The organism is Nocardioides guangzhouensis, assembly GCF_004519545.1.
Classification (GTDB): Bacteria; Actinomycetota; Actinomycetes; order Propionibacteriales; family Nocardioidaceae; genus Nocardioides; species Nocardioides guangzhouensis.
The window spans coordinates 54686-99452 of record NZ_SDKM01000019.1 but is presented as its reverse complement, the minus strand read 5'-3'; the positions used below and the strand labels follow the sequence as shown (position 1 = coordinate 99452).

The 44767-nt window shown below is 70.0% G+C and carries 44 protein-coding genes and 1 tRNA gene (1 of these 45 only partly in view); 16 read left to right on the top strand and 29 right to left on the bottom strand.

Annotated elements, in window-relative coordinates; all coding sequences use genetic code 11:
- The first annotated feature begins 177 nt into the window (after positions 1 to 177).
- From EKO23_RS14065 to EKO23_RS14050, 3 genes are all read left to right on the top strand, one after another.
- Complete coding sequence (locus EKO23_RS14065) at positions 178 to 390, top strand: hypothetical protein (RefSeq protein ID WP_134718337.1); 213 nt, start codon at positions 178 to 180, stop codon at positions 388 to 390.
- 554 nt (positions 391 to 944) lie between these two features.
- Positions 945 to 1469 (top strand): sigma-70 family RNA polymerase sigma factor, encoded by a 525-nt coding sequence (locus tag EKO23_RS14055; protein WP_217702626.1) that lies wholly within the window; start codon positions 945 to 947, stop codon positions 1467 to 1469.
- 329 nt (positions 1470 to 1798) lie between these two features.
- The gene (locus tag EKO23_RS14050) at positions 1799 to 2455 is read left to right on the top strand and encodes a hypothetical protein (RefSeq protein ID WP_134718335.1); all 657 of its coding nucleotides are present in this window, start codon (positions 1799 to 1801) and stop codon (positions 2453 to 2455) included.
- Between the two features lie 226 nt (positions 2456 to 2681).
- On the opposite strand, the gene EKO23_RS14045 is transcribed toward EKO23_RS14050, so the two are convergent.
- The 3 genes from EKO23_RS14045 to EKO23_RS14035 form a co-directional block, all read right to left on the bottom strand.
- Entirely contained in the window at positions 2682 to 2894 is a 213-nt protein-coding gene (locus tag EKO23_RS14045) for a hypothetical protein (protein WP_134718333.1), read from the bottom strand.
- 221 nt (positions 2895 to 3115) lie between these two features.
- Positions 3116 to 3766 (bottom strand): response regulator transcription factor, encoded by a 651-nt coding sequence (locus EKO23_RS14040; protein ID WP_134718331.1) that lies wholly within the window; start codon positions 3764 to 3766, stop codon positions 3116 to 3118.
- Entirely contained in the window at positions 3754 to 5475 is a 1722-nt protein-coding gene (locus EKO23_RS14035; RefSeq protein WP_134718329.1) for a sensor histidine kinase, read from the bottom strand. The genes EKO23_RS14040 and EKO23_RS14035 overlap by 13 nt, the downstream gene beginning before the upstream one ends.
- 90 nt (positions 5476 to 5565) lie before the next feature.
- Between EKO23_RS14035 and EKO23_RS14030 the strand changes: the two genes are divergently transcribed.
- A complete protein-coding gene (locus EKO23_RS14030; protein WP_167880474.1) occupies positions 5566 to 6984 on the top strand; it encodes a TRAP transporter substrate-binding protein in 1419 nt (472 codons plus the stop codon).
- 19 nt (positions 6985 to 7003) lie between these two features.
- Here the strand turns inward: EKO23_RS14030 and EKO23_RS14025 are convergent, their stop codons facing one another.
- Positions 7004 to 8482: a sensor histidine kinase gene (locus EKO23_RS14025; protein WP_134718325.1), complete on the bottom strand. Its 1479-nt coding sequence runs from the start codon at positions 8480 to 8482 to the stop codon at positions 7004 to 7006.
- Positions 8482 to 8841 carry a LytR/AlgR family response regulator transcription factor gene (locus tag EKO23_RS14020; protein ID WP_134718323.1) on the bottom strand — a complete coding sequence of 120 codons (360 nt, stop codon included), beginning with the start codon at positions 8839 to 8841 and terminating at the stop codon, positions 8482 to 8484. The genes EKO23_RS14025 and EKO23_RS14020 overlap by 1 nt, the downstream gene beginning before the upstream one ends.
- Before the next feature lie 730 nt (positions 8842 to 9571).
- Here EKO23_RS14020 and EKO23_RS14015 point away from each other — a divergent pair.
- Both EKO23_RS14015 and EKO23_RS14010 read left to right on the top strand, forming a co-directional pair.
- Positions 9572 to 10393, top strand: coding sequence for a DUF4397 domain-containing protein (locus tag EKO23_RS14015; RefSeq protein WP_217702625.1), 822 nt, complete (start codon positions 9572 to 9574; stop codon positions 10391 to 10393).
- A 6-nt stretch (positions 10394 to 10399) separates the two neighbouring features.
- Positions 10400 to 11134 carry a class F sortase gene (locus tag EKO23_RS14010; RefSeq protein WP_134718321.1) on the top strand — a complete coding sequence of 245 codons (735 nt, stop codon included), beginning with the start codon at positions 10400 to 10402 and terminating at the stop codon, positions 11132 to 11134.
- Between the two features lie 74 nt (positions 11135 to 11208).
- Here the strand turns inward: EKO23_RS14010 and EKO23_RS26190 are convergent, their stop codons facing one another.
- Positions 11209 to 11514, bottom strand: a complete 306-nt coding sequence (locus EKO23_RS26190; protein WP_246051083.1) for a MerR family transcriptional regulator — start codon at positions 11512 to 11514, stop codon at positions 11209 to 11211.
- A 34-nt stretch (positions 11515 to 11548) separates the two neighbouring features.
- Positions 11549 to 11947, bottom strand: coding sequence for a J domain-containing protein (locus tag EKO23_RS26695; protein WP_425464396.1), 399 nt, complete (start codon positions 11945 to 11947; stop codon positions 11549 to 11551).
- A 168-nt stretch (positions 11948 to 12115) separates the two neighbouring features.
- Here EKO23_RS26695 and EKO23_RS13995 point away from each other — a divergent pair, with 168 nt between their 5' ends.
- The 3 genes from EKO23_RS13995 (at position 12116) to EKO23_RS13985 (ending at position 14490) form a co-directional block, all read left to right on the top strand.
- On the top strand, positions 12116 to 12538 hold the full coding sequence (locus tag EKO23_RS13995) for an Hsp20/alpha crystallin family protein (RefSeq protein ID WP_134718315.1): 423 nt from the start codon (positions 12116 to 12118) through the stop codon (positions 12536 to 12538).
- 305 nt (positions 12539 to 12843) lie between these two features.
- Positions 12844 to 13260 carry a hypothetical protein gene (locus tag EKO23_RS13990; RefSeq protein WP_134718313.1) on the top strand — a complete coding sequence of 139 codons (417 nt, stop codon included), beginning with the start codon at positions 12844 to 12846 and terminating at the stop codon, positions 13258 to 13260.
- A 267-nt stretch (positions 13261 to 13527) separates the two neighbouring features.
- Positions 13528 to 14490 carry a serine/threonine-protein kinase gene (locus tag EKO23_RS13985; protein WP_134718311.1) on the top strand — a complete coding sequence of 321 codons (963 nt, stop codon included), beginning with the start codon at positions 13528 to 13530 and terminating at the stop codon, positions 14488 to 14490.
- Between the two features lie 193 nt (positions 14491 to 14683).
- Here the strand turns inward: EKO23_RS13985 and EKO23_RS13980 are convergent, their stop codons facing one another.
- The 6 genes from EKO23_RS13980 to EKO23_RS13955 are packed head-to-tail and all read right to left on the bottom strand — an operon-like array spanning position 14684 to position 21668.
- On the bottom strand, positions 14684 to 15832 hold the full coding sequence (locus tag EKO23_RS13980) for an acyl-CoA dehydrogenase family protein (protein ID WP_134718309.1): 1149 nt from the start codon (positions 15830 to 15832) through the stop codon (positions 14684 to 14686).
- On the bottom strand, positions 15829 to 17367 hold the full coding sequence (mhpA, locus tag EKO23_RS13975; RefSeq protein WP_134718307.1) for a bifunctional 3-(3-hydroxy-phenyl)propionate/3-hydroxycinnamic acid hydroxylase MhpA: 1539 nt from the start codon (positions 17365 to 17367) through the stop codon (positions 15829 to 15831). The genes EKO23_RS13980 and mhpA (EKO23_RS13975) overlap by 4 nt, the downstream gene beginning before the upstream one ends.
- The gene (locus EKO23_RS13970) at positions 17364 to 17717 is read right to left on the bottom strand and encodes a DoxX family protein (RefSeq protein ID WP_134718305.1); all 354 of its coding nucleotides are present in this window, start codon (positions 17715 to 17717) and stop codon (positions 17364 to 17366) included. Before EKO23_RS13970 ends, mhpA (EKO23_RS13975) begins: the two co-directional genes overlap by 4 nt.
- A complete protein-coding gene (locus EKO23_RS13965) occupies positions 17714 to 19597 on the bottom strand; it encodes an acyl-CoA synthetase (RefSeq protein WP_134718303.1) in 1884 nt (627 codons plus the stop codon). Before EKO23_RS13965 ends, EKO23_RS13970 begins: the two co-directional genes overlap by 4 nt.
- Positions 19597 to 20538: a fumarylacetoacetate hydrolase family protein gene (locus tag EKO23_RS13960; protein WP_134718301.1), complete on the bottom strand. Its 942-nt coding sequence runs from the start codon at positions 20536 to 20538 to the stop codon at positions 19597 to 19599. Before EKO23_RS13960 ends, EKO23_RS13965 begins: the two co-directional genes overlap by 1 nt.
- On the bottom strand, positions 20535 to 21668 hold the full coding sequence (locus EKO23_RS13955) for a VOC family protein (RefSeq protein WP_134718299.1): 1134 nt from the start codon (positions 21666 to 21668) through the stop codon (positions 20535 to 20537). Before EKO23_RS13955 ends, EKO23_RS13960 begins: the two co-directional genes overlap by 4 nt.
- Positions 21669 to 21813: 145 nt before the next feature.
- Here EKO23_RS13955 and EKO23_RS13950 point away from each other — a divergent pair, with 145 nt between their 5' ends.
- The 3 genes from EKO23_RS13950 (at position 21814) to phaZ (ending at position 25083) form a co-directional block, all read left to right on the top strand.
- Positions 21814 to 22485 carry a TetR/AcrR family transcriptional regulator gene (locus tag EKO23_RS13950; RefSeq protein ID WP_134718297.1) on the top strand — a complete coding sequence of 224 codons (672 nt, stop codon included), beginning with the start codon at positions 21814 to 21816 and terminating at the stop codon, positions 22483 to 22485.
- 106 nt (positions 22486 to 22591) lie between these two features.
- Positions 22592 to 24283, top strand: coding sequence for a PHA/PHB synthase family protein (locus EKO23_RS13945; protein WP_134718295.1), 1692 nt, complete (start codon positions 22592 to 22594; stop codon positions 24281 to 24283).
- Positions 24280 to 25083, top strand: a complete 804-nt coding sequence (gene phaZ / locus EKO23_RS13940) for a poly(3-hydroxyalkanoate) depolymerase (protein ID WP_134718293.1) — start codon at positions 24280 to 24282, stop codon at positions 25081 to 25083. Before EKO23_RS13945 ends, phaZ begins: the two co-directional genes overlap by 4 nt.
- Positions 25084 to 25223: 140 nt before the next feature.
- On the opposite strand, the gene EKO23_RS13935 is transcribed toward phaZ, so the two are convergent.
- From EKO23_RS13935 to EKO23_RS13905, 7 genes are read right to left on the bottom strand one after another with little or no spacing between them, the layout of a single operon-like run.
- Entirely contained in the window at positions 25224 to 26726 is a 1503-nt protein-coding gene (locus EKO23_RS13935; RefSeq protein WP_134718291.1) for a long-chain-fatty-acid--CoA ligase, read from the bottom strand.
- Positions 26723 to 27763 (bottom strand): 4-hydroxy-2-oxovalerate aldolase, encoded by a 1041-nt coding sequence (dmpG, locus tag EKO23_RS13930; RefSeq protein ID WP_134718289.1) that lies wholly within the window; start codon positions 27761 to 27763, stop codon positions 26723 to 26725. The genes EKO23_RS13935 and dmpG overlap by 4 nt, the downstream gene beginning before the upstream one ends.
- A complete protein-coding gene (locus EKO23_RS13925) occupies positions 27760 to 28713 on the bottom strand; it encodes an acetaldehyde dehydrogenase (acetylating) (RefSeq protein WP_134718287.1) in 954 nt (317 codons plus the stop codon). The genes dmpG and EKO23_RS13925 overlap by 4 nt, the downstream gene beginning before the upstream one ends.
- A complete protein-coding gene (locus EKO23_RS13920; RefSeq protein ID WP_246051082.1) occupies positions 28710 to 29525 on the bottom strand; it encodes a 2-keto-4-pentenoate hydratase in 816 nt (271 codons plus the stop codon). Before EKO23_RS13920 ends, EKO23_RS13925 begins: the two co-directional genes overlap by 4 nt.
- Positions 29522 to 31240 carry a bifunctional 3-(3-hydroxy-phenyl)propionate/3-hydroxycinnamic acid hydroxylase MhpA gene (gene mhpA / locus EKO23_RS13915; RefSeq protein ID WP_134718283.1) on the bottom strand — a complete coding sequence of 573 codons (1719 nt, stop codon included), beginning with the start codon at positions 31238 to 31240 and terminating at the stop codon, positions 29522 to 29524. The genes EKO23_RS13920 and mhpA (EKO23_RS13915) overlap by 4 nt, the downstream gene beginning before the upstream one ends.
- Positions 31237 to 32265, bottom strand: coding sequence for a VOC family protein (locus EKO23_RS13910; RefSeq protein WP_134718281.1), 1029 nt, complete (start codon positions 32263 to 32265; stop codon positions 31237 to 31239). Before EKO23_RS13910 ends, mhpA (EKO23_RS13915) begins: the two co-directional genes overlap by 4 nt.
- Positions 32262 to 33131, bottom strand: a complete 870-nt coding sequence (locus EKO23_RS13905) for an alpha/beta fold hydrolase (protein ID WP_134718279.1) — start codon at positions 33129 to 33131, stop codon at positions 32262 to 32264. Before EKO23_RS13905 ends, EKO23_RS13910 begins: the two co-directional genes overlap by 4 nt.
- A 177-nt stretch (positions 33132 to 33308) precedes the next feature.
- Between EKO23_RS13905 and EKO23_RS13900 the strand changes: the two genes are divergently transcribed.
- The 3 genes from EKO23_RS13900 (at position 33309) to EKO23_RS13890 (ending at position 36138) form a co-directional block, all read left to right on the top strand.
- Entirely contained in the window at positions 33309 to 33950 is a 642-nt protein-coding gene (locus EKO23_RS13900; RefSeq protein WP_134718278.1) for a TetR/AcrR family transcriptional regulator, read from the top strand.
- Between the two features lie 129 nt (positions 33951 to 34079).
- Positions 34080 to 35054 (top strand): magnesium transporter CorA family protein, encoded by a 975-nt coding sequence (locus EKO23_RS13895; RefSeq protein WP_134718277.1) that lies wholly within the window; start codon positions 34080 to 34082, stop codon positions 35052 to 35054.
- Positions 35055 to 35157: 103 nt separating this feature from the next.
- Positions 35158 to 36138 carry a diacylglycerol/lipid kinase family protein gene (locus EKO23_RS13890; protein ID WP_217702624.1) on the top strand — a complete coding sequence of 327 codons (981 nt, stop codon included), beginning with the start codon at positions 35158 to 35160 and terminating at the stop codon, positions 36136 to 36138.
- A 23-nt stretch (positions 36139 to 36161) separates the two neighbouring features.
- Here the strand turns inward: EKO23_RS13890 and EKO23_RS13885 are convergent, their stop codons facing one another.
- Positions 36162 to 36800, bottom strand: a complete 639-nt coding sequence (locus tag EKO23_RS13885) for a phosphatase PAP2 family protein (protein ID WP_134718275.1) — start codon at positions 36798 to 36800, stop codon at positions 36162 to 36164.
- A 300-nt stretch (positions 36801 to 37100) separates the two neighbouring features.
- Here EKO23_RS13885 and EKO23_RS13880 point away from each other — a divergent pair, with 300 nt between their 5' ends.
- On the top strand, positions 37101 to 37547 hold the full coding sequence (locus tag EKO23_RS13880) for a hypothetical protein (protein WP_134718274.1): 447 nt from the start codon (positions 37101 to 37103) through the stop codon (positions 37545 to 37547).
- 330 nt (positions 37548 to 37877) lie between these two features.
- Here EKO23_RS13880 and EKO23_RS13875 read toward each other — a convergent pair whose 3' ends face one another.
- The 8 genes from EKO23_RS13875 to EKO23_RS13840 form a co-directional block, all read right to left on the bottom strand.
- A complete protein-coding gene (locus EKO23_RS13875; RefSeq protein WP_167880473.1) occupies positions 37878 to 40256 on the bottom strand; it encodes a lysylphosphatidylglycerol synthase domain-containing protein in 2379 nt (792 codons plus the stop codon).
- A gap of 290 nt (positions 40257 to 40546) precedes the next feature.
- A tRNA-Ala gene (locus EKO23_RS13870) sits at positions 40547 to 40622 on the bottom strand.
- Positions 40623 to 40694: 72 nt separating this feature from the next.
- Positions 40695 to 41525 (bottom strand): divisome protein SepX/GlpR, encoded by an 831-nt coding sequence (gene sepX, locus EKO23_RS13865; RefSeq protein WP_134718270.1) that lies wholly within the window; start codon positions 41523 to 41525, stop codon positions 40695 to 40697.
- A 61-nt stretch (positions 41526 to 41586) separates the two neighbouring features.
- Positions 41587 to 42189 (bottom strand): GNAT family N-acetyltransferase, encoded by a 603-nt coding sequence (locus EKO23_RS13860; RefSeq protein WP_134718268.1) that lies wholly within the window; start codon positions 42187 to 42189, stop codon positions 41587 to 41589.
- Positions 42186 to 42656, bottom strand: coding sequence for a MogA/MoaB family molybdenum cofactor biosynthesis protein (locus EKO23_RS13855; protein ID WP_134718266.1), 471 nt, complete (start codon positions 42654 to 42656; stop codon positions 42186 to 42188). The genes EKO23_RS13860 and EKO23_RS13855 overlap by 4 nt, the downstream gene beginning before the upstream one ends.
- On the bottom strand, positions 42653 to 43096 hold the full coding sequence (moaC, locus tag EKO23_RS13850) for a cyclic pyranopterin monophosphate synthase MoaC (protein WP_167880476.1): 444 nt from the start codon (positions 43094 to 43096) through the stop codon (positions 42653 to 42655). Before moaC ends, EKO23_RS13855 begins: the two co-directional genes overlap by 4 nt.
- Before the next feature lie 58 nt (positions 43097 to 43154).
- Complete coding sequence (glp, locus tag EKO23_RS13845) at positions 43155 to 44384, bottom strand: molybdotransferase-like divisome protein Glp (protein ID WP_134718262.1); 1230 nt, start codon at positions 44382 to 44384, stop codon at positions 43155 to 43157.
- On the bottom strand, positions 44377 to 44767 hold the end of the coding sequence (locus EKO23_RS13840) for a UTP--glucose-1-phosphate uridylyltransferase (RefSeq protein WP_134718260.1). It continues 995 nt past the right edge of the window; only the last 391 of its 1386 coding nucleotides appear in the window; the start codon falls outside the window, past its right edge; it ends in the stop codon at positions 44377 to 44379. The genes glp and EKO23_RS13840 overlap by 8 nt, the downstream gene beginning before the upstream one ends.

Below are 44767 nucleotides of genomic sequence, written 5' to 3'. Positions count from 1 at the left end.
GCTTCCGCGGCATCTCAGGCGCGCCCGCTCATGGCTTTGTGCGCGCTCGTCCCGAGTTGCAGGTAGTCCGGGTCAGTGGCTGTGAACTTGCTTCCGGACGGGAGAAATCCGATCACCTGCGCGCGTCGAACCACGGTTGATGGGTGAACCAGCACCCACCAAGAGGAGGGAAGTCACATGAAGCGCATTCTCGCCGTCGGATCCATCGCCGCTCTTGCAGCCCTCGGCCTCGCAAGTCCGGCCAGTGCTGCACCAGCGGAGGCCGCGTGCTTCGGCCAGGTTCACAAGACCGTGAACAGCGGCGGCCTCGCCGGGTTCGACAACGTCGGCGAACTCGTCCAGGCCCTCGGCGGCCAGGGGAAGAACGCGGCCGCGAGGGGTCTCTGCTAGACCGCGGCTCCTTCACCAGGGATGGCGGCTCGGGTCGTGATACCCGAGCCGCCCGGTCATGGCGTTCCAGTCCTCGTCATTGCTGCGTGGTCGGGGCTGCGCTGGTCGGAGCTACGTGAGGTGCGGGTGCGCGACTTCGTCCGCGTCCCGCTGCCAGTGCTCCTGATCAGCCGTTCCGCACCTGAGGGCGGTGAGGGGTGTCGACCCAGTGACCGTCCAGGCCTGGCTCGGACACGCCTCGATCGCTACGACGAGCATCTACCTGCACCACCTCGGATCGTCGCGGACCGGGCCGGACTGGAGCGTCTGAACGCTCCAGGGGCGGCGGGGGTGCGCCAGAGCGGAGGGGTCGAGGATGACGAAGACGAAACCCCGCCTCGCCTGCGGTGTTTCCGCTGGTGGCGCGGATCCGCATGGCATGGCCACGGACTCCCTCGCGTTTCCAGCAGGGACGACGGGACGACGTCGATGGAACACTTTGGGGTCGCGGCGCGTGTATGAAGGTGAGATCGGAGCGATGCCGAGTGGAGTGTCGCCCGGTTGCGGGAGCTGCGGTGGAGATCGAGTCGTTCGACGAGTTCTACCTCGGCACGCGTGCGACGCTTCTGGGTCAGTTGACCGCGATGACCGCGGATCCCGAGGTGGCGAAGGAAGTCCTGCAGGAAGCCTATGCACAGGCGTGGCAACGATGGTCGCGTGTCTCCCGGCTCGACGATCCGACTGCGTGGGTACGCACGGTTGCGTGGCGCCGCTCGGTCTCGGTATTCCGTCGCCGGATGGTGGCCGACCGGTTCCTGCGCACTGTTGGGCGTACGCGGGCCGAGATTTCCCCAGGGTCCCCGTTGGAAGAGATGCTCGACGTCCGGGCCGCTCTGCGGCTCCTTCCGGACGCGCATCGTCGCACCCTGGTGCTTCACGATCTGTGCGGTCTGACGATGGAGCAGGTGGCGGACGAGACCGGTGTTTCGGTGGGGACGGTGAAGAGCCGGCTGTCTCGGGGGCGTGACGCGCTGCGTGCACATCTGGGAAGCGGCTACCGGAGCGAGGACGTGATCAGGTTCGGGGAGGAGACGACATGAGCGATCTCACGCCGATGCTCCAGGAGGTGGCCGAGAGCACGGACGCCACGGAGATGCTCGCGCCACCCGAGATCCGCCGAGCCGGCGAGCGACGCCGCAGGCGACTCGTCGCGGCGACGGCGACGTGTGCGGTTGTGGGCACGGTTGCCGCCGGACTGCTCGTCAGAGGGGTCACCCGGGACCCGGAGTCGGTCGGCCCCGTCGGCCACCCTGACCCGAGCACGAGCGCGGAGGCGGATGACCGGATCGGCTTCGTCGGCCTACCACCGCCGGGAACCGCGCCGACCGGGCCCGCCACCGGCCAGCTCGTCGCGGCGGCGGAGTTCTGGATGGGCACCTGGGTCTACGCCGACGGCCGCATCATCAACGTGGACAACAACGGCACCGACGACCGATTCCAGGGCTATGTGGTCCGTCGGCTGACACCCTCGGGAGTGGAGGCCATGCGTTCGCACCTTCTCGAGGCCTCGCCGCGCCTGACCCCCCTCTCGGACAACGGTGGTCGCCTGATCGTGCGGGTCGATGGTCGCCTGATGGAGGACCGGAACTACACCGGCTGCTGGAGCGCCGGCCAGTCCAGGTACTGTCCCGAATTCTCCCACCCGGAGGACTGGCTGCCCGCCAGCGCCTGGGAAGACCCGACCTTCCGCCCCTTCGTCCCGCATTCGTACGGGATCGGCCTGATGGACCTCCGTCGCTCAGGTCCGGCCGAGCTCCTGCCCACCGAAGCGGCCGACATCCTGCTGGCCACCCCCGCAATCGAATCGGACCGAGAAGGAACCAGCTGGGTGGTCCCCACCTCCGTCGCCAGGGAGCTGGCAGACGTCATGGACCGTGCCGGCTCCGACTACGTGCGTGAGGAGTCGCAGGGCCTCGTCTACACACTCAGGTCCGACCCCGGCACCCTGGACTTCCAGCTGTCGGTCGGGCCCGTGCTCCCGCACACCTACGATCCCGACTACTGCTGGACGTCGAATCCGTGCTGATCCGGGGTGACCCACCGTGTCGAGGCCGGTGGTGGACCGAGGGTGGTGGCGGCAGGGACGCGGACGAGTTCTTTCGTCGACTTCGTGCGGGCCGCCCCTTCGCCCTGCGCACGGCTCTCCCGGCCCGGGACTGAGATCATGCACGCCACGAGCCCGTCCCGGTCGGGTCCGAGCGGTCTGCTTTCGCGCGGCCGTCGGAGGGTGAGTGGTCCAGCCGCAGTACCACTCACAGGTAGTTGCCCAGCGAGGCCCACGCCTGAGCCGCCTGCTCGCGCCGGCAGCCGTCGATCCACCCTTGCAGCACATCAGGGCTGCGCTGGGCATCCCCCAGCGGGGCCAGGCACGTGCGGACGTCCACGTCCTCGTCCGGAGCGGCGACGGACTGCCCGGCCGGCAGCGCCAGCATCGTCAGGACTGCTGCGCTGGAACCGACCGCCATCCGCGTCCTCGACATCGTGCGCGACAGGGGTCCCGGACCGGTTGCACCAACAGGGAGCGTGGTCCGGCGGCAGGTCTTCTCAGAGGTCTTCGCGCCCCAGGGTCGCCTCGATGGGCGCCGGCGCTGTGTGTATGTGTTCATGCCCCTCACGGTGACCCTCGAGGGGTGGTGCGGGCATCGGGGCTGACCTCAGTGTCCGGCGCCGGTGACTGTGGCTGGCCTCAGGTCGCTGAGCGCAGGTAGGCAAGCACGGCCTGGACCCTGCGGTTCGACAACGGGTCGGCGTCGAGCCCGAGCTTCTGGAAGATCAGCTTCGTGTGCGCTTCTACGGTGCGTTCCGTGACGGTGATCCGCTCGGCCACCGCGCGGTTGGACAGGCCCTCGGCCAGCAGGGCGAGCACCTCCCGCTCCCTTTCCGTCAGGACGTCGAGCGGGTCGGTGCGTCGACGTCGGCCGACGAGGCGAGCGACGATCGTCGGGTCGACCACGCACTCGCCGTCGACGATCCTGCTCAGCGCGTCGACGAGCACGGCGGTGTCCGAGACTCGTTCCTTGAGCAGGTACCCCACGCCTTCCGGATGATCGTCGATCAGCCGCATGGCATAGGCCGGTTCGACGTAGCTCGACAGCACCAGCACGCCGGTGCCCGGGAGGTCCGCCCCGATCCGGGCAGCAGCCACGAGTCCCTCGTCACTGTGCGTCGGAGGCATCCGGATGTCGAGCACGACCACGTCGGGTCGGTTCACCAAGGTCTCGCGCAGCGTGGAGTCCAGGTCGTGGGCCTCGCCAACGACCTCGCATCCGGCCTCGGCAAGCAACCGGACCAGGCCCGCCCGGGTGAACAGCACGTCGTCCGCCACTACGACGCGCACGGGATCACCGCCCGTAGTCGGTCCGGCGCCACCACGACGTGACCACCAGCGCCAGCGACCCGGTCCTCGACGGATCTGAACGGGCCGGGCCCGGCTCCCCGCACCTCGACCACGAGATCGCCCGCGACCTCGGTCAGCGTGACGGTGACGCCCTGCGAGCCATCGGCTGCCGCGGCGGCGACGGCATCCCGGACGACGACGTACGCCGTGCGCTCGACGCTCGGTGGCAGTCGCCCGTCCAGATCCTCCTGGACGTCGACCGGCACGGGAGCACGGTCGGCGAGCGTCGCCAGCGCGGGTGCGAGTCCCGCCTCCTCGAGGACGGCAGGGTGAATGCCGTGGGCCAGATCGCGCAGCTCGGCGAGGGCGGTCCGCGACTCCGCCTCTGCCGAGGCCAGCACCGTCCTCGCCTCGGGGTCTCGAGCGCCAGCGACCGCTCGGCGCAGGTCGAAGGAGAGGGCCAACATGCGCTGCTGCGCCCCGTCGTGCAGGTTCCGCTCGAGCTGGCGACGTTCGGCGTCGCCGGTCTCCACCACCCGTGCCCGGGACGCCCGCAGGTCGGCGAGCTGCGCCAGACCCTCGGAGCGCAGCCGCTCGTTGTCCAGCGCGAGCATCAACGCCGTCCCCATGACCGACCGGACGGCATCGCCGCCGGTGGCGTCCGGGTCGTGCAGCACCACGGCCAGCTCATGCCCGTCGCGGAGTACTGGCAACGCGCCCGGTCCGTAGTGGGGCGGATCGACATGCCGACCCTCTGCGTCGGCATAGCCGCCCGACGACGGCAACCGGTACACCACCCGCACGCTGGGATCACCGGTTGCGGCGGCGATGACCCGAGCAACGGTACCCGCCGCCACGGCGTCGCCGAGCCCCCTGACCAGGTGGGCGACCCCGCGCCTGGTCCAGCGGTCGAGCAACGGACCATAGGCCCAGGCCGCTGCGACGAGCACCACCGCCACGACGAGCGCGAGGTAGAGACCCGCGTCGAGCGACGTTCGCGGGTCCACGCGAGGTCGACGCCATCTGGCCACCGACTGTGTCAGCAACACGCCGCCGAGCACCATGGCGGCCACGATGGCCGGGCCGCGCAACCGAACGGCCGCACGCGTGGCCACGGTTGTCCAACTGATCACGAGCCCGACAAGAGCAGCCCCCGTGATTGCCGTCACCAGCAGCCAGGCAGCCGCGACCCTGTGGCCGAGGTCGGGTTGTGCCGCGACCAGCAGGACGTTCTTGATCGTGCACGTGTTCCAGCAGTCCTCGTCGAGGAACGGGTCATAGAACAGCGCGTGGAGGACGGCGACCACCCCGGCGCCGGCGTACAACGCCGTCAGAGGAGCCCGCATCCGCCGGAGTTGCCTCGCGGCGGCCAAGACCGCATGGGCGAGGAGGGGAACCAGCAGTGGTGCGAGCACGACCCCCACAGTGGCGACGAACTGCGGGCCGTCGTACCAACCCGCCCAGTCCTGGGTGGTCCACACCGCCGCGGCCAGCGCGAGCGCGACGAGACCCGGCCGCGCCGGCTCGAGCAGCAACCCGACCACGCACGCCCCCAGCAGGGCCAGGGCAGCAACCACGTCGGCCGCCGCCAGCCGGGGCGAGACACTGGCGTACGTCGTCAGCCGTTCATGGCTGCGTGGCACCAGTGCCAGCGCGACCGCCGTGCCGACGACCGCCGACCAGACCACGAGCCGCCCCACGGTGGACATGCCACATGTTCGCACCGCTCCGTGGCGGTGGCCATGGTCACTGTGGCTGGCACGCATGCGGCGGGCGGGTGCCCAGGTGCATCATCAAGTGTGCGCACTATCGTGGCCCTGCTCTCGGCACTGCTGCTTGCCGCATGCACCCAGTCGGTGGTCGACAAGGCCGGCGGGCCAGGACCGGTGATCACGTTGAAGCTCGCCACCTCGGACTACCGGGGTGGTCCGCAGGACTCCCAGATCAAGCACTTCGCCGAGGCAGTCGCAGACCGGTCGGCCGGCCGGCTGCACGTCCGGACGACCTACGTCGCCACGGGCGATCGAGAGGCCGACTTCGACCAGCAGGTGGCGCGCCGGGTCCAGGACGGGACCTTCGACCTCGGCGTCGTGCCCGCGCGAAGCTGGGACGACCTCGGCGTCGAGGGGTTGCGGGCGCTGCAGACCCCCTTCCTGCTGGACAGTGACGACCTCGTCGACCGCGTCGTCGACGGTGACCTGGCAGAGCCGCTGCTCGCCAGCCTCGAGGGCACCGGCGTCCGTGGCCTCGCCCTCTGGCCGGAGACGCTGCGTCATCCCGTCGGGTTCGGCACTCCCCTGCTCACCCTCGCCGACTTCCGGGGTGCGCGGATCCAGGCGCCGTACTCACGCGACGTCTACGCCATGCTCCGCGCACCCGGCAGCCACCCCGTGTGGCTGGACGGTCAGGACGTCAACGACGCGTACGAGGAGGGCTCCCTGGCCGGAGCGGAGTCCGGGGCAGACAGGAGCTTCGGGCCGCCAGCGACGCTCACGGCCGACGTGACCCTCTACGGCAAGATCGACACCCTCGTCGTCAACGACAGCACCTGGAACCGCCTCCCCGACGACGCCCGGACGGCGCTCACCGAGGCTGCACGCAGCACCCGCGACTCGCTGGTCCAGACCCGCCCCCGGGAGGGGGAGCTGCTCTACGCCGCCTGCGCGGAGGGCAAGGGGGTCGCCATGGCCGGGCCGGCGGCGGTCGCCGAGATCAAACGGTCGACCGCGCCCCTCCGCGCGCAGATGCTGGCCGACCCGCAGGTCGGCCCGACCATCCGGCGGATCGAGGCACTCAAGGCCGACGGGTCAGTCGCGCCCGTGGTGATCACCCAGTGCCGGAGCAGCGGCGCGGCTACCGACATCGGTACACCCATCGACCCGGCTGTCCTGGACGGCACCTACCGGACCACGTTCACCGAGAAGGAGCTCCTCGACATCGGCGTCGCCGAGCAGGACGTCAAGCAGATCACCGGCGCCCCGTGGACGATCACGCTCGACGGTGGACACTACTCGGACCTGGAGTCCGACTGCACGGCGACCTACCGGGTGTCACGGGCCATGATCTCCTTCAACTGGGACCCCGGCGTCCGGTGTTCCGGCAACTGGAGTGCGCACTGGGATGTCAACGACGGTGGGCTCCGGTTCCTGCGGGTGCAGTCGGCGTACGCCGGAGACCGCGCCGTCTGGGGCCTGCATGAGTGGGTGCGGCTCCGATGACGTGGAACACGGCCCCCACTCAGGAGCCGGTCGGCACCCACGCCTCCAGACATGTGCCCGAGTGGTCGGACGCCACGCTCAGCTCACCTCCGAGGGCCTGGACACGATCCGCCAAGCCGCGTAGCCCGGAGCCGCGCGAGTCGGCACCACCGGCGCCGTCGTCGATCACGCTCACCCGGACGTGTTTGCCCTCGCCGGTCAACCGGATCGACGCCGCCCGCGCCTGCGCATGCCGTGCGACGTTGGTGAGCCCCTCCGCGCATACGTAGTACAGCGTCTCGGACACCTCCTCCGGCACCTCCGGGACGTCCACCTCGACCGATACGGGGATCGGGGCCGACGCAGCCAGCTCGGTGACCGCCCCCGCGAGACCGGACGCACGCAGCGCCATCGGATGCAGCCCGCGGGCCAGGTCGCGCAAGTCCGAGGCGACCTGCCTGGCCTGGTTGCGTGCCACGTCGACAAGGCCGTCCTGTGTGCCCGCGGCGGGTACGGCGTCCAGCAACGCCTCCACCCGCTCCAGCCGGGCGCTCGGACCGAGGCTCAGCTCTGCCTCCAGCCGGCGGCGCTCCTCGATGCCAGCCGACACGATCCGGCGGCGGGAAGCGCGTACCTGGGCTGCCTGCCGCTCCACGTCGGCCTGCAGCCGGGCGTTGGCCGAGGTCAGGGCCGCCGCCGTCGCCACGGCTTCCACCAGCACAGGATCGGCGAGGACTGCCGGGTCGTGCGTGATGAACCCGAAGACCTGCCCGTCCCTTGACAGCGGAGTGACCGTGCGCCCCTCCCCCCGGTCGAGGCTGGTCGGCGCTCCGCGAGCGTCGACGAAGCCGGTACCGGCGACGTAGACAACCTGGAGGGCGGGATCGCCCACCGCCCTCGCCAGCGCGTCTCGCAAGCTCTGCGAGGGCGCCACGCTCAGCCCGACCACCAGGTCGGCCACGTCGACGCGCCGTGATCGGATGAGCCGGGCCACGAGGGCGGCCGCCAGGATCAGCAGGCACCCGTCGTACCAGAGCAGGGCGCCTCCCGCAGCCGACGCCGGGAGCAGCATTCGGGCCAGCGTCGGGCCGGCGAGCGCGGCAGTCAGGGCCGCGACGGGCAGCACGTCGACCGTCATGCGCCGCTGCTGCAGCGTGACCGCAACCAGACCGGCGGCCACGCCCAGGGTCACCAGCGGGCTGCGCGCCAGAGGCGCCACGGCGGAGACGGCGTACCCGAGCACCACTGCGGCCAGCACGATCCGCGAGCGCGGTCGACCGCTTGGCAGCGTGAGGTCGGCGTGGAGGAGTGGGCCACGGTGGAGGTACGTCGCACTCGCTGCCGCGACCCCTGCGACCCCAGGCAACCCGCCGAGGTTGCCGATGAACCACGAGCCGCCCGCCAGCGCCAGCAGTGCCGCAGGCAGGCGTGCCCTCCCGTATCGCCACACCAGCAGTCCCCCGAGCAGGAATGCGGTGCCGACGGCCAGGTCCGCGACGACGTAGACGAAGGGGCCCATCACGACTCACCGAGAAGTTCCACGAGCCGGTCGACCGAGATGTCGACCTTCGGCACGAACCCCCGCACCGGCGCCGATGCCAGGCGGTCCTGGAAGACGGTCGCGTCGTGGCTCGACGTCAACACCACTGCGGGGCGGGCTTCCAGTCCGGCCAGTGACTCAGCAACGGCGAACCCATCACCGTCGGGCAGCCTGATGTCGAGAAGGACCAGCTCCGGCTCGAGGGCCGTCGCCAGGCGGATGGCGTCCATCGCGCCCGTGGCTTCGCCCACCACCACGAAGTCAGGCGAGGACAGCAGCTCGCGAGCTGCCCGCCGGAAGTCGGGATGATCGTCCACGATCAGCAGCGACCACGCCATGTGCCGATCATCGCCGCAACCGGCGCTGAGGACACTGATGCTGCCACGAATATGTCGAAGGGAATCTCGTGCATCGGTGACGGCACGCCAGCGACCTCACGGCGGCATCACGGGGAGTCAGACATCGACTCCAGGTTTCATGCTCTGACGCCGCTCCGTGTCTGGTCCCCGCGGGGCACCCGCTACCACGCAGCCGTCGAGCCGAATCCCGTGCAACACCACGACGTCGCCGTCGGGCGTCGAAGGCCCCAACGTTGCACCACGGCCCAACCCAACCGGCCCGGCTGTTGTACACGGCGCGAAGGCGCCGCCGCCCCTTCCCCCACGAGGAGCGGCGCCCTTGCTGGCGCACAAGGCGCCGCCCGGAGGTATCCACTGGGAGACCGGGCGGCGCACGCGGACCCGAGATCTGCGTAAGTCCCGAGAACGCAACTTCTACGTACCCCGGCAAACCGACGACCTACCTCACCCCTAGGGATGCTTCTGGCTGCGGCAGATTGCGCGCCACTGTGCTGGCGGTGGCGGGAACGCGCTCTCAACGCTGGCGCGTCCATCTGGGGGACCCAGGCTCGGCGTGACGGGTCGCGCGGACCGACGACGCCGGCCCGCCACGCTCAAGCCCCGACAGACCTCAACACGATGTCTAGATACTTGTTGAAGAATCCGATCCACATCGCCGGTGGCTGCGAACGACTGACAAGGATTCTTCGACCTCGAGAGGACCACACCGATGATGCGCATCCTTGCCGTAGCCGGCTTCACCGGCCTGGCCGCACTTGCCCCCTTGTCCCCTCCCGCCGCCGCGGCCGCCGCCGACGCCACGGTGACGGTGCTGCACGCCGTGCCGGGCCTCACCGTCGACGTCTACGCCAACGGCGACGAGATCCTCCCGGACTTCGAGCCCGGCACGCTCACCGACCCCCTGTCCCTGCCCGCCGGCTCCTACGACCTGCAGGTCTTCGCTGCCGGGGACGACCCGGCCACCGCCGACCCGGCCATCGAGGCCTCGGGGGTCGAGCTCGGTGCGGGCGCGAACGCCACCGTGGTGGCTCACCTCGATGCCCAGGGAAATCCGGTGCTCACCCCCTACGTCAACGACACCTCGCCGACCAAGCCCGGCGAGGCGCGCCTGGTGGTGCGGCACGACGCTGCCGCACCGGCCGTCGACGTCCGAGCCGACGGGGACGTGGTCTTCGAGGGCCTGGCCAACCCGGACGAGCAGTCCGCCGACCTACCGGCCGGGACGTACTCCGCCGACGTCACCCTCACCGGCGAGGACCAGGCCGTCCTCGGTCCCACGGACGTGACCCTCACCGAGGGGACCTCGACGATCGTGTACGCGTGGGGCTCTGCCGACGATGACAACCTGGCCCTGGCCGTGCAGACCATCGACGGTCTGCACTCCTCCCCGACCAGCGTCCCCGGCGGCCAGACCGGAGCGGCCGAGGCGTCAGCCTCGGCACCGTGGTGGACCGTCGCGCTCGTCTCTGCCTCGGCCGTCGGGCTGCTGGTGGCGCTCGTGCGGCTCGCGCCCGCACGCGTCCGCCGCTAGCTCGTCGTGGCGACACCCGTCGCCGGACCGGCCCGGTGGCTACTGCTGCTTCTTGCATCGGCCGCCGGGCTGGCCCTCGGGGCGCAGGCCTTGCACGCCGGCAGGGACGACCCGACCGACGTGCGCGGCCGAGCCGCTGTCGCGGACGCCGGCACGCAGCAGCCCGGAGCGAACGGCCTCCTCGGTCACGGCACCGGACCCACGGCCGACCCGGCCCCGGACCGGGTGGGTCGGTCCTCCGCCGCCATCGAGGGCCAGGCCGCCGGCGCTGCCACTCCGGATGGTGGACTCCCAGCAAGGCTGGAGATCCCTGCGCTGGGGGTCGACATGGTCGTCAGGCCCGCGGGCGTCACGGCCACCGGCGCCATGGAGCTCCCCGCCGATCCCGCGGTGATCGGCTGGTACCGCTACGGTCCAGCTCCGGAAACCCCGGGTTCTGCGGTGCTCGCGGGTCACGTCGACTCCCGCCGGTACGGCGTGGGTCCCTTGGCCCGGCTCTCCGCGATCACGGCCGGCGAGCGGATCCGGGTGGTCCTCGGATCGGGGTCCCGGCGCCCGTACCGGGTCGACAGCATCGAGCGGTTCGACCGACAGGCACTTCCCGACGAGGTCTTTGCCCGAACCGGACCCGAGCGTCTGCGTATCGTCACCTGCACCGGCCCGTACCTCGAGGACGCGGGCGGCTACCTGCAGAACCTGGTCATCACGGCGCTACCAGACCTGGTGCGATCTGGGCGATGAACCGCCGCACCAGCGGCGGGGTGGCCAGGGAGCTGACTTTCGACCCGCCTCCGGACACCCGCCTCCAGCACGGCTCACCCTCGGGGGTCGACTCGTGACGCGCGTCCCGACCGGCGATCGCTCGATGTCTCGGGCGCCCGGCCTCGGAGCCGGTCCACCTCACGCTGGAGGCGATGGTTCTCGGCACGGAGCCGGAGGACCTCCTCGACACCGGCCAGGTTCAGACCGATCGCGAGGAGGGTGGCGATCTCCCCGATGCGGTCCAGTTCCTGGTCGCTGTAGCGGCGGGTCCCGCCCTCGGTCCGGTAGGGCTTCAACAACCCCTTCTGCTCATAGACCCGCAGCATCTGCGGGTTGACCCCGGTCACCTCGGCCGCCACCGAGATGGAGTACACAGCGCGGTCACTCCCCACGTCAGCCACGGCGTACCCCCCGATCCGGCGCGGATGGAGCGGGTCGGACCATGACCGGACCAGCAACGATCGGGGGACCAGGAGCGGCACCGGCCAGCGATGTCGAGATCCAGAACCCGCGCACCCGGGTCGACCGATCAGGGGACGCCTCGCCGCGACCGGGCCGCACCGACGGGCCAGGGGCCGCGAGGACGACGTCGAAGGACTCAGCCGCTGGAGGCTGGGACGCCACCCTGTAGGCATCGGCCAGGGCGACAAACCGGTCCATGGCCAGCGGGTCGGTTGAGACGTCCGGATGGGTCTCACGAGCCAACCGCCGATAGGCATGCGCGACGGTTGCCCGGTCGCTGCCCGCAGGGATCCCCAGCAGCCGGAAGGCCTCCAAGCGCCTGTCATCCATCAGGACTCTCCGTTCGAGGGCGGTCGTCGCGCGAACTGCCCGAACTTGTTGCCGCCAGACCCTTGACATCGTCTCACGGCTGGAGAAAATCTGAAACAGAAGCAGCAGATTATCTGAGGTCGAGGAACCTCAGATCCCTATCGGAGAACCGTGAGGAGGGAAGAACTCATGCTGATGCGCACCGATCCGTTCCGTGACTTCGACCGTCTCACCGAAGCCATGCTGGGCACCCGCGCTCGCCCCGCCCTGATGCCGATGACGGCCTACCGCGAGGACGGGACCTTCGTCGTCCACCTCGACCTGCCCGGCGCCACGGCCGAATCCATCGATCTGACCGTGGAGCAGAACGTGCTCACGGTCCAGGCCGAGCGCAAGCCCCCGGTGGGCGATGACGCCGAGCGAGTCATCGACGAGCGCAGCTACGGCGTGTTCAGCCGCCAGCTGTTCCTCGGCGACACCCTCGACATCGACCGGCTCACGGCGAACTACGACGCCGGCGTGCTGACACTGCAGATCCCGATCGCCGAGCGGGCCAAGGCCCGCAGGGTCGAGGTCACGGCCGGGGAGACTGCCAAGGAGATCAACGCCTAGGAGGGAGGTACTGACCGCCCATGACCGCCATCGACGACGTTGCACGCGCCTTCGGCACGAAGACCGCCCGAAGGCGTGCACCGCGTCACCGCCGCCCTTCGCAGAGCCTTGGCCCGGCTCGTCGCCAGCGGAGGGAACCCCTGGAGAACCGGGCGGGGCACACGCTGCCGCCGCCCAGGTTCCCAGCCTGCGGGGACCCGTGGCGCTGACCCGGGCCCCCGCAGGCACCGGCACACAGGTGCCAGGGCCTGGAGGTACCACAGCCGCCCGTGCCGCCGCCTGTGAAGAGATGAAAGGGAGCGTTGATGTACCGGTCCAAGGATGCGCGTGAGCTCGCGATCCTGATGAGGATCAGCCGCGAGCTCGACGTAGTCGGCGACCTGACCGCCACCGTGGACAATCCTTCCGAGCTCCTGGCCTGGGCGCTGATCCTGTCCCAGCCCGCCGTCCTCGCCTGGCGCGCCACCGACTCCGGACATCGCTACCTCCACGTCACCGCCGACCGCTCGCGGCCCCCCATCCGAGGACGCATCACGGCAGTGCTCGCCTGCGATCAACACCCCGACTTCTGGGACGCACTCGGCCTGGATGGACTGGCATCCGGAGACCGTCACGAGCTGACCGTCGACGCCTTGTCCTCGGCCTGGGCGATCATGCCCGTCACCTCACCGGACGCCGACAAGCCCACAGCACCCCAACCACCCGACGCACGACCGGCATAGCCACGCGGGTTGAGGCGGCAAGACGCCGAGCCGTTGGTGCGGGCCTGGCCGTGGCGACAGGAGCGCCGGCCGGCGATCCCGAGGCGCGCCAAGGTCCCGCTGCCGGTGCTGGGTACCGCTGCTGTGCTGTGGGTGGGCTTGAACCAGTCGGTTAGCATGAGTCGACAGAACGGGTGCGGGGTACTGGCCTCACAGCTAACTACAACGTTGACCATCATCAGGCGGAGCCGGGGTCAGCGCGAAGGGACGGACTGTGAGGTCGACCACATGAACCGGCTGCAGCCTGGATTCATCCTCTCTGATCGTTACCGGCTCGAGAGGCGCGTCGCTTCGGGGGGCATGGCGGACGTCTGGGCGGCAGAGGACGACGTGCTGCGCCGAATGGTCGCGCTCAAGGTGATGCGTCCTGACCCCGACCACGAGGAGCTGTTCGCCCTCCGCTTCCGTGACGAGGCGCTACATTCCGCGGGACTGATCCACACCAACATCGCCACCCTCTTCGACTACGGCGAGGACGATGGCTTGGCGTTCCTGGTCATGGAGCTCGTCGACGGCAGGCCGTTGTCGCAGCTGATCCGTGAGCGTGGTCGCCTCCCGGCCGAGAAGGTCCGGTCCGTGCTCGGTCAGTGCGCCCTCGCGCTGGGTGTTGCGCATGCCGCGAGGCTGGTGCATCGCGACGTCAAGCCGGCCAACATCCTGGTTCGCGACGATGGTCTCGTGAAGCTCACCGACTTCGGCATCGCCCGGGCCGCCGATGCCTCCGGCCACACCCGCGCCGGCGACCTGCTCGGGACGCCGTCGTACATCAGTCCGGAGCAGGCGCTGGGACGCCCAGCGACCGGCGCTTCCGACCTTTACGCCTTGGGCGTCGTCGGCCACGAGATGCTGTCCGGGGCCAAGCCCTTCGACAAACCGACGCCCATCGCCACGGCGATGAGTCACATCCACGAGCCGCCGCCGCCCCTGCCCGAGGACGTACCGGAGGTCCTCGCCGGCGTGATCGAGGACTTGCTCGCCAAGGACCCGACCGAGCGGCCGGCCAACGCGCGTGCGGTCGCGGTCCGCCTCGGGCTTGCCGATCACGAACTCATGGGGCTGGCTCTCGGACTGGCGCAGGCCGTATACGGGGAGTCGGCGCTGTCCGAGGACCTGGCACGTGAGGGAGGTCCGGCGCCGGGGGAACTGACGCGCACCGTTTCCGTCAACCAAGCAGCGCTACTGGATGATTAGGATTCTGCTGCGCATCGCAGATCCGTTCGCCTTCCCCCACGGGGCGTAACACCGGGCATCGAGCGTGGCCCGGACCTCCCAGCGACTCGCCTCGTGACCGCCTTCACCACGCAGTGGGGCCTAGGACCCCCAGCCTGGGTGAGAGGCGATCTCGGGTCTGCTCACCGCGACCGTTGGCCTGTGTCTCGGGTCATCACAGCCCGAGGTCGCGGCCAATGAGTTCCTTCATGATCTCGTTGGAGCCGGCCCAGATCTTGGAGACCCGGGCGTCGCGCCAGGCGCGCGCAACGCGGTACTCGTTCATGTAGCCGTAGCCGCCGTACAGCTGGACGCAGGCGTCGAGGACCTCATTCTGCACGTCGGCGCACCACCACTTGACCTTGGCCGCATCGATCGCGGTCAGCTCCCGCCTGGTGTGCGCGAGCACCGCGTTGTCCAGGAAGCCGCGGGTGACCTCGACCTTGGTGACCAGCTCGGCGAGCAGGAACTTGTTGTGCTGGAACGAGCCGATCGGCTGCCCGAACGCCTTGCGTTCCTTGACGTACTCCAGGGTCTCGTCGAGGATCTGCGCGGCCTGGGCGATGTTGCCGATCGCGTTGGACAGCCGCTCCTGGGGCAGCCAGGTCATCATGTGGACGAAGCCCTGGTTGGGCTCACCGATCAGGTTCGCGTCCGGGACGCGGACGTCCTCGAAGAACAGTTCAGCGGTGTCGGACTCGTCCTGGCCGACCTTGTCGAGCTTGCGTCCCCGGCTGAAGCCGGGCATGCCGGCCTCGACCCCGAACAGCGAGATCCCGCGTCCGCGCTTGGCATCGGGGTCGGTGCGGGCAGCCACGACGACCAGGTCGGCGGAGTACCCGTTCGTGATGAAGGTCTTGGATCCGTTGAGGACCCAGGCGTCCCCGTCGCGTACGGCGGTGGTCTTCAGGGCGGCGAGGTCGGAGCCTCCTGAGGGCTCGGTCATGCCGATCGCGGTCAGGATCTCACCGGACACGAACCCCGGAAGCCAACGTTCTCGCTGCACCTCTGTGGTCAGCTCGACAAGGTACGGCGCCACGATGTCGGCGTGGATGCCGTGGCAGGAGCCCAGCGACATCGACACCTTGCCGAGCTCCTCGCACAGCACCGCGTTGTACCGGAAGTCCCCGGCCGCCATGCCGCCGTACTGCTCGGGGATCTCCAGACCGAGCAGGCCCTGTCGGCCGAAGGCCCGCCACATCTCCCGGGGGAACTGCTTGGCCTCGACGTACGAGTCCCAGCTGGGCTTCACCTCACGGTCCAGGAAGCTCCGCACCGAGTCGCGGAAGGATTCGTGGTCGGCGTCGTAGATCTCGCGCTTCATGAGGCAACCCGGAACATCGGTGCTGCTGCACAGACCTCTGCGACGTCGCGGCCCGCCCGCATCACGGTGAAGTCCGGCCGCACCAGTGCGGCCGCGGCCCGACCGCCGGTGAGCCACGTGGAAAGGGGGGAGCCGGGTTGCACCTCGAGCACCTCGGTGCCGCGATCAGCCAGGACGGCCCGCTGCTGGGGCGATAGCGGTACGCGCGTCACGAGCACGAACCCGCCGCGGGTCGCGTCGTCGTACCGGGTGCCGTCCGCCAGGGGCGCGTTCGGGCACAGCCGTCCGTGTAGAGAGGTGCGGCGCCCGCGCCCCTGCACCAGCGCGGACCGATGCAACGGGGGTGTCTCGCCATCGAGGAGGCGGTCGCGCAAACCGGGAATCCAGTGCAGTCGGGGGGCGATGGCCTTGCGGAGCACGTCGCCGGCCCGGCCGCCCTGCGTCATCGAGACGCCGATCAGCTTGGCCAGGCGGATCATGGCGCGGGCATGAGGCTTGCGCTCCACCTCGTAGGTGTCGAGCACCGATTCGGGGAGGTCGCCGGAGACCACACCGGCGACCTTCCAGCCCAGGTTCATGGCGTCGCGAAGACCAGCGCACAGCCCCTGTCCGATGAAGGGTGGCGTGAGGTGGGCGGCGTCGCCGAGCAGGAAGACGTTGCCGTCGCGCCAGCGGTCGGCGATCTGCGCCCGGAAGTGGTATTCCGCGACGCGCACCAGACGGAGCTGCGCGCAGGAGATGCCCTCGACCCACGGCCCGATCAGGGGCAGCAGGGCTTCGATGGACTCGAAGTCCGCGGCGGTCTCGCCCTCGAGGAGGCGGAACTCCCAGCGGTAACGGGCGTCCCCGATCCTCATGTACGTCGCCGCCCGGTCGGGGTCGCAGACCTGGTGCACGCCTTCCCACTGGTCGAGCTCGACCGTGCTGTCGACGTCGATGACCAGCCAGCGCTGCTCGAAGTCGAGGTCCTCCATGGTGGAGCCGATCGCCGTGCGCACCACGCTGTTGGCGCCATCGCAGCCCAGGACGTAGGTGGCCAGCACGGACTCGTGCTCACCGGTGAGCCGATCGGTGAAGTCCACCCGGACGCGGCCCTGGCCGTCCTGGGCGACGTCGGTGACCTCGACGTTGCCGCGCAGGTCGACGGTGGCCTGGTCCTTGAGGTTGGTGCGCAGCAGCTGCTCGAGCTCGGGCTGGTCGAACATGTTGGCCTGGGGGTGCCCGTGCCGCCCCTGGTCCCCGGCCCTGTCGAAGACCGCGAAGACCCGGTGGTTGCGATCGATCAGCTGCAGGCCACGGGTGGGCCGGGACACGGTGGCGAACTCCTCGGCGATCCCGAGCCGCACCAGGACCCGGTAGATCTCGTCGTCGAGGTGCACTGCCCGCGGCTGCGGGAACACACCGTCCCAACGGTCGAGGACCAGGCACTCCACGCCGTACTGGCCGAGCAGGGTGGCGGCGGTGACGCCCGCGGGGCCCGCCCCGACGATCACGACGGGGATCGGCTCGGCGCCGCTGCGGTCGGAAGTGCTCATCGGAGGTCGCCCAGCACGAGGACGACGAAGGCCACCGCGACCGTGCCGAGGACGAGGGCCGGGGCCACCGCACGGATCCCGTCGCCGTTGCGGAGGTGGGCGACGACGGCCCCGCCGAGCAGCAGGACCAGGCCGGTAGCCGCCAGGGCCCCGATCACCGGGACCGCCGCCCCGACGAGGATGCCCAGGACGGCGAGGACCTCGAGCAGGCCGATCCGCCGGTAGGCAGCGACGCTGAAGCCGACGTGTTCGGCCTTGGTGCGCATGGCTGGTACGGCGGCCAGCTTGGCGGAGCCGAGCGCCGCGAAGGCGACGGCCAGCAGGCCCGCCAGAATCGCTGTGGTGTTCATGACAGTTCCAATCTCCAGGTGATGGCGAAGCGGTTGAGTACGTCGGTGGCCGTGGTTTCGTCGGCACCCCGGGCCAGGCCGACGACGGCGACGACCGTGCCCTCCTCGACGACCCCGCGGACGCCGGTGACGGTGGGCAGGTCGCGGAGCGCTTCGGTGACGGCCACGCGGGTGGCCTCGGCGCGCAGGGCGGGTTTGAACGGCTTTCCCACATGGGTGAGGGGGAGGGCGTCCAGCACGGTGACGGTCTTGGGGGCGGCGGCCTGTTCGAACACGTTGGCGGTCGCCCAGGCACACAGCTCCTCGGTGGTGGTGCTGGAGTCCGGGGCGAGCGTCACGAACGCGACCGGCACCTCACCGGCGTGCATGTCCGGGCGACCTACCGCTTGTGCGGCCGTGACCGCAGGGTGTTCGAGGAGAACGGTCTCGATGACCGCCGGGTCGATGTTGTGGCCGCCGCGGATGATCAGGTCCTTGGCTCGGCCGACGAGGTGGACGAAACCCTCCGCGTCGACCCGGGCCAGGTCGCCGGTGTCCAACCAGCCATCGCGCAGCTTGCCCAGCCCGTCCAGGACCGGCCCGCCCGGACCTCGGTCGACGACGTAACCGGGAAACACCGTCGGCCCGCCGATGGCCAGTACCCCGGCCTCACCGGTCGGCAGGTCGACCCATTCACCGTCGGCATTGAGCGCGATGGTCTTCACCTGCTGGTAGGGCAGCCGCTGGCCGACGGATCCGGGGACCGGGCAGTCCACGAAGCTGCGAGCGCTGGCGCAGGTCGCCTCGGTCAGGCCGTAGCCCTCCATGAGGGGCACCCCGGTCGCTGACTCGAACCTCTCGCGGACCGCCGTCGGCAGGGGGGACGCGCCGACGAGGGCGAATCGGAGACTGCTGATGTCGGCGTCGACGGAGCGGTCGGTCAGGGCCGCGTAGATGGTCGGGACGCCGCTCATGAAGCTGATGCGGTACCGTTCGACCACCTTCCAGAAGTTGGCGAACAGCTTCGTGTCGCGGTAGCCGAGGGGTCCCGCCCAGACAGCCCGGTGCCCCTTGAACAGCGGCGCGAGCAGGGTGACGACCAGGGCGTTGACATGGAAGAGCGGCAGCGCGGCGAACGCTACGGACTCGGTGTCCAGCACTCCGATCGCGGCGATCATCCAGGCGTCGCTGACCTCGTTGGCATGGGTGTGCGCTGCCAGCTTCGGCGCACCTGTGGTCCCACCGGTGTGGAAGAGAGCGGCGAGGTCATTGCCCGAGGGCGGCTCCCCCACGAAACGGTCGTACGGTTGCTCCGCCGCCCGGGCGGACAGGTAGGCGACCTGGAGGCCGCGGATCGGGAACGGCTTCTCCTCGCTCGCCCCGACCCCGGTCGGGCGGAGGGCCAGCAGGGTCCCGATGCCGGCCTCGCGGGCACAGGCGCGAGCGTGGTCCCAGACCTCGGGTGCGAGCTCTGGGCCGGCGGCCACCAGGACACGTGCGCCGGACCGCCGCATCAGCTCGGCGATGTGCTCGCCGGACAGGCCACTGTTGATTGGTGCGGCGATGCCGGCGAGCTGTGCCGCCAGGGTCGCGGTGATCAGCTCGTCACAGTTGGGAGCCAGCAGGGCGACGCCGTCGGTGCGGCGCACGCCGAGGGCGTGGAACAGGTTGGCGTAACGGTGCACGTCGGCCAGCAGCTGGGCGAAAGTGCGCTCCGACGGCTGCTCCCATCGCTCGCCATCCGGCATGACGGACAGTGCGACCCGTTCGGGCCACAGGCTGGCGGCCCGGACGAGGAGCTCGTAGGTCGTGCCCGGCAGGCCGCGGTCGGCCAGCGGCACGGCCTCGATGGCGGCCAGGTCGCCCGGCCCGTCGTACGTCGGCCAGAGGAGGTCGCCCATCACGCGCTCCTCACGACGGTGCGCTGCCGACCGAGGTCGATTGCCCCGTCGTCGGTGCCGATGGCGACCTCGACGACGTCGCCGTGCTTGAGGTACTGGGGGTTCTGGGCTTGGCGCTGGAAGAAGATCTTCCACTTCAGCGCGGGGGGCAGGAAGGCGGCGATGAGCTCGACCGGCTTCGGTGGGGCGCTGAGCGCGGTGCCTTCCGGGGTCCCGGTGAGGAGCAGGTCACCCGCGTCGAGCCGCTGGAACCGGCTCAGCGCCTGCAGCGCCTCGAGAGGGGAGTAGATCATGTCGCCGTCCACCACCGCGTCCTGCCGCGGATCGCCGTTGACCCAGAGCCGCAGCCGCAGGTCGCCGAACCGCTTCAGCTCGTCGTGGTCGAGCAGGACCAGGTCCGGGCCGACCGGCGTGAAGGTCGGGTAGGACTTGGACTCGTAGAACTGGGTCTTCGGCAGCTGCACGTCGCGGGCCGAGACGTCATTGGTCACGACCAGGCCGGCCACGAACGTGGTCCAGTTCTCCTCGGTGACCTCGGTGCCCACCGGCAGCTCCCGGCCGATCACCAGACCGATCTCGACCTCGTAGTCCAGGCAGCGCACGTGGCTGGGCCGGATGATGTCGTCGACGGGGCCGCTGATCGAACCGGAGGTCTTGCGGAAGAAGGTCAGCGGGATGGTCTCCGGCTTGAGGCCGGCATCCTTGACGTGGCTGGCGAAGTTCGTCATCTGTGCCACCACCCGGCACGGGGCCGTCACCGGGGACACCACGTCGAGGGTGGCCGGGTCGACGGTCTCATCGCAGGCCAGGGCGGCCGAGATCCGCTCGCTCTCGGCGAGCAGCTCACCCGTGGTCGTGGCGTCGGTGGTGATCCGAGCGGCTCCGCCTCCGGGGGTGCGGACCCACCAGGCGTCGGGCGTACGGAGGATGGTGTGGCTCATGAGCTGGCTACTTTCAGGAGGCCGCGAAGGCGGGTCAGGTCGAACTCGTTGTCGTCGCGCAGCGCACGGGCCATCGACCTCAGCTCGCGCAACGCCTCGGGCCCTGGGGTGAGACCGAGGAAGTCCTTGGTGGCCGGCGGGCCCCACTGGGCCAGCCCGGACGCGGTCATCGGCGACCAGCCCGGCTCGAGGGTGGAGTCGAAGCGGTCACCGTCGGCGAAGTGCTCGACCAGGAGACCGTCGGCGTCGCGCCAGTAGTCGAAGATCTGGCTGCCCTCGATGTGGCGGCCGATCCCCCAGGAGTGGTGGAACCCCTGCTCGCGGAGGTACTCGCCGCCCGCGGCCAGAGCGTCGAGGTCTGTCACCTGGTACGCCGAGTGCACGTAACGGTGGCGGGGCCCGAGCATCATCGCCAGCGTGTGGTGGTCCGTGGGAGTCGTGCCCTGGTCACAGCGGATGAAGCTCATGGTGGGGCCGCGCTCGCGCTGGCCCGGGTAGTACTTGAAGTCGCTGACGATGAGGCCGAGGTGCTCGAGGTACCAGTCGAGGGTCTCGATGTACTTCGTGGTCTGCAGCACGACGTGGCCCAGTCGCTGGATCCTGGCCGGCTCGCGCGGCGGGCGCTGAGTGTCGTTGGTGCGGCGCACGTCGTTCCCGAAGTTGAACGCCCTGGTCGACTGGGCCGGCAGGGCCGCCAGCTCGTGGGTGTCGGCGACCACGCGCACCCTCACTCCGCTGGGGTCGGTCAGGTCCACCGTGAGGCCGCCGATGCTCTCCGGCAGCTTCTCGACCTTCGCCCCCGTGGTGTCGGCGAGACGCACGACGTCGGCGGCGTCCGCGGCCCGGAAGGCAGCGCCGAGGTACCGCGAGCGAGCTCCGCTCCGCACGATCACGCACGGCGCGCCGGCGTCGCTCCCACGCAGCTGCAGCTCGTCCGGCGTGCGGCTGACGGTGCTGAACCCGAAGGCGTGCGCGAACCGCTCAGAGGCCGCCAGGTCGGGTTTGCTGAACTCCAGCCAGGCAAGGTCCGCGACCTTGATGACCGGGTTCTTCGCTCGCCCCGGGTGCTCGCCGGACACCGCGCCTTGCTCGCTGTGCAGGTCGTTGTGTGTCCCGTGGTGACTGGTCATGGCTACTCCTTGCTTGAGTTACTGACGATATCGTCACTCACGAACATACACTCAGTCAAGATCTATTTGAAGAAATCGTCACTCCTGACACGCGGACGGTAGGATGGCACCTCACCACCCCGACGACGACGCCGAGGAGCGACCCATGACCACCGCACCCACACAGCCGGGCAATCGGCTCGACCGGCGCAAGGCCCGGACCCGAGCGGCCCTCATCCGGGCAGCACAGACGCTCATCGCCGAAGGCCGGACGAACGCGCCGATCCTGGAGATCACCCAGGCCGCAGACGTCGGGATGGGCTCCTTCTACAACCACTTCGACACCAAGGAGCAGCTGTTCGAAGCGGCCGTCGAAGCGGTGATGGATGGCTATGGACAGTTGCTCGACGAGCTGACCGGGGACATCGAGGACCCCGCGGAGGTGTTCGCCTGCAGCTTCCGACTCACCGGACGGCTCCAACGCAGGGAACCGGAGCTCAGCAGAGTCTTCCTCAACAACGCGCTCCGACTGCTCAGCGCCGACAGCGGCCTGGCTCCACGGGCCCGGCGTGACATCTCCGCCGCCGTGGATGCCGGCCGCTTCGAGGTCGAGGACCTCGACGTCGCGGTGACGATGACCGCTGGAGCGCTGATCGCGCTCGGCCAGCTGCTACTCGACCAGCCGGAGCGCGATGTCGAGGAGACCACCGACCGGGTGGCCGAGGAGCTGCTCCGCATGTTCGGGTTGACCCCGAGGCAGGCGAAGCGGATCTGCTCGCTCCCACTGCCGGACATCGACACGGCGCGCGGCACCCCGACCGGTGCCGCTTCGAACTAATTACTGACGATATCGTCATTATCGAGGTATCCTTCAGTTAGCAGCGGCCCGACCGAGGGCCACGACGAGTACACGTCACCACCTGCGACCGCGAGGAGATCCTCTGATGACCACCGCCACCACCCCCACTCTCGCCGAGAGCGCCGCTCCCCTCGAACTGCTTCTGGTCGACGCCACCCTCGGGCCGGTGCGCCGCTTCGTCCCGGACCTGTCGACGGCGAAGTGGGCGGCTTCACTCGCGCGCAAGCCGGACCTCACCGCGCGGCGGCTGACCGGGCTGGGCGTCGAGGCCGGCCGCATCATGGGCGGCACCTCGACACTCGCCACGCGGCGCGGGGACCGTCGCTTCACCGACGTCGCCTGGACCGAGAATCCGGTGCTGAAACGGCTGGTCCAGCTCTACCTGGCCGGCGGACAGACCGCCGAGCAGCTGGTGATGGACGCCGACCTCGACCCCCGCGACCGCAAGCGGGTGCGGTTCTTCCTCGACAACGTCATCGAGGCAATCGCTCCCAGCAACGTCCCGCTGGTCAACCCCGCCTCGGCCAAGGCGGTGATCGACACCGCTGGGTTGAGCCTGGTGCGCGGCGGCAGGCAGCTCGTGAGGGACCTGGCATCCGCGCCACGAATTCCGGAGATGGTCGACGGCACCGGGTTCGTCCTCGGCGACAACATCGCGGCGACGCCGGGTGGGGTGGTCTTCCGCAACGAGGTGCTGGAGCTGATCCAGTACGCGCCCCAGACCGACGAGGTCTACGAGGTGCCCACGCTGTTGGTGCCGCCGACGATCAACAAGTTCTACGCACTCGACCTCGCCCCGGAGCGAAGCCTGGTGGAGTTCGGCGTCCGGCAGGGCAGGCAGACGTTCCTCATCTCCTGGCGCAACCCGGACACACGACACGCCGCCTGGAACCTCGACACCTACGTGCGGGCCATCCTCGACGCGCTCGACGCCGTCGAGGAGATCACCGGCAGCTCGCGCACGGTGCTCGGCGGGGCGTGCTCCGGCGGCATCCTCGCCAGCATCGCAGCGGCCTACCTCGCCGGAATCGGCCGGCAGGACCGGTTGGCAGCGCTGAGCCTGGCGGTCACCGTCATCGACAACCACGACGCCGGGACGGTGGCCGCCCTCGTCGACGAGCGGATGGCGAGCCGAGCCAAGGCGAAGTCGGCGCGCAAGGGGTACCTCGACGGCCGGGCGCTCGCCGAGATGTTCGCGTGGCTCAGGCCCGGCGATCTGGTGTGGAACTACTGGGTCAACAACTACCTGCTCGGCAAGCGACCGCCGGCGTTCGACATCCTGTACTGGAACTCCGACACCACGCGGATGACCGCCGCACTGCACGCCGACTTCGTCGACCTGGCGATGGAGAACTCGCTGACCCGGCCCGGGGCCCTCACGATCCTCGGCGAACCGATCGACCTGGGCAAGGTGACCGTGGACTGCTACGTGGTGGCCGGTATCGCCGACCACATCACTCCGTGGGAGAACTGCTACCGCTCCGCTGAGCTGTTCGGCGGCACGACCCGCTTCGTGCTGTCCACCAGCGGTCACATCGCTGCCCTGGTCAACCCGCCGGGAAACCCCAAGGCCTCGTTCCACACCAACGACGACCTGACGTCCGACGCCAAGGTCTGGCTCAAGGGCTCCGACGTCCAGCAGGGCACCTGGTGGACCGACGTCAGCCGGTGGCTCGACGAACGCTGCGGTGAGCAGAGGCCGGCGCCCACGACGCTCGGTTCCAACCGGCTGTCCGTGCTCGCAGAAGCTCCCGGCACCTACGTCTTCGACAGGTGACGAACTTCCTTCGGGTCCGGGTCCTCGGCCACGACGTCCGGGTCGCCGTACGGCCCGGCACCGCCCCCGGTCCGCCGCTGCTGCTCTGCAACGGGATCGGGGCAAGCCTGGACCTGCTCGATCCGTTCGTCGACGAGGTCGACCCGCGGATCGAGGTGGTCCGGTTCGACGTGCCGGGCGTGGGGGGATCCGCCGGACCCAAGGTGCCCTACAACTTCGCGCTGCTGGCGTGGCTGGTCGGGACGCTGGTCGACCGGCTCGGCTATGACCGGTTCGACGCGCTCGGCATCTCCTGGGGTGGCGGCCTGGCACAACAGCTGGCGTTCCAGTACCCGCGTCGCTGCCGACGACTGGTGCTGGTCAGCACCGGCACCGGCATGCTGATGGTGCCGGCCCACCCCCGCGTGCTCGGCAAGATGCTCACTCCGCGGCGCTACCGCGACCCGGCGTACGCCAAGGCCATCGCGCCGCTGCTGTACGGCGGCCGGATGCGCCGGCAGCCCGGCGAGGTGAGGCACGTGATGTACGAGCCCGAACGGCTCGGCCCGAGGAGCGGCTACTACCTCCAGCTCCTGGCCGGGGCAGGGTGGACCAGCCTGCCCGCCCTTCCGCTCATCCGTCAGCCCGCACTGATCCTGGCCGGGAACGACGACCCACTCATCCCGCTGGTCAACGCACGCATCATGCGCGCCCTGCTGCCCCACGCCGTGCTGCACGTCTACGACGACGGTCACTTGGGCCTGCTCACCGCCGCGGACGAGCTCGGTCCGCTCGTGTCCAGGTTCCTGACCTCGCCGTAGCCGTACGGCCTGGTGACCCTGGTCACGTGCGCGACCCTTGCCGGCTGCGTGCCGGTCGCCGCTCGGATGCTGACGCGGGGGCGACTGGACGGACACGACCCTGCCGTAGCTCCAGGTTCGTGAGTCGCCGGTGCGACTTCCTACGGTTCGCTGGAGACAGGCGCGACGATCTCGCGCTTGAGGATCTTGCCCGTCGGCCCGAGGGGCAGCGCGTCAACGAACCAGACGTGCCGCGGGTACTTGTACGCCGCCACCTGGTCCCTCACGAAGTCGCGCAGCTCCGCCTCGGTCACCCGAGCCCCGGGCGTGAGCGCGACCGCGGCCGCGACCTCCTCGCCGTACTCCTGATGCGGGATGCCGATGACGGCGGCGGCTGCCACGTCGGGGTGCTCGTAGAGCACCTCCTCGACCTCACGGGGGTAGACGTTGAAGCCACCGCGGATGATGACGTCCTTCTTGCGGTCCACGACGTAGTAGAAGCCGTCGGTGTCCACCCGCCCCATGTCGCCGGTGCGGAACCAGCCGTCGGCGTCGAGGGCGGCCGCGGTCTCCCGCGGCTTGCCCCAGTAGCCCTTCATCACGTTGTGGCCACGGATCGCGATCTCCCCGACCTCACCGACAGGCAGCGACCGTCCGGATTCGTCGACCACGCGCAGCTCCACACCGGAGACGGCGTAGCCGATCGAGCCCAGGCGGCGGTCGCCGCCGCTGCGGTTGAACGAGGCGACCGGCGAGGTCTCCGAGAGTCCGTACCCTTCGAGCACCTCGCAGCCGAACGTCTCCTCGAACCGGTGCAGCACCTCCACCGGGAGTGCCGCACCGCCCGACACGCATGCTCGCAGCGCGGGCAGCTGCGGCCGCGCGGGGAGGGCCAGGAGCGCGGAGTACATGGTGGGCACGCCTGCGAAGACCGTGGCGCCGTAGGTCGCGAGCAGCCCCGCCGCCGCGCCGGGGTCGAACCTCGCCAGGAGGAGCAGCGTGGCGCCGGCGGCCATGGTGGCGTTCAGGGTGCAGGTCTGCCCGAAGGAGTGGAACAACGGCAGTCCGCCGAAGACCACGTCCTGGGGCGTCAGGCGCAGCAGGTCGGACTGGGTGACCTCGACGTTGCTGGTGAGGTTGCCGTGGGTGAGCTCGGCCCCCTTCGGCTGGCCTGTGGTACCGGAGGTGTAGAGGATCACTGCGGTGTCGCCTGCCTCCCGGTCGACGACGTCGTCGACGCGCTCCTGGGTGGCGAGGAGCTCGGCGAACGAGTCGCGTTCGACCACGATCATCGTCGTCGTGTCTCCTGCGCGTTCGAGACCTCCGGCCACCTCCTCCGCTGCGGTCGGCCATGCGAAGACCAACCGAGCGCCCGAGTCGGACAGGAGGTAGCGCACCTCGCGGGCCTTGAGGAGCGGGTTCATCGGGACCACGACGGCGCCGGTGCGCAGCACCCCGTAGTAGAGGGAGGCAAACTCCGGAACGTTGGGGAGCATGATGGCCACCCGGTCTCCCGGACCCACGCCGTGGGCGACCAGCAGGCCCGCCACTCGCTCGCTGGCCTCCGCCAACGACCCGTAGGTGACGTGGTGCTCGCCGAGGCGGACAGCGACCTGCTCGGGCCGGCTCGCTGCGGTGTCGGTGAAGAGTCGTGCGAGGTTCATGCTGGTTGCTCCTGGGGGTCGTGGCCCGCGCGGGCCTGGTGCACGAGGTCGAGCGCGATGTCGACGAGGAGGTCCTCCTGTCCGCCGACGAGCCCCCGGCGGCCGGCTTCGAGGAGAAGGAAGCGGACGTCCACTCCGTACGTCGCCGACGCTCGCTCGGCGTGGCGCAGGAAGCTGGAGTAGACGCCCGCGTAGCCGAGAGTGAGGGTCTCTCGGTCGACCTGCACCGGTCGCTGCATCAGCGGTCTCACCAGGTCGTCGGCGGCGTCTTGCAGCGCGAAGAGGTCGGCGCCGTGGTCCCACCCCTGCAGCGTGGCCACGGCGACGAAAGGCTCGATCGGGCAGTTGCCGGCCCCCGCCCCGAGACCGGCGAGGGACGCGTCCACTCGGGTGGCGCCCTCCTCGACGGCGACGACGCTGTTGGCGACCGCGAGCGACAGGTTCTGGTGGGCGTGCACCCCGATCTCCGTGGTGTCGTCGAGCGCGTCCCGGTAGGCGCGGACCCGCGCCCGCACGTCGTCCATCGTCAGGCGTCCGCCGGAGTCGGTCACGTAGACGCAGTGGGCTCCGTAGGACTCCATGAGACGGGCCTGTCGGGCCAGCGTCGCCGGATCGGCGAGGTGGCTCATCATCAAGAAGCCGGAGACATCCATGCCGAGCTCTCGTGCGGCAGCGATGTGCTCGGCTGCGATGTCGGCCTCGGTGCAGTGGGTGGCGACGCGCACCGAGCGGACGCCGAGTTCGTGCGCGCGCTGGAGGTCCCGGACGGTGCCCACGCCCGGAAGCAGCAGGGTGGTGAGCCGCGCCCGGCTCAGATGGGCTGCAGCGACCTCCAGCCACTCCCAGACCTGGTGGCTGCCGGGACCGTAGGTGAGGCTGCCGCCGCCCAGGCCGTCGCCGTGAGCGACCTCGACCGCGTCGACGCCCGACGCGTCGAGCGCGGTGAGGAGCATCCCCAGGTCACGCGGGTCGATTCGATGACGCAGGGCGTGCATGCCGTCGCGCAGCGTGACGTCCTGCAGGTACACCCTGGTCATGCCGACGCCTCCGCCCGCTGGGTAAGGCGCGTGGCCATGTGCTCCCCCACACGCAGCGCGGCCGAGGTCATGATGTCGAGGTTGCCGGCGTATGCCGGGAGGTAGTGGGCCGCGCCCTCGACCTCCAGGAACACGCTGACCTGATGCGTGACAGGACGGGCACCGGCCAGCGTGTGCACGGGCTCGCTCGCGGGCACCGGGGCGACCTGCACGTCCTGCTTGAGCCGGTAACCCGGGACGTAGGCCGAGACCGCAGCGACCATCTGCGCGACGGAGGCCCGGACATCCGCGAGCCGCTGGCCGCCCGGGTCGTGCACGAGGGCCAGCACCGTGTCGCGCATGACGGGAGGGGGGTCGGCGGGGTTGAGCACGATGATCGCCTTGCCTCGACTCGCGCCGCCGACCAGTTCGAGGGCCTTGGCCGTGGTCTGGGTGAACTCGTCGATGCTGGCGCGGGTGCCGGGCCCGGCGGACCGGGATGCGATGGAGGCGACGATCTCGGCGTAGGGCACCTCGGCCACGCGGGCGATGGCGGCGACCACGGGGATCGTGGCCTGTCCTCCGCAGGTGACCATGTTGACCTCCGGCGCCTCGAGGTGCTGGTCGAGGTTGACCGCCGGGACGACGTAGGGGCCGAGAGCCGCCGGGGTGAGGTCGACCATGCGTTTGCGGTAGGGCGACAGGGCAGCGACGTTCGTGCGGTGAGCCTCCGCCGACGTGGCGTCGAAGACGATGTCGATCTCGGCGAAGCCGGGCATCGACACGAGGCCTGCGACGCCCGCGTGGGTCGTCGGCACACCGAGGCGGTGGGCTCTGGCCAGGCCGTCGGACCCGGGGTCGATGCCGACCATCGCCGCCATCTCCAGGGTGTCGGAGAGCCTGAGGACCTTGATCATCAGGTCCGTGCCGATGTTGCCCGAGCCGATCACTGCGACCTTCGTCCGCCTCATCGTGACTCCTCGGAGAACGTGGCGGCGACCGTGCCGAGCGGCCGGCCCTCGCCATTCGTCAGCTCGGCCCGGACCTCCGAGCCGGCTTCGACGACGACCATGGGCCCGAGTGCGCCCGCCAGCACCACCTCGCCGGCCCGCAGCGGCTCGCCGAGGTCCCGGACCGTGGTGGCCAGCCAGGACAGGGCGAGCAGGGGGTCTCCCAGGCAGGCGACGCCGGCGCCGGTTGACGCGACCCCACCTCCGACGCGGACGGTGACGCGGGTCTGGCGAGGGTCGAACTGCGCCAGCGTCAAACGTTGGGCACCGAGGACGAAGAGCCCACTCGAGGCGTTGTCGGCAACGGTGTCGGCGATGCTGATGTCCCAGCCCGCCACACGGCTGTCGACGACCTCCAGGGCGGCGACCGCGTGGTCCACCGCGGCGACCACGGCCGAGCGGCTCACCTCGCCGTCGAGGTCGGCGCCGAGCACGAACGCGATCTCGGCCTCGACCTTCGGCTGGAGCAGGCGTGCCATGGAGACCGGCGTACCCTCGGGCACCCGCATGTCGTGGAACAGCACTCCGAAGTCGGGCTGGTCGACGCCCAGCTGCTGTTGCACCGCCTCGGAGGTCAACCCGATCTTGCGGCCGACGATGACGCCTCCCGCCTCGACCCGGTCACGGGTCAACCGCTGCTGCACGGCGTAGGCCGCCGCGAGGTCCGTGGACCCGATCAGGTCGCGGACCGGCGCGCACGGCGTGTGCGTCACCGCGGCCGAGCGGAGCCGCTCGGCTGCCCGGTCGACGTTCGAGCCGATCGCCGTGGTCACCATGCTGCCTCGACCTCCGTGCTGGTCGTCCCAGCGGTCACCGGAAGGTCCAGCCCGAGGTGATGGACCAGGGTTGCGGTGAGCGCATCGGCCGAACCCTCCGCGATCCCGAAGACGAACTTGTCAGGACGCAGCACCAGCAACGACCCTTGCCGAGCACCGGCCCGGCGCAGCCACCCGGTGAGCGCTCCGGCGGTGTCCTCCACGTCGACCACGCCGTCTGTCCGGACCTTCTCCCCCACCGGCCCCTGGGGGCGGCGGCCGGCGCCGTACAGAGTCAGGAACGACGCCTCGACGCGTTCCCAGGTGGTGGTGTCATTGCCCAGCACGTGCCGCGGGTCGACGCCGATACCGATGACCGTCCAGCCCGTGCCCGTGACGTCGTCGAGCCGCACCGAACGGCCGTCGTAGGTGCGGACCACCGGCTGGGGCGAAAGCGTCCCTTCGACGCCGCGCAACCGGCGCGGCATGCCGAGGTAGGTGGCCTTGCGGTACTTCGGCTTGGGCTTCATCCCCATGTTCCGCACGTACCGGCCCAGCCCGGGCGTCCGGACCGCTGCCCACATGGCGGCGTCTCGTGCCCGGGCCGCGCGCGGGTCCTTCACCGACACCAGGCTCTTGTTGAAGACCGAGAAGTCGATCATCGCCTTGGCGTGCGGGGCCCGCTCGCTCTGGTAGGTGTCGAGGATCGCCGGGTCCGCACCGTGCCTGAGGACGGCCTCCAGCTTCCAGGACAGATTGTCCGCGTCGCGGATCCCGGCGTTCATGCCCTGGCCGACGAACTGCGGCGTCATGTGGGCGGCATCGCCGGCGAGCAGGACCCGCCCGTCTCGCCAGCGGTCGGCGACCAGCGCGTTGAAGGTGTAGACGAGGCTGCGCAGCACGGTCACGCTGTCGGGGTCCACGTGTTCGGACAGCAGCCGGCGCACAGTGGCGTCGGACTCGAAGTGGTCCTTGTCGTCCTCGGGAGTCAGCGCGAACTCGAAGCGGTGGCGGCCCCCCGGCTGCGGGCAGCTGACGGTCGGACGCACGGGGTCGCAGACGAAGTCGAAGTACGGCTTGTGCCCGAAGGCGTCCACGCCCTTCTTGGCAGCCAGGTCGACGACCAGCCAGCGCTCCGGGAAGCTGGTGCCGGTCATCTCGCTGCCGAGCCACGAGCGCACCAGGCTGCGGCCCCCGTCAGCGCCGACCAGGTACCGGGCACGGTCGGTCCGCACCGAGCGCTGGTCCACGACGCTCGCACTGGCGCCGTACGACGTGCCGGTCGACGCTGCGTGCTCGACCCACACCCCGTCGACGTCCTGCCGGATGCCCACGAGCTCGCGTCCGCGCCGTACCTCGACGTGTGGGTAGCGAGCGAGCAGCTCCTCGAGCTTGGTTTCCAGGGACGGCTGGTAGAGGAAGTTCACCACCGGCCACCCCAGCGGTTTCTGTGTCGGGCGGAACTGGACCATCACGCGACCGTCCGACCGAACCCACTGCACGGGGCAGTCCAGGTCCATGTCGCCGTGCACGTCGTCGGCCACACCTGCGGTCTGGAAGACGCGCATCGCCTCGTCGTCGGTGTAGACCGCCCGCGCGTTGCCGTAGAACTCCGGCTCCTTCTCCAGCACGAGGGTGCGCAGCCCACGCCGGCCCAGGAGGTGTGCGAGGGTGAGCCCGGTGGGGCCGAGGCCCACGACCGCGACGTCGTAGGTCCCGGCATCCGTCGTCATCGGACCGCTCCTGTCAGCTCGGGCACCGAGACCTCGGGGTGACGGGCGTGCCGCATGGCGTTGGCGAACTGGTGGAGCTTGGTGGCCACCGACTCGCCGACCGGGGTATGCCCCCAGATGCTGATGCCTCGGTAGGTCGTGGGCTCCCAGGTCGCCTCCTCCTCGGGGCCGACGGTGACCGGGTTCCACCCGACTTCCAGCTCGAAGCCGGCGGGGGTCACGCAGTAGAAGGACAGTGCCCTGTCGTTGCTGTGCTGGCCCACCGACCACGCCATCTTGAAACCGAGCTCCTGCACCCGCTGGTAGGCCGAGAGCATGTCGTCCAGAGTTGCTGCCTGGATGTTCACGTGCTGCGCCTTGGTCCGGATCGGGTCGACCCTCAGCTGCTGAACGTTGGCGATCGCCACCGAGTGGTGCCGTTCGTTGACCCGCAGGAACCTGATCTTGAGCGTCAAGCCTCCGACGTTCTCATCGATGTAGTCGGACAGCCGTGAGTCGAAGACGGTGCTGAAGTAGGAGTGGAGCCCCTGCGGGTCGCGGGTCGTGATGGCCACGTGGCCGAGGCCCCCGTCGCCGGTCACGAAGCCGCTGGTCAGCATGTTCAGCGGACTGGTCGTCGTGCGCGGCACGGTGAAGATCTCCTGGACGATCCCCTTGGGGCCGGCGAACCTCCACAGCCGCTCCACCCCGCGGAGAGCCGCCTCCTCTGGTGCGCCCTCCTTGATCGGAACACCCCGCTCGGTGACGCGTTTGACGATGCGGTCGAAGGTCTCGTGGTCGTCGACCTGCCAGCCCAGGCCCATCAGGTCCTCCGCCGGCCCGCGCTGGACCAGGAACCGGCACTCGCGATCGTCCAGCCGGAAGCGCAGCACGTCCCGGGTGATCTCGTCGACGTGCAACCCGATCGCGTCGGCGCCGAATCGCCGCCAGTCCGTGAGGCGTTGGGACTCGGCCACGACGTAGCCGAGGTGCACCGCTCCGAACACCGACTCGTCGGCCGTGGGGTGGAGGAACGGAGTGCTCATGCTGGTCCTTCCTTGTCGCCCAGGAAGTCCCGGGCCAGCGAGTTGAAGAGTTCTGGTCGCTCCCACTGGACCCAGTGGCCGGTTTGCGAGGCGAGGAAGAGGTCGCAGTGCGGCAGGGTGCGAGCGAGGGCGAAGCCGCCAGAAGGCCGGTTCACCTTGTCGTCGGCGCCCCAGATGACCAAGGTGGGCGTGTTCAGCCGTGCGAGGCGGTGGTCTCGCGTGAAGTCCATCCGCAGCAAGGTTCCAAGTGAGAAGGGCCGGCGCAACGGAGGGTTCGTGAGCACGTCGGGATGGATGCTGGCCTCGTAGCGCAGGTCGATGAGCTCCTCCGGCACCGCCCGCCCGTCGTACACCAGGAACTCGCGGATGAACGTCGCCAGCTTCTCCCTGGTCGGGCCGTCTCCCGCGTAGTAGTCGAACAGGGTCTTCAGGCCCTTCGTGGGAAGCGCTCGAGTGGTCCCGACCCCGCCCGGCCCCATCAGGATCAGCTTGTCGACCTTGTCGGGACGGTCCAGCGCGAGCCGCAGCGCTGCCGCCCCTCCGTAGGAGTTGCCGATGAGGTGTGCCTTCTCGACACCCAGCTCATCGAGCAGGCCGCGGACGGCGAAGGCCAGGTCACCGAAGGGGTCGCCCTGGTCGACGTGCTTCGAGGAGTCGCCGTAGCCGGGGAGGTCCGGGACGATCACGCGGAACCGGTCGGCCAGGGCATCGATGTTGCGCGAGTAGTTGGACAGCCCGGTCGCGCCGGGGCCGCCGCCGTGCAGGAGGACCACCGGCGCTCCGGTGCCGGCCTCGGTGACGAACAGCTTGCGGCGACCCACCGTGACCAGGGACTCGGTGCGCTCTGCGCATTCGTGATGACTCATTCGACACTCCTCGAGGGATTGATTGATGAAATCATCAACGTTGATAGAACTCGCTGTCAAGAGGGTTTTGATGAAATCATCAGATCCTTCGAGCCTCGGCCTCCGGCGAATCTGATGAGAGCATCAGTTATGATGGGCCTCGACCACACGGTCGATGGCGTAGGAGGCAGGCAACGGATGAGCACCGGGCTGACAGCACCGCAGAACCGGGTGGACCGCCGCAAGCAGCGGACTCGCCAGGCGTTGGTTGACGCTGCTCAGCAGCTGCTTGCCGAGGGCAAGTCGCACAGCAGCATCCAGGAGATCACCGATGCGGCCGACGTCGGGTTCGGGAGCTTCTACAACCACTTCGAGAGCAAGGACCAGCTCTTCGAGGTAGCCCTGGCCCAGGCACTGCAGTCCTACGTGGACCTGCGGGACGCGGTGGTGGTGGGGCTCGACGACCCTGCGGAGATCTTCACCGTCAGCTTCCGGATGACGGGCAGGCTCCAGCGCGAGAACCCCGAGCTGGTGCGGGTCCTGCTCAACACGGGCACGAAGGCGCTCGTCCACGAAGCCGGGCTGGCACCCCGGGCACGGCACGACATCGCGGCAGCGAAGGAGGCGGGCCGGTTCGACGTCGAGAACGACGAGCTTGCGCTGATGGCTGCAGGAGGTGCGATGCTGGGACTGCTCCAGCTGCTGGAGTCGCATCCCGAGGCAGACGCCGCGAGCCTCACCGATGAGATGGCCTACTCGGTGCTCCGGATGTTCGGCATGACCAAGCGAGAAGCAACCAGGCTTCGCAACCGTCCGCTCCCACCCCACCCCGAGGTCTGAGCCCGCAAGCAAGAGCCGGTGCGGGCTGCTCTCGACGCCCGGCAGCCGCGGTCGTCACTCCACCCGTGCCAGTGGCAGGCTGAGGGCGGACCCGGAAGCTCGACGCGGAAACAAGTGAGGGGTTGAGTCATGGGCGACGTGCACACCCGCGTATACCGTCATGGCGCGGTCACCGACGAAGGGTTCCCCCTCGAGGAGGTGTCCCAACACCTCGCTCACGCGGGGAGCACCGTCTGGATCGACCTCTGCGTGCCCTCGACGGAGCAGCTGCAGGTCGTGGCCGCTGAACTGGGACTGCACGAGCTTGCCGTGGAAGACGTCCTCGGCCCGCAGCGCCCCAAGCTCGACCGGTACGCAACACATCTCTTCCTGTCCTGCCACGCGGTCGGTCTCGACCTTGAACGGGGATCCCTTGTCGAGACAGAGGTGGATGCGTTCATCGGTCAGGGCTGGTTGGTCACCATTCGCGAGAACTCCCTCTTCGATGTTGACCGGGTGCTCGAGCGTTGGGACCGTTCACCGGATCTCGCCGAGCACGGGGTCGACTTCCTCCTCTACGGCCTGCTCGACGTGGTGGTGGACGGCTACTTCGAGGTGATCCAGGCGCTCGACGACTACCACGAGCTCATGAGCGAGCGGATCTTCGCCGAGCAGTCGCTCGACCCGCTCCGGCAGCGTTACTGGTTCACGATGCGCCGGGCAATGTTCCGCTTCCACCGCCTGGTCGTTCCGATGCGTGAGGTCTGCGGCAGCCTGGTGCGCCGCGAGCACTCCCAGGTCGCCGAGGAGATCTACCCGTACTTCCTGGATGTCCACGACCACGTCCTGGGCGTCATCGAAGACCTGGACTCCCTACGCCAGGTCTCTGCCACGATCATCGACACTGATCTCGGTCTCCGCGGCCACCGCCAGAACCTGATCGTCAAGAAGGTGTCCGGCTGGGCCGCGATCATCGCCGTCCCCACCTTGGTCACGGGTTACTACGGCATGAATGTCCCCTACCCGGGCTCGGGGGAGGATGTCGGCGTACTCACCTCCACCGGGCTCATGATCGTCGCCTGCATCGTCGTCTACCACCTGTTCCGACGGCGCCAGTGGCTCTGAGGTGGCTCCACGACGAGGCTGATCATCCACGACACGATGTGAAACCGAGACGTAGGGTGTTCACGTGTCTGGGACTGCGGCCGGCCACGACGGAGATCCACCGTTGACCTCCCCGCACCAGGCGCTGCCCGAGCGGAGGCTGACCCGACTCGGCTGGAGTCCCGCCGCGACCCCGAAGGAACTGGTGCTGTTCGTCAACCCACGCTCCGGTGGTGGCGCGGCCAAGCGCAACGGGCTCGTCGAAGGGGCGCGCGAGCGGGGAATCCAGGCGGTCGTGCTCGATCCGGGCCAGAGCTTGGCGACCCTGGTCGACCAGGCAGTCGCGGCCGGAGCGGATGCGCTGGGGATGGCTGGTGGCGACGGGTCGCTTGCGCTCGTTGCCGCAGCCGCCGCCACGCATGGCCTCCCGTTCATCTGCGTCCCGGCCGGGACCCGCAACCACTTTGCACTCGACCTCGGAGTGGACCGTCATGATGTGGCAGGCGCGCTCGACGCGTTCCATCACGGGTTCGAGCGCCGGATCGACCTGGCCGAGGTGAACGGCCGCCCGTTCCTGAACAACGTCTCTCTCGGGATCTACGGTGAAGCGGTCAGGCATCCGGAGTATCGCGACGCCAAGGTCCGCACTCTGGTGGAAACCGCGAGACATGTGCTGGGACCCAGCGGGAAGACACCAGCGCTGCGGCTCGTCGACGATGCGGGACGCGAGCATGCTCGCCTGGCAGTCGTCCTGGTGTCGAACAACCCGTACGCGACGGACCGTCCCGTCGTCGGCTCCCGACCATCGCTCGACAGCGGCCTCCTCGGCATCCTCATCCTCGACGCGCCTGGCGACCCGCCCCCGCCGGGGCGTGCCTGGAGCGCCCCCGACTTCGAGGTCTCCGCCCCCGCAACGGTGGCCGCGGGCATCGATGGTGAGGCGGTGATGCTGGATGCGCCGCTGCTGAGGTTCACGGTTCGGCCGTCGGTTCTTCGGGTGCGCATCGCGTCCCACCATCCCGGCGCGTCGCCATCAGCACGTCTGCCGCGCGCCGAGTCACGACGGACGACTTCGCCGGGGGACGACCGGGGTGGTCCCCGGTAGGGAGCCGCTTCTCTGCGCTCGCGTCATGACGACCGGTGCCGGCGATCCCAGGCGCCCGCCACCATGGCCGCCGTACCCGCCCCGACGACCGAACCGAGCACGGCGTCCCCGGGATAGTGCACGCCCGTGTGCACTCTCGAATACGCCACCGCGCTGGAGAGCAACCGGATCGGCACGGCCAGCGCCGGGTAGTGCCTCCCCACCGTGTAGGCAAAGGCAAAGGCCGACGCGGAGTGGCCGGACGGAAACGACGTGGACTCCGGCATCGGGACGAAGCGGGCGGCGTGAGTCGACGAGTCAGCCCGATCCGGCCGCCGGCGACGAGCAAGTGGCTTGATGCCGAGATTGACCGTTGCGGACGTCGCCCCGATCGCGAGCACGCCCTCGAGGGCCACCTGTCGCCCCTGTCTCCCTCCGAGCGTCGCCATCGCGGCGCTCATGCCGAGCCACAGGCGCGAGTAGTTCGCTGCGACCGAGAGGCGGCGAAAAGCGCCGTCGAGGTGGGGCGTTGCGGTCACGGCCACGGCCTCGTACACCGCCCGGTCCAACGCACCCAGCTCGCGCAACGCTTCCGCCCACGCCGAGCCGGGACCCCGCCGGCGTTCGACCCCCTGGGCGAGCGCGTCTCCAACCGTCTGGTTCTCGTGGATCGGATCCGCCATACGCGCAGCGTAGGCTTCCCGGCCGCGAGACCGCAGGTCCACCCTGCTGCCGCTCGGACCGGCATTGGCGTCGCTGGGCACGTTGAGGTCAGCCCGGCGAACGGTAGCTGACCTGTGGATGCTCTGGAGCTGCACCCTGGGAGAAGCAAATCGATTCCTGCCGAAAGTCCCGACGATTGCGGACTTTCGTCCTGACCTGGCCCCGAGGCTTGACATCCGCAGTTCTGACGATATCGTCATTATTGTACCAATGATACAAGGGACCTCTCCGGGTCCGGAACTCAACGAAGGAGGCAACTCATGACGCAGCACACGGACTTCTACACGCGACTGGACACGCTGCAGCAGCGGGTCGCGGCGGCCAAGGCAGCGGTGCAGGCGGCCGCGGCGGAGTCGGATGAGCAGCTCAAGCAGCGGATCGATCGGGCGCAGGCCCATCTGGACGAGTCAGCTCAGTCCGCACGGCAGCAGCTCTCGCAGGTCGACGACAGTGCACGGGCGAAGTGGACACAGCTGAGGGCTGACGCCTCGGCCAAGCTGAACGACGTCAAGGCGAACATCGAGCGGCGGAACCGCCAGATGGATGCGAAGGTCGCTGCCAAGGATGCGGACTGGGCGGAAGCTGACTCGGCCGAGGCACTCGACTTCGCGGACTGGGCGGTCGAGAACGCAGAGCTGGCGATGCTCGACGCCATCCACGCCCGCGCCTACGCCGACAAGCTCGCCAAGGCTGCAGGCAACTCGTAGCCCGCAATCGGACTGGTGGACAGACCGCTCCGGTTTCGCACGACGCGCGCCGCGGCGGGCAAGGAAACGGTTGACCCCTTGCCCGCGCGGCAGCACCGGGTGGACCTGCTGCTTGTCGTCCCACCCAACCTGACGGACCTCGGCGTGGTGCTTCCGGCTGAGATTGTGCCCGGCGGCCGCGGTGACGCCCCGGTCCACCAGGGCGAGGTCGAGCCGACCGGTGACGTCTTGCTCGCTCAGTGCTCCAGCATCAGCTCGCTAGCCCGGTTCCCGTGGGTGGAGCCGAGAACGACCGCCGCGGCCACGGGCGCTCAACACGGACACACCCAGTTACACAAATCCTCGCTTCCGCAGCCACCGCAGGGAGAAGGCGCCCCAGATCGGCGGGAGGTAATGCGTGCAGAGGCGCTGACTGATGGCGATCGCGAACGCCGTGGAATCATCGACGCCGAATGCGATCAGTAAGGCAGTGAGGGTGGCCTCGGCGGCTCCGACGCCGCCGGGAACCGGGATGAAGGCGGCGAGCACGGACGCGGCGACGTTGATCGCCAGCAGTTCGGCGATGCTGAGGCCGACGCCGTAGGCGTGGCACACGGCACCGAGGCAGAGGGCGAACGTCAGCTCGCCGGCCAGCTTCCCGCCGAACAGCTCGAGGCGCTTGCGCCGGTCGCGGAGCACGACCCGAAGCGCGGCGAAGCCTTCGCGAAGAGGTGGGATGATCTTCGTGTTCACGGCGGGAACGAGCCAGATCACGAGCCCGCTGAAGACGATCGCCGTCAGGATCGCGGAGACCAGCTTGCTGTCGGGGGTACCGACGTGGAGGTGGAGGTTGCCGAGTCCGTCTCGGACGAACGGCAGCATGAGGAGGGCGAGGAGGATCTTCACGAGCTTCCCGGCCACGTTGGAGACCGCCCCGGACGCGACGGCCTCGGCTGCCGTTCCGCCCAGGCGTTGGACGAATCGCACCGTGGCCGCGAGCGTGCCGGCCGCGCCAGGGACGGTGAGGTTGACGAACTTGAGCGCCGACTCGAAAACGACGCAGGGCAGCAGTGGGAGCGGCGTGGCCACCGCCCCGCGCAGCGAGATCGCCTGGGGGACGAATCCGAGCGTCGCCAGGACGAGCCCCGTGAGAAGCCACACCGGCTGGGCGGTTCTCACGTAGTCGCCAATCGTCGTGAAGCCGATATCGGCCAGCTGCGCGATGAGCAGGTACGCCGACACGGCGATGGCGGCGGTCAACAGCAGATTGCGCGGCCGAATCCGGGTCATGGGGGCGATCTCGACCGGCACGGTTCCCGCGGCCTCCGCCGCCGACGTGCGCAGCTCCTCGAGTGCTACCTCGTGGGATCTGGCGAACTCGCGTGTGTGGGGCGTGAGGGCGGCGCGCTGGAGGAAGGGCAGCGAGCCCTTCACGGTGTCGACGCCGGACCCTCTGACTGCCGCGCTCAAGGCACGGTGGGGCCCGACGAGCACCGTTGAGGAGACGAGGAGCTCGGCTACGTCGATGTCGAGCGCCGGCTGCGGCGCACCCAGCGTGGCCGCGGCGAGCCCGACGATGACGGGTTGACCCTCGTGGTCGAGGATCACACGGGACGCATTGAGACGCCCGTGCGAGATTCCGGCAGCGTGCATCCTCGCTACCTGGCGCCAGAGCTCCACGAGCGTCGCATCACGGACCTCGGAGGGCGACACCAGCTCCAGCGGATCGACGTCGGCTTGTCGCGTGACGACGGCTGCATCGCCACCTCGGCCGAGCGCGGCGATGACGACCTCCGGAACACGAACGCCGGCCTTGGCCGCCATCAGAATGGCCAACGCCTCGTGCTCGACCTGCTCCAGTCGCCCGATCGGCGCGCTCCTACGAGGATCACGGTAAGCCAGCAAGCGCCACCGGCGTGCGAACCGCTGCGTGTCCTGGGCGTCGCGTCCAAGGACGCGGACGCGGACAGCATGCCCCTCACGGTCGTAACCGGCGTACACCGCCGAGCCCATTTCTTGTGGCGCCACAGGGCGAAGGTCGTCGAGCTCGACGCCGACGTCCAGCATCGAGTCTCGTACGTCGGCCGACGGAGGGACGCCGGCCGCAGATCCGAAGACCAGTCGGACGAGCGCACCGGCGCCGAGTCCCAATGCCACCGCCCCCAGCACGTCGGACGGCAGCGCTGCCGCCAAGGCGAGCTGGCCGACACCGGCTGCAACGACGAGCAAGGCGAAGAGTGCGCGGACTGGCCTGACGAGCTCGGGCCCGACAACGGTGACGATCGCGATGGCCGCCGCGAGCCGGTACTCCGGAAAGCCCCACCGCGACCACAGGTCGTTGTCGACGGCTAGCCAGTCAGGGCCGACGATGCGGCCGACCACACTGCCCGTCCCTGCCAGCGCGACGAGTGCCAGCGCGACGTCGCGGAGCAATGCCCAGCGCCCACGCACCGTGATCACGACGAGGACGACCGCCGCGAGCGCAAGCGCGCACAGTACTGCTGCGCGCCACATGCTGGGGGCCCATCCGAGGATGGTGACCAACGCCTGTCCCACAGCCTGGTCCTGGTTCGGAGCAGAATTCGCAATCGTTGCGGCAAGGCCAGTCAGCAGTGCCATCACGCCGAGGAGCACCGCGTCGATCGCGCGCCGGTTTCGGCGGCCGGCCTCGTAATCGGTCAGCATCACCGGGCCGATTCCTCGGGGTCGTGATGGCATCTCCGCTGCCATGGGTCTGCCCCTCCCAGCGGCGCTCGAACGGGTGCGTGCCTCACATGCAACTCGCCCTTGACGGGACCGGCAACTCATCGGATCGCGCTCGTGAGCACTGCGGCGACCGCCAGGTTGGGCGGGGCGCGGGTCTTCATCGGTCTTGCCACGCCTTGCGTGATTGGATTCCCAGTTCCCGAGGGTGGAGAACGACCAGCCCCTTGGACGTCCGCCCGGACCAGCACCAACAACGACCTGAAATGCAACGATGTCCCGCAACACCTGCCAACGGTGTCGCGGGACATCGCATTTGGTGGAGCTGAGGGGATTCGAACCCCTGACCTTCTCATTGCGAACGAGACGCGCTACCAACTGCGCCACAGCCCCAGTGCGTCGTACGACGCGAGTGGAAAAGATACCACCGGTGCCGGTGCCCTCCGAATCGGGAGGGCGGTGCGGTCAGGAGCCGACCGCGCGGCGCTCCGGCTCATCGCCGACGTCGCGCGCCGAGGCCGCGGCGGCGTCGGCCTCGCGGGCCATCGCGGCGCTCTCCTCGGTGCGTCCGGAGGTCCACGCGCCGGGCTCGCCGAGCTCGATCGTGCGGACGGTACGGCGGGCTGCCGCGGGCTTCGTGACGTACGTCGGGAGGGTGACCGGAAGCGGGTCCCACAGGGTGCCGTCGGCGACCGCGGGCATGGTGGCGGTCTCGGCGGAGGCGGCTACCTCGTCGAAGCCCTGGCGGTTGCGCTCGACGGCGTACTCGGCGGGGACCTCCTCGTCGACGGGCGCGTCGACGGGGGCGTCAGCGGTCGCGACGGCGGAGACCGGCGCGAGCCCGCGGCGCTCGGACTTCACCATCACCCGGCACAGGACCAGCCAGACCACGACGAGCCCCGCCGGGATCGCCTCCCACACCCAGGCGACGACCTCGAGGGCGGCGAGGGTGGAGACGACGACGTTGGCGAGGAGGAGCAGGCCGAGCACCCGGCGGCGGCGCTTCGTGGCCCGCTTCGCGGCCTCGCGACGAGCTCGCAGCTGCGCAGGGGTGGGCGCGGCTGCGGACGGCTTGACGGTGACCTCGGCGGCGGCCGCGGCACGTCCGGGCGTGACGACCAGCCGGACGTCGCGCTTGTTGACGGGCTCGCGGCGGGCCAGGACACGCATGGTGTTGGAGAACCGGTCCACCGACCTGCTGCGGGCCACCTCGTCGTGGTGACGCAGGGCCTTGGGGATCAGGTACACGGCCCAGGCGACGGCGAGGGCGACGAAGATCATTCCGGACAGGTCCACGCACCTGAGGTTAGGAGCACTAGCGCAACATGAGGCGCATGTCCATAGGTGTGTCGCAGAACTACTCCTGTGACTGGTGGGATTCGAGTCGTGCGACCAGTCCCTCCGGGCAGTCCTCGGCGGTGATCGCGAAGATCCGGTGGTCGCGCCAGGCGCCGTCGATGTGCAGGAAACGGGGAGCGTAGCCGACCTCGTGGATGTCGAGCTTCTCCACCACGCGCAGGGAGTTGGTGTTCTCCGGGCGGATGCAGACCTCGACCCGGTGCAGTCCGGCCGTGGTGAAGCAGTGGTCGATCGCCATCGCGACCGCCAGCGGCATGATCCCGCGGCCGGCCACCTGCTGGTCGAGCCAGTAGCCGATGGAGGCGAACTGCGCCGAACCGCGCACGATGTTGTTGACGGTCACCTGGCCGACGAACGCGCCGTCCACCTCCACCGCGAACGGCATCGCCTGGTCCTCGCGGGCCAGGCGGGAGAGCTTGCGCACCAGCGAGCGGTACGTCGCGGGGCGGCCGCCGGTACCCGGCGGGACGGTGGCGTCCCACGGCTTCAGCCAGGCCGCGTTGCGGGCACGCACCTCACGCCAGGCCTTCCCGTCCGAGAGCTCCAGCGGACGGAGGACCACCCCGCCCCGCCGGAGCACCACCGGCCAGGCGGGAGTCAATGGTCGCTCCCGACCACCTGCTCCGCGGCATGCCGGAGCAGGGGTTCGAGGACGGCCAGCCCGTCCTTCACGCCGCCGCGCGACCCGGGCAGGTTCACCACGACGCAGTCGCCCGCGACCCCGGCGAGCCCCCGCGACAGCGCGGCGGTGGCGACGCCCTTCGCGGCGCCGTACGCACGGATCGCCTCGGCGATGCCGGGCACCTCGCGGTCGAGCAGCGGCCGGGTCACCTCGGGGGTGCGGTCGGTGGGGGTGAGCCCGGTGCCGCCGGTCGTGAGCACCACCCGGGCGCCGCCGGCCACGGCCTGCCGGATCGCGTCACCGACCGGCTCCCCGTCGGGCACCACCAGCGGTCCCTCGGTGTCGAACCCCCAGCCCTGCAAGGCGTCCACGATCAGGGGGCCGGTGGTGTCGTCGTAGACGCCGGCGGCCGCGCGGTTGGACGCGACGACCACGACGGCCCTCATGACGGGTCCCGGTCGGGGCGGGTCCAGTCGCCGGACTTGCCGCCGGTCTTCGCCTCCACGCGCACGTCGGTGATGGTGGCGGCCTTGTCGACGGCCTTGACCATGTCGACCACGGTGAGGGCGGCCACCGAGACCGCGGTCAGGGCCTCCATCTCGACGCCGGTCCGGTCGGAGGTGCGCACGGTCGCGCTGATCTCGACCGCGTCGTCGGCGACCGCCAGGTCGACGGTGACGCCGGAGATCGCGAGCGGGTGGCAGAGCGGGACCAGTGCCGGCGTCTGCTTGGCACCCATGATCCCCGCGATCCGGGCCACCGCGAGCGCATCGCCCTTGGGCACGCCCTCGCCACGCAGCAGCGCGACCACCTGCGGGCTGACCAGCACCCGGCCCGTGGCGGTCGCTGCGCGGGCGGTCACCGCCTTGCCGGACACGTCGACCATGCGCGCGGCGCCCGCCTCGTCGACGTGGGTGAGGCGGTCCGCCTGCGGGTCGGCCACCTCAGAACTCCTGGTCGAGGAGCAGCACCTGCACGGTGTCACCGGGGGCGAGGGACTCGGTCTCCGCCGGCACGACCACCAGGCAGTTGGCGTCTGCCAGGTCGCCGATGAGGTGCGAGCCGTGGCCGCCGACCGGGGTGACCACCGAGGCGTCGTACTGGCCGCGCACCATCTGCTGGCGGCCGGGGATCGAGCGCAGTCCGTGGGTGATCCGGGCGGTGCGCGAGGGGCGCTCGTAGGGGCGGCGGCCCTGGAGCTTGCGCAGCGCGGGCAGCACGAACGCCTGGAACGAGACGTACGACGACACCGGGTTGCCCGGCAGCGTGAAGATCAGCGTCTCCTCGTCACCCACCACGCCGAAGCCCTGCGGCTTGCCCGGCTGCATCGCGACGTCGCCGAACCAGACCGTGCCGAGCCCGGAGAGGGCCTCCTTCACCACGTCGTAGTCGCCCTGGCTGACGCCGCCGCTGGTGACCACGATGTCGGCGCGCACCAGCTGGTCGGTGAGCGCCTCGGTGAACCCGCGGACGTCGTCCGGCACGGCGCCGACGCGGTAGGGGATGCCACCCGCGGCGCGGACCGCGGCGGCGAGCATGTAGGAGTTCGCGTCGTAGATCGAGTCGTGGCCGAGCGCCATGCCGGGTTCGCGCAGCTCCGACCCGGTCGACATCACCACCACGCGCGGCCGCGGGCGGGCCCGCACCGTCGGGCGACCGGATGCCGCGAGCAGACCGATGTGCCGCGGGCCGAGGACGGTGCCCTCGGAGACCAGCACGTCGCCGACGCGGACGTCCTCGCCCGCCCGGCGGATGTGCTGGCCCTCGGTCGGCGCCTTGCCGATCTGGACGTGCGCGACACCGCGGTCGGTCCACTCGTAGGGCACGACGGCGTCGCACCCCTGCGGCACCGGGGCGCCGGTCATGATCTTCACCGCCGTCCCCGGCGACATCGCCAGCATGCTGGCCTGCCCGGCGCCGATCTCGCCGACCACCGGCAGGTGCACGGGGCGGTCCTCGCGGGCGTCGGCGACGTCCTTGAACACCACGGCGTAGCCGTCCATCGCGGAGTTGTCGAACGACGGCAGCGCCATCGGTGCGGTCACGTCCTCGGCGGCGGGCAGGTCGAGCGCCTCGAGGAGCGGCTGGTCGAAGACCGGCAGCGGCTCGACCGCATCGAGGATGCGCGCGACGTGCTCGGCGACCGGGAGCGGGGCGGTCGTCTGCTCAGGCATCGGCACCGAGCACCGTCCCCGCGGCCACCCGCTGCGCCGACCTCGGCCGGTCGAGCTCGACGTCGCCCTCGACGCTCACCCCGCGGCCGAACGTCCAGTCACCGGTGACCGTGAACCGGGTCGCGTGGCGCAGAGACGGTGCGCCCTCGGGGAACCGCTTGTCGAAGTCGTCGACGAACTTGTAGAACTCCGGGTCCAGCGCGACGTACGGCAACGTCCCTCCGTCCATGTCGAGCACGAAGTCCGCGCCCAGGTCGTAGATGTCGGAGCGCAGCACCAGCAGGTCGTCGGTGGTCTTCACCGGCACGAACCGGTCCCGACCGACGGCGATGGTCCGCGCGTCCTCGAAGACCTCGATCGCGGCGCCCATGGCGGTCTCGATC

Excerpts from the sequence above, each read along its gene's own strand:
- EKO23_RS13945 (WP_134718295.1), top strand. The coding sequence starts at position 22,592 with ATGACCACCGCCACCACCCCCACTCTCGCCGAGAGCGCCGCTCCCCTC.
- mhpA (WP_134718283.1), bottom strand. The coding sequence starts at position 31,240 with ATGACGACGGATGCCGGGACCTACGACGTCGCGGTCGTGGGCCTCGGC.
- glp (WP_134718262.1), bottom strand. The coding sequence starts at position 44,384 with ATGCCTGAGCAGACGACCGCCCCGCTCCCGGTCGCCGAGCACGTCGCG.
- EKO23_RS13855 (WP_134718266.1), bottom strand. The coding sequence starts at position 42,656 with ATGAGGGCCGTCGTGGTCGTCGCGTCCAACCGCGCGGCCGCCGGCGTC.
- EKO23_RS13875 (WP_167880473.1), bottom strand. The coding sequence starts at position 40,256 with ATGGCAGCGGAGATGCCATCACGACCCCGAGGAATCGGCCCGGTGATG.
- EKO23_RS14065 (WP_134718337.1), top strand. The coding sequence starts at position 178 with ATGAAGCGCATTCTCGCCGTCGGATCCATCGCCGCTCTTGCAGCCCTC.
- EKO23_RS13990 (WP_134718313.1), top strand. The coding sequence starts at position 12,844 with ATGTACCGGTCCAAGGATGCGCGTGAGCTCGCGATCCTGATGAGGATC.
- EKO23_RS13900 (WP_134718278.1), top strand. The coding sequence starts at position 33,309 with ATGAGCACCGGGCTGACAGCACCGCAGAACCGGGTGGACCGCCGCAAG.
- EKO23_RS14025 (WP_134718325.1), bottom strand. The coding sequence starts at position 8,482 with ATGGGCCCCTTCGTCTACGTCGTCGCGGACCTGGCCGTCGGCACCGCA.
- EKO23_RS13895 (WP_134718277.1), top strand. The coding sequence starts at position 34,080 with ATGGGCGACGTGCACACCCGCGTATACCGTCATGGCGCGGTCACCGAC.
- EKO23_RS13935 (WP_134718291.1), bottom strand. The coding sequence starts at position 26,726 with ATGAACCTCGCACGACTCTTCACCGACACCGCAGCGAGCCGGCCCGAG.
- EKO23_RS13985 (WP_134718311.1), top strand. The coding sequence starts at position 13,528 with ATGAACCGGCTGCAGCCTGGATTCATCCTCTCTGATCGTTACCGGCTC.
- EKO23_RS13880 (WP_134718274.1), top strand. The coding sequence starts at position 37,101 with ATGACGCAGCACACGGACTTCTACACGCGACTGGACACGCTGCAGCAG.
- EKO23_RS13905 (WP_134718279.1), bottom strand. The coding sequence starts at position 33,131 with ATGAGTCATCACGAATGCGCAGAGCGCACCGAGTCCCTGGTCACGGTG.
- moaC (WP_167880476.1), bottom strand. The coding sequence starts at position 43,096 with ATGGTCGACGTGTCCGGCAAGGCGGTGACCGCCCGCGCAGCGACCGCC.
- EKO23_RS13970 (WP_134718305.1), bottom strand. The coding sequence starts at position 17,717 with ATGAACACCACAGCGATTCTGGCGGGCCTGCTGGCCGTCGCCTTCGCG.
- EKO23_RS13960 (WP_134718301.1), bottom strand. The coding sequence starts at position 20,538 with ATGAGCCACACCATCCTCCGTACGCCCGACGCCTGGTGGGTCCGCACC.
- EKO23_RS13965 (WP_134718303.1), bottom strand. The coding sequence starts at position 19,597 with ATGGGCGACCTCCTCTGGCCGACGTACGACGGGCCGGGCGACCTGGCC.
- EKO23_RS13980 (WP_134718309.1), bottom strand. The coding sequence starts at position 15,832 with ATGAAGCGCGAGATCTACGACGCCGACCACGAATCCTTCCGCGACTCG.
- mhpA (WP_134718307.1), bottom strand. The coding sequence starts at position 17,367 with ATGAGCACTTCCGACCGCAGCGGCGCCGAGCCGATCCCCGTCGTGATC.
- dmpG (WP_134718289.1), bottom strand. The coding sequence starts at position 27,763 with ATGACCAGGGTGTACCTGCAGGACGTCACGCTGCGCGACGGCATGCAC.
- EKO23_RS13955 (WP_134718299.1), bottom strand. The coding sequence starts at position 21,668 with ATGACCAGTCACCACGGGACACACAACGACCTGCACAGCGAGCAAGGC.
- EKO23_RS13995 (WP_134718315.1), top strand. The coding sequence starts at position 12,116 with ATGCTGATGCGCACCGATCCGTTCCGTGACTTCGACCGTCTCACCGAA.
- EKO23_RS13925 (WP_134718287.1), bottom strand. The coding sequence starts at position 28,713 with ATGAGGCGGACGAAGGTCGCAGTGATCGGCTCGGGCAACATCGGCACG.
- EKO23_RS14050 (WP_134718335.1), top strand. The coding sequence starts at position 1,799 with ATGGGCACCTGGGTCTACGCCGACGGCCGCATCATCAACGTGGACAAC.
- EKO23_RS13950 (WP_134718297.1), top strand. The coding sequence starts at position 21,814 with ATGACCACCGCACCCACACAGCCGGGCAATCGGCTCGACCGGCGCAAG.
- EKO23_RS14035 (WP_134718329.1), bottom strand. The coding sequence starts at position 5,475 with ATGTCCACCGTGGGGCGGCTCGTGGTCTGGTCGGCGGTCGTCGGCACG.
- EKO23_RS13885 (WP_134718275.1), bottom strand. The coding sequence starts at position 36,800 with ATGGCGGATCCGATCCACGAGAACCAGACGGTTGGAGACGCGCTCGCC.
- EKO23_RS14020 (WP_134718323.1), bottom strand. The coding sequence starts at position 8,841 with ATGGCGTGGTCGCTGCTGATCGTGGACGATCATCCCGACTTCCGGCGG.
- EKO23_RS13910 (WP_134718281.1), bottom strand. The coding sequence starts at position 32,265 with ATGAGCACTCCGTTCCTCCACCCCACGGCCGACGAGTCGGTGTTCGGA.
- EKO23_RS14015 (WP_217702625.1), top strand. The coding sequence starts at position 9,572 with ATGATGCGCATCCTTGCCGTAGCCGGCTTCACCGGCCTGGCCGCACTT.
- EKO23_RS14045 (WP_134718333.1), bottom strand. The coding sequence starts at position 2,894 with ATGGCGGTCGGTTCCAGCGCAGCAGTCCTGACGATGCTGGCGCTGCCG.
- EKO23_RS26695 (WP_425464396.1), bottom strand. The coding sequence starts at position 11,947 with ATGGATGACAGGCGCTTGGAGGCCTTCCGGCTGCTGGGGATCCCTGCG.